Origin of the sequence: Bradyrhizobium genosp. A (assembly GCF_049949275.1) — a bacterium.
Taxonomy (GTDB): domain Bacteria; phylum Pseudomonadota; class Alphaproteobacteria; order Rhizobiales; family Xanthobacteraceae; genus Bradyrhizobium.
The window spans coordinates 6,936,483-6,994,153 of record NZ_CP188196.1 but is presented as its reverse complement, the minus strand read 5'-3'; the positions used below and the strand labels follow the sequence as shown (position 1 = coordinate 6,994,153).

Genomic DNA, 57,671 nt, shown 5'->3' with positions numbered 1-57,671 from the left:
CGGCACCGTTTCGGCAGAAGGACTGGCTGGACTTTCGGATCGTTGCCTCGACGCAGGAGCCTGCGACGGAACCGCGCCGTCGATCCCGTTCGGCGGCAATTTCGCCCAACTCGCCGAATTGAAGCGGAGCAGTCCGGAGCTCCGGATCCTGATTTCGTTGGGCGGATGGAGCGGGTCGAAATATTTCTCGGCCGCCGCTGCCACGCCGATGTCGCGCGCGCGGTTCGCACAATCCGTTATCGAAGCGTTCTTTCAGCCGTATCCGGGTCTGTTCGATGGTGTAGACGTCGATTGGGAGTTTCCCGTCTCAGGAGGACATCCGGGGAATCTCGCGCGCCTCGAGGACCGTACGAATTTCACGCTCCTGATTGCGGAGCTTCGCCGAAGACTCACTGAGTTTTCCGCACTGGAGCGCAGGGAGCTGGAGCTCACCATTGCCGTATCGGCCGCCCCCAATAAGATTGTCAATCTGGAGGCGGCCGCTCTCGCCCCGCTGGTCGACCGGATTCATCTGATGGCCTACGACTATCATGCGGGCTCGACCTTTGCAGGCTTCAATGCTCCGCTGTTCGCCTGTGCCGGCGATCCAAGTCCCGATCTCAATGTCGATGCAAGTGTGAATGCCTTGATCCGGGCCGGGGTGCCGCGGGCCAAGGTCACGCTCGGCGTAGCCTTCTATGGCCGAGCTGTTGCAGGCGTTCCGCAGGAGAACGGGGGGCTCTTGCAAAAGGGGACGACGGCGAGCGAGGAATGGGGAGGGAGCGACGGCATCGATTATCGCGATCTCGTTGTCCGGCGACCGGAAGAGCAGGGCTTTCGCCGGTATTGGAGTGATGAGGCCCAGGTGCCGTGGCTCTATGACGCCGAACGGCGGATATGGATCAGCTACGACGATCCGCTATCCATCGCACGCAAGGCGATGTACGCGCGCGCCCATGGACTCGCCGGGATCATGATCTGGGACCTGTTCGCCGACGACGGTTCGCTGCTGCTCGCGGCACTCCGCATCCTTCCTGTGCGAAGATCCGAATAGAAGAGTCGTCATTACGTCGCCTTGAAGCGCGTCATCTGTTCGAGAGAAATCAGCTGCGTTCGATGCTGTGAGATCAGAGCCACGTCGAATTGAAAACGACGATGTCGGAAATCTGACAACCGGCAGCGTCGTTCCGGAGGCATGCTGCCGGCAATGCGGGTTTCTCGTCGTGATGCGACGTGCGCACCGGATCCCATCCGGTTAATCGCGAGGCCGGACGACTCTTCGCGACGCCTCACGCGAAGGCTTGAGCACCCTGACTTAAGCCATGTCTGTGTATCGGCGTGGGGTCACGACCCCGATCGGCGCGATAAGTCACTGATCCATGCGACACAGAAGAGGCATGCTTCGGCGCCGATTCACACGTGGCGCCCTGGAGTAAAGACGCTGGTCTCGCCAGTCGGCCCCGTTCCTTATCAGGCGAGACATCGGCAGAGTTGCGGCGGATGCTCTATTGGCCTGCTTCAGATGCGCCTCACGATCAAGCGGTCGGCGACAGCAACGTAGATTGTGAGTCTTGAGACAAATGTCAGCAACTTGACGCTACACACCATTACGGACGTGACTGTCTCGGTTAGCGAGTTGACCTGCCGAGAGCCAGGATGTCCCGATGTCGAAACCATCGTCGCGATCTTGAGAGAGGGGGAAAAGCCGGCAATTGCAAGAATCCACAAATCGATTCTCGACGTCGCTCTCGATGAACTGAAGGCAGCTTTCGATCTGAGACTTCAGACCGAAAGCGCGTTTTCACGGACTTTCACCACGATTTTGTTGGCGAATATTTCCCCGAAGCTGCTCGATGCATCGAGCGGCACATTGTCGAGCTGGCCGAGCCGCAACGGTTCGGCCGGTGTCGGCTGATGCGAAACTTCGAAGCTCAGCAGGCATCGCGCGAGCTGCAGCACCTGACCACCTCGGCCGCTGGGGTCCTTGCACGGCCGACGCCCTGTCGAGCAGGGGATTTCCCGCTCGGTAAAACATGAACAGTGCGGCCGCTTGGCGACCAGCTATTTTCCCGCTCGGTAAAAAATAGGCATTGAAGTCGAATGGGATCAGCCTATATTCCCGCTCGGGAAATAACCATGACAGATATTCCGGATACGACGACCCTCGGAACTTTGGTTCGCCAACGGCGGAACTCATTGGGGTTACGGCAGCAAGACCTTGCATTCGCCGCCAACGTGGGCGTGCGTTTCATCGTCGATATCGAGAGCGGAAAGGAAACCAGCCAAATCGGCCTGGTACTCAGACTGCTCAAGGCGCTCGGGATATCGCTCCAAGCCAACATGGCGCCAACTCCGCCGTCGCCTTCTCAATCAGCGGACGACGACAGCGGCATCTTCGATCCCGATAACCCCGCACCATCCCGATGAGAATCCAGGAAAACGCTCCGGCCGCAGCCGGTGACAGTCTCGACGTTCGCTACGAGGACCGATTGATCGGTCGCATCCGCCGACGAACTGAGGCCGTCCAAAATATCGAATTCGTCTATGACGAAGCGTGGATGTCGGACCCCAATAGTTTTCCGGTTTCCACACGAATGCCGCTGGCTCGTCGCCTGCACGAGCCGGACGTGGTCTACCCATGGTTCCTCAATCTGCTTCCCGAGGGCCGCACGCTCCAGACGATCGGTGCGATCCTTCGGATCCCGGAAACTGACGTGTTCGCTCTGCTGGAAGAGATGGGCGAAGACCTCCCCGGAGCACTCGAGATATCCCGTCCTTTAGACGAGAGGCGAAAGCGGAATCCGAGATACCGGAAGCTGACCGAAGCCGAGCTGGCAGAGACCATTCGAAAGCTTCCGGATAGACCGTTTCTCGTCGGAGAAGAGGGCATTCACATGTCCTTGGCCGGCGCCCAGGATAAGTTGCCCGTGGTCCAATATCCAGACGGCGCAATAGGGCTAGCGTTGGACGGGATGCCGACGACCCACATTCTCAAGCCGGCCAACAAGAGATTCCACTCCGCCGTAGAGAACGAGGCGTTCTGCCTTCGCCTAGCCGCTGCGGTGAGGCTGCCAGTGGCGGAATGCTCGATAGGGAACGCGGAGGACGTCGAATACCTATTGGTCAAACGCTACGACAGACCGATCAAAAGGGGGCGCGTTCGCAGGATCCATCAGGAGGATTTCTGCCAGGCCACCGGCTACATTCCGCATCTGAAATACGAATGGAATCCGCAGACGAAGCAGTCCGGTCCGGGACTGAAGGCCTGCCTCGACGTGTTGACCCCGACCGGCAATGCGGCCGCCAACAAAGTCCGCTTCGTCGATTACGTGGTCTTCAACGTCCTTACTGGAAACGTCGATGCGCACGCAAAGAATTATTCCTTGCTGCTCGAGGCGGGCGGCGCCGTGACGATGGCTCCGCTCTACGATGTGATGAACGGCGAGATCTATGAAGGCGTGACGAGGAATCTCGCCATGAAGATCGCCGGGAAGAATCGTGGCCGGTACATCGGTGCGAGACACTGGGATCGCTTCGCCGAGGAAAACGCGCTGTCAGCCACTCAGGTGAAACGTAGAGTCGCCGCGCTGTCTCAAGCGGTTCTCGACGCGTTGCCCGGCGTGGTCGCCGAAATGAATGCGGCCAAGACGTCCCCGACGTACCAGCAGATCGAAGGATTTATCGCCAGCACCTGCCGCAGCATGCTGTCGAACCTCAAGAACAATCTCCAAGACGAGCCGCTGGAAGACGAGAAGGCGGCTCCCGCCGCTCAATCTCCCGGATTCTCGTGATTCTCGTTCTGATGCCACTCAGCCGATTCGAAGGCCCGCTTTAGTCCTCGGAGCACCAAGGGGCAAACGTTACGTAGCTGGACGCGAGTCCGATTTCGGTTTCAGAGTTATCGGAAAAGGAAGAACGTGCCAGGCCGTGCCAACTTGCGCCTAAGGAGCGCGCGCAATATCGAAGACGGCGGCTCGCCGGACATCATCGCGACCGGGCTGGTCGAAAATCGCCAGCCGCATGGTCGATGTTATCTTCGAAGAATTCAAGGACACCGGTCATTCGAAGCTGATCCTCGCCCGCAAGGTCTCGATCGCGCCTTTTCCCGAGACCTGGAAGCGCGACCGGAGAGGGCGTCGCCGAATTTCACCTTCAGGTCGAGAAATGGCGTACCCGACACGATTCCAATGTGCGACGTTTGCCTTCGGAGGCACACTCGCTCGAGGTTTTCACCTCCGGCACGCAGAGGGCGATCACGCGATCGCCTGATTCGAGCTGGAGAACACGCTCGGCGGACGGTTCAGTCCGTAATGTTCACGTAGCGTCGTGCCAGTGTAGTCGTGACGGAACAGACCGCGCTTGCGCAGGATCGGCACGACTTGCTCGGCGAAGAGATCGAAGCCGCCGGGCAACCACGGCGGCATGACATTGAAGCCGTCTGCCGCGCCGTTGTCGAACCAGGTTTGGATACTATCGGCAATCTTCTCCGGCGGGCCGGCAATCACCCAGTGGCCGCGCGCGCCGGCGAGGCGCTGCACAAGTTGACGTATCGTCGGCTTTTCGCGATCGACGATGTCGACCACGAGCTTGAAACGGCTGGCGACGCCGTGCGCGCCGTTGGTGTCGATCAGATGCCGTGGAAAGGGACCATCGAGGTCGAAGCCGGTAAGGTCAAGACCGGTCATCTGGCGGAGCTGGGTCAGCGAGAATTCCGGCTGGATCAGCGCGTTGAACTCTTCCTGAAGCCGATCGGCCTCGGCTTGCGTGCTGGCGATAAACGGCGAGATGCCGGGCAGGATCTTGATCTGATCAGGTTGGCGATCGAATGCGCGCGCCTGACGTTTGATATCGGCATAGAATTCCTGTGCGCTGGTCAATGTCTGGTGCGCGGTAAAGATGGCTTCCGCAAAGCGCGCGGCAAAGGCCCGTCCGTCCTCGGACGATCCGGCCTGGACATAGACCGGCCGCCCCTGCGGCGGCCGCGAGACGTTGAGCGGGCCGCGTACGCGGAAATGCTTTCCAATATGGTCGATCGCGTGGATCTTGCTGGTGTCGGCGAAAATGCCGGAGACAGGGTCGTTGACCAGCGCGTCGTCTTCCCAGCTGTCCCACAGCCGTGTGATAACGTCGAGATATTCCCGCGCCCGCTCATAGCGTTCGTGATGCGGCGGATGTGCGGGCAGGCCGAAGTTCTGGGCCGCCTGCGGCGAACTCGTGGTCACGATGTTCCAGCCAGCGCGACCGCTGCTGATGTGATCCAACGAGGCGAACAGCCGCGCAAGATTGTAGGGCTCGGTGTAAGTCGTCGACGCTGTCGCGATCAGGCCGATATGCTTTGTGGCCGATGCGATCGCCGCAAGCAGGGTGATCGGCTCGAGCCGGAACCGCTGCGCGTAGCGGACGTTGTCGGCCAGCGCCGGACCGTCGGCGAAGAACACCGCGTCAAATTTGTGCGCTTCGGCGCGCTGCGCCAGCTCCTGATAGTAGGTGACATCGAGGATGCGGTCCGTCGTCGAGGCCTTGTGACGCCAGGCCGCCTCGTGGTGACCGTCAGGATAGATGAAGAAGTTGAGTGAAAGTTGCCGTTTGCTCATAGCGTTGCTCGCAAAATGTTGGTTGCTGTCGGATATCGGCGTCGCGCTTAGGTTTCACTCGACTCTATGTCGATGACCACAAAGCTGTCGATGAAATGAATTTGCGTTGTTGCGGGCGAAGCGAGCATGAAGCGCGTGAGCTCGTCGTCGGTCGGAGACGAGTGCGTTCGTCGTCACGAACAACCGCAGCACTTCGATCTGTTTCGTTTCTCGGCTGGGCTGATTTGGCTCGCTGTCACGCCGGTGAAACGGCGTAATCGACAATCACCACCGCAAATATTTCCGTGTCAGCTTGGCATGCGACGCGATCATTGCTCGCCGGGCAAAACAAAGCTGGTTTCGTTTCATTGACTGGATCGCGATCGCATTTACGATCTGCACCGTCCAAGCGAGGTCGTTCACCATGCGGCAATCCGGTCTACCCGTCGTTCGCGAAGCAGTCCGGCTGACCTCGGCTCTGCGTGTGCGGTGCTGCGCCGGCGCGATGGCGGAGAGCTGTACCGCCGGGATCCGTGTGCCGCGAGCCATCCAGCTGCCGACGTGATCCCCTAGGGCACCATCCAAGATATCACCATTATTCTTCGCCGCTGCTTGCATGACAGGCGCATGGCGAAGCTTTGTCCAGAGCATCACAGGAAAGACCACGATCATGAGCACCACGACCATCACCATCGACAACCTCATCCCGCGCGCCGACATCGTAAAACGCGCGGCACGGCTCGGCGCCGAGATCAGGAACGTCAAGCTGTCGGGCGACCTGCCTGACGACGTCGTTCGCGCTGTCAACCAGGTGCTGCTCGAGCACAAGGTCATTTTCTTCAGGGACCAAGGGCATCTCGACGATGCCGAGCAGGAGCGCTTTGCCGTCAGACTCGGAAAACTCGTGCCCCATCCGACGGTCGGTGCGACCAAGGGGACGTCGTCAATTCTGGAGCTTGACTCGGGGCAGGGCGGTGGGCGTGCCGACCAGTGGCACACGGACGTCACTTTTATCGATGCCTATCCGAAGATTTCGGTTCTGCGGGGCGTGGTGATCCCGCCGTACGGCGGTGACACCGTTTGGTCGAACACGGCGGCGGCCTATCTCGACCTGCCGGCGCCGCTGCGCAAGCTCGCGGATGAGCTCTGGGCGATCCACAGCAACGCCTATGACTACGCCGTGAAGACGCGCGCGAGCGAGGCGGATAGAAAGCACTTCGACGAGGTGTTCACCGGAACGATCTATGAAACCGAGCATCCGGTGGTACGGGTCCACCCCGAAACCGGCGAGCGCACGCTCGTGCTGGGCAATTTCGTGCAGCGCTTCGTCGGCCTGCCGAAATATGACGGCCAGAAGCTGTTCGAGCTGTTCCAATCCCACATCACTGCGCCAGAAAACACCGTGCGATGGACCTGGCAGGCCGGTGACGTCGCGATCTGGGACAACCGCGCAACCCAGCACTACGCGGTCAACGATTATGGCGACCAGCACCGCGTCGTCCGCCGCGCCACCATCGACGGCGAGGTGCCGCTCAGTGTCGACGGTCGCCGCAGTGTGACGCGCATCAAGGCGTCGAAACCGCAGACGGTCAAGGCCGCCTGATCCCGCCTCACTGACAGGAGTTTCCAGGATGAATTCTCTGTTCCGATTTGTGTGCGGGCAGCATCGCGCTGCGCGGCTGCTGCTCGCCAGCGCGTTGACGTTGGGCCTCGCAGCTTCGGCCTTCGCCGAGCCGCCGCTCGAAAAGACCGAAATCCGCTATCAGGGCTGGGCCGGGCAGGTGACCTTCATCGAGCTTGCCGACGACCTCGGCTATCTCGCGCCGCTCAAGCTCAAATGGGTCGGCAACACCATCAGCGGCCCACAGGACATCCAGACCGTCGTGACCGGCGATATCGATATCGGCGGCGCGTTCTATGGCGCGATCCTCAAGCTCATCGCCGCAAAGGCGCCGATCAAGGCCGTAGTCGGGTACTATGGCTCCGACGCCAACACCTATAACGGCTATTATGTGAAGGACGACAGCCCCATCAGGAGCGCACGCGACTTGATCGGCAAGAAGGTCGCCATCAATACGCTGGGCGCGCATCTGGAATTCGTGCTTCGAGAATATCTGGCCAGGAATCGTCTCAGCGCGAGCGAAGCCAAGCAGGTGACGCTGGTGGCCGTCCCGCCAGTCACCGGCGAGCAGGCGCTGCGCCAGGGCCAGGTCGAGGTGAGCGCGCTCGGCGGCGTCCTGCGCGACAAGGCGCTGGAAAGGGGCGGTATCCACTCACTGTTCAACGACACCGATCTATTTGGCCAGTTCACTGGTGGCTCTTATGTGCTGCGGGACGAGTTCATCAAGGACAATCCTGATGCCGCTCGCAAGCTGGTCGAGGGCATTTCGCGCGCGATTGACTGGGCGCAGACGGCGCCAGCCGAAGAGGTGCGGGCCCGGTTCGAGCGGATCATCGCCGATCGCAAGCGCAACGAGGATGCCTCTTCGATCAAGTATTGGAAGAGCACCGGCGTCGCATCCAAGGGCGGCGTGATCTCGGACCGCGAAATCCAGCTGTGGATCGACTGGCTCGAGAAGGATGGCCTGTTCAAGCCCGGTCAGATCAAGGCGTCCGACACCTACACCAACGCGTTCAACTATTTCCGTCCGGGAAAGACGGCGGAGGTGCAATGACCCCGGTTAAGATCAGCTTCGAGCAGGTCCGCAAGGAATTTGACGTGCGCGGGGAGGGTGGCCGTCCGGCGGGCCGCTTCACGGCCCTCCAGGACATCACGCTCGACGTTCGCTGCGGCGAGTTCCTGGTCCTGGTCGGCCCAAGCGGCTGCGGGAAATCGACCTTGCTCGATTTGCTGGGCGGACTGACGACACCGACCAGCGGCCGCATCCTGCTCGACGGGCGCCCCATCGCCGGACCCGGACGCGACCGCGGAATCGTGTTTCAGCAGTACGCCCTGTTTCCTTGGCGGACCGCCGCGGAGAACGTCGAATTCGGGCTCGAGATCGCCGGATTCAAGGCCGGGCAGCGGCTTGAGATCGCGCGGCATTTCCTCGACCTGGTCGGCTTGTCGGGCTTTGCCAATCGGTATCCGCACGAGCTGTCCGGCGGCATGAAGCAGCGCGTCGCGATCGCCCGAAGCCTCGCCTACGATCCGGAGGTGCTGCTGATGGATGAGCCCTTCGCGGCACTGGACGCTCAGACTCGCGAGACGCTCCAGGGTGAATTGCTCCGGATCTGGCGCGCCACCGGCAAGACCATCGTCTTCATCACTCATGGCATCGACGAAGCCGTCGTTCTCGGCCAGCGGGTAGCGGTCATGACGTCGCGTCCGGGCCGGATCAAGCAACTCATCGACATCCCCGAGGTACTGCGCGACGAGGCAGACGATGTGCGCTCGCTGCCGGAGTTCGGCCATGTACGCCATGAGGTCTGGAGCTTGCTACGCGACGAGGTGCAGAAGGCTCAGCAGGGGCAGTTGAACGCAGGTGTCGGTGCGCGAGATGTGGACCACGAGGTGAAGGAGATCGCTCATGTCTAGTCTGGAAACACTGGCGCTGCTGGAGCTCGCGCATGGACGCCGAGAGGCGGTCACTGGCGTGCAAGCTCAGCCGTCGCCGGTCCGTGCCGCGATCCGCCGGTTGACTGTCCTTGGACACCGCTCCCTGTTACTGATGGCCCTGTTATTGCTATGGGAGGCGGCTCCCAGGCTCGGCCTGATCGATGCGGTGTTCCTGCCGCCGTTCTCAGAGGTGATTGCCGCCGGCTGGCAGCTCGCGCAAACCGGCGAGCTCTATGATGATGTCTCCGCCAGCTTGCTGCGCGCGCTGAGCGGGTTTCTGATATCGGTCGCACTGATTGTGCCGCTTGGCCTGGCGGTCGGCAGGTCGGCCCGGCTCGGTAATCTCCTGAACCAGTTCATCGAGATATGCCGCAACACCGCTCCGCTCGCGCTGCTGCCGGTGTTCATCCTGCTGCTCGGGATCGGCGAGATGTCGAAGATCACGATGGTGATCTACAGCTGCGCCTGGCCACTCCTGCTGAACACCACCGCCGCGGTGAAGCAAGTCGATCCGCTCCTGATCAAATCGGCGCGGACCATGGGCGCGACACCGCAGCAACTGTTCCGCAAGGTGATCCTGCCGGCTGCGCTTCCGACCATCTTCGTCGGTATTCGCCTAGCGAGCGCATCCGCCATGCTGGTGCTGGTCGCGTCCGAGATGGTCGGCGCCAAGGCTGGTCTTGGCTATCTCATCATCAACAGCCAGTACAGCTTCCTAATCCCGCAGATGTATTTCGGCATCCTTAGCATCACGGTCATCGGGCTCGCGTGCAATGCTGTCCTCCAGGCGCTGGAGCAGCGCTTCATGCGGTGGAAGGCGCCGGTGACGGCGTGAGCGTGCAGATATTGTCGCGACGCGAAGCACTATCGCAATCATCTGAACTGCGGACGTGAGTATGACATCTCTCTACGAAACAGCGAAGTCTTCGCAGATCGATTCGAATACCTTCTTCACCTTTGCATCATCGAAGCAAAAATGCGCCCCTTCGTCGATCCACCGCTCGATTTTGCCGTCCCGTGCGATCCGGGATGCCTCACCACGCAAATGATCTAATTGTCTTCCATGCGCCTGTACAATCACAGAAATTCAGTTCACGAAGTATCGCGTCACCGGCCGTTGATCTCGACCCACGCATCTTGCGGCGTTGTGATGCGGCGGATCGTGTCGAGACAAGACTGCTGCGAGCCTGGTACATGAGAGGAGGAAAGCTCTCCGGGACGCCGCGCCCTGTTCTCGGTGGAACACGATCGGCTTGCGTTAAGCGTCCTCAACGGCAAACCTAGGAAACGATGCTTGTTTGGTCTAGGATCGTTGCTGCGGGGGGCTGGACTGCATTGTTTCACGATGAGCATTTTGAACCCGGAGGGCCAACGGCAATGATTATTGTCGGTGGGCTTTTCAAGGAGAAGCAGATGCTGGTTGGGGTGCCCTATCTGGCGATTGGCGTCTGCGTCATGGTCGCAGCCTGGCTTGTGATGAACTGGCTCATCTAGCGGGCCGTATTGCGTGGGGGGCGTCAATGCATGATTGGAAGAGCGAGCTCGATGCGCTTGTCGCAGAAACCACGGCGTTCGCCAGATCGCTGAAGGTGGACGAGCGGCCTCAGCCGAAAAAAGTCGCCGAGCGCGGTACCCCCAGCGTGCCGGACTATGGCGGTAGCGAACGTGATGAGATCAGGAAGCGGGTCGAGAGTTTCCAAGCGCATCAAGAGCGCTTCATGCGCGAACGCGAGGAATTTGCCGATTCCTTGTTGCGCCGGATCAAGCCGATCGCGAAGCTCTAGAAGAGTTCTTAAACGTTCAGGAACCCCCCTTGAGTAGTGCACCTCACGCAATACGCGCTCTCAAGCCTGAGGAAGGGTGAATTTTTCGGCGCATTTCGGACCCTTGGTAAGCTCGCCGTATGGCTCGATTCCAGAGCGCGAAAGCTCTCAGGCTCGATTGATCGTTACGCTTGCGAGTTTTCATCGTATATCTACCCCACAACGCAGGAAAAATGCCTTTCTTTCTACAAACAGCAGGAGTTCTGCTCCAAGCTCGGGGCAACGTCCCGCTCGATCTTTCGAGGCGATCGCCGGAGGGAACTGCGACGGCTATTTGCGATTGACTAAGATCAAATCATCAAATGAGGATCCTATATCCTTCAGCAAGACTAAACGGAGGCTAGAGATCTCATGCGCATCCTTCTGTTTATCGGTCTGCTCGCACTTGCCATTCTCGTCGGCTTTGAATCGCCTTTGACCGCCGGTCCGCGAGGTCGCTCGCACATACTCCCGGCTCGGCAGGACGTTTATTGCCTGCAAGGACGTACCTGGGGATATCCGGGCAATTGCCAGTTCTCCACTTATGACCAGTGCATGGCCACTGCATCCGGTACTTACGCCTATTGCGGTATGAATCCTACCTACGCGTTCCAGCGACAGGGAGGACAATTGCGCTGATGTATGATCGTCAAGGGTGATCGAGGTATCCCTCCGAGCATTGCTCATATCGACGGATCCGGCCATCCAAGTTGAGAGCCGTTGGACGTCTTGATCGGACGCCCCTCGTACGAGTACACTACGCGATGTAGTCTCCTCAGTCGCATCGGAGCGAAGCAACAACGATTGGGGGCTCGTCGGCGTCACGCCCAGTTGCGTGTCGCTCTGGATTCAATTCAAGGAGCGTGCCTTTCCGGCAATGCGCCACCGAAACATGCCCGCTCTCGTCGTGAACGGCGGGGCATCCTACGCACCGCGATGTTGACGCTCACAGTCTCTCCCGAATAGTGGTTTCTGAGCTAGCTTAACACAGTCGAACCGCCGCGGTACGGACCCGTGTATGCCACGCGGTGTGGGAAGGGTCGCATCGCACGACGTCCCCTATCCCGATCAATCAAAGCACAAATTGCGGGCTAACCAGTCGGGGCTTTTGTGGCAGCGTCGCACCACGACTATGCGAGCTTCGTAGGACGGACGCACTGATTTCCTCAAGGAGCTTTAGTCGCAAGCCACCGAGGGCCCGTCGTCGTGCTTGAGGTGTCGCTTCCGGATGTTGTAACTCACCAGCCAGATCACGCCGACCGCGATCGGCACGAAGGCTGCGGTTAGGAATGAGGGCTCTACACGCAGTCCGACATCGTGCGCGCCCTTGGCCAGATAGCCAAACAGGCTGACCACGTAATATCCGATCGCCCCGACCGACAATCCTTCGACCGTACACTGCAGCCGAAGTTGCTGCCTCGCGCGCTCGTTGATAGCGTGCAAGAGGTCACGATGCTGTCGTTCAATTTCGACGTCGACACGGGTTCGCAACAGATCGGCGACACGCGCCAGCTTGACCGACAGACTTGCCTGACGATCCTCCACGGTCGCGCAGGTACGCATCGCAGGCGCCATGCGGCGCGCCAGAAACGATGACCAGGTCGGATAGCCCGCCACATCGTTGCCTTCAATGATGGACAGCCGCGATTGGACAAGCTCGTTATAGGCCCTGCTGGCGCCGAAGCGAAACAGGCTACCGGTCGCGCCTCTTTCGAAGGAGGCGGCCAACGCCGTCAACTCCGCAAGCAGATGGTTGTTGAATTTCAGTCCCTCTGCGCCTTGCATTTCTTCGAGCGTCTCAACAAGACGTCGATCGATGCGATCGACAGACGGCGCAAGCTCGAGGGCCGCCGACAGACCAAGCAGCGCCAGCGGGCGGTAGGTTTCGATTTCCAGGAGCCGTTGCACCAGCGCTCCGAGATCGTGCGACGTCAACCCGAGGTCGCAGACGAGGATTTTCGTGAAGCCTTTTTCGTCCACGCGGAAGTCTGAGGCAGCAACGCCTGCACCGCTCTTTGTGGCAACCATGGCCAGGCTATTCTTGTCAAAAATCTGTTCGGCGCGCTTGATCGGCGAGGCGTCCTGCTCCACTTCTAACCTGATCGCGACCAGCAATTGTCCGGACTGCCGCAACGCGCGGATCAGCGATCGGACGGCATCATCAACTTTGTCGAATTGGTGAGCGCCAGGACCATTGGCGTTAGTCCAGAACCAGGTGAATGTTGTAAATTCCGAATGCTGCTCCCAGCGTAGCATAGCGGGCCCGATGACAATCTGATGATGTTTCGCCGATTGCCCAGGAGGCGGAAGATTGCGCTCCAAGCAGAAATCGATAAAACGGCAGCGATCGCTTGCGGCCGCCTCGCCCTGCGCAAGAAAGGCGAGGTGGATCACGCTGAATGGCGAAACAAGGCGCGTGAAAGGGCGCGCGTGCACTTCGCCGAGCACGGCGTCGCGTTGCGGATGGGGGTTGAAGGTTCGCAGATCCAGTTCATCGATCATGTATTGACGACTCGCTTCAGAGTGAGCAAGCAACCGTCAGCCTTGACGCTGGAGGCATTGGCGGTGCTGAAAAACGGGTGCGCGGCAAGGCGCCGATCAAGTCACGTTGACGATCGATACCGAGGCCGCCTGCTGCTCGAGAAAGAGATCTTGCGGAAGCAGGATCAGGCCGAACAGATTGAGCCGGAACAGCCTCATCCCGCTTTCGACTGACGCCGTCAAGGACGTCTGCGGGGTACGGTCCGGTGTCTATGGCGAAATGCCGGCATTGTTGATCAATGGTTCTAGCGGTGCGCCAGCAAGCCGTTCCCCGACCTCGGGGGCGGCGTGCGACGCCGTCCGACGAATGCCTGGATCGACGTGGGCATGGTTGTCTGTCTCCGAATCCCACGGTCATCGCCCGCCACCGAAGGATTGCCGCGTGCAAGTGAAGATACGCCGGCCATCTTCTGAAAACAGGTTTCCGGTGGCATGATCGATGCCGCGCGAGGCCGTGGCAAGCAGGAGCGTCTTCCGTTCTCCCAGCGCGGTGCAGACAGGCGACCTCCGGTGCGGCAACCGCATTGTCGATTGACAGATCGATGCCCAAACGCGACTCCATCTTGTTGCTGCCGCCTAACTTCCTGGCGCGGAGAGCCGGTGCAGGATTTGGGCCAGCACTGTTGAAGGGCCACTCGCGTTTTTTTGGCGCAATGTGGTTTTCGAAGACATTCGGAGGCGGGTTTCAGACATGAAGCGCGCTTGTATTCTGACAAAATGCATACGTGAGGCAGGCCACAGGGAATTGCCTGTTCCGCAAGATGATGCCTCGCCGGCCGCTGCCATTGTCTCAGCGGCCACGCTAAGGTCGGATTTGTCGATCCAGAGCCGGGAGAGTGGCCGCGCCCGGACCCGCGGGGCAAGGCTTAGCGATGGGCTCATAACGTCACATCGAGTGAGGTTGACTGGATCACGCACGCAGAGCGCTCGCCGTCCTCGTCTTTGAAGCGACACTCAGAGCAGCACGAGCGTCGCGGCTAGACCGATTGTCGCATGGAGCCAGATACGTGGCGATCGTTGTGAGTGATCGACCAAATTGCGGCGGATCACAGATGCGACCGACAACTCGAGTCATCGGGCGTATTGCGCGAGTGCGGTCGCGGGACCTTGGATCTGTCTGTCGCCATGAGGCTGAGAGCCAATCTCCGTCGAATTTGCTTGCCGGATTTTGCGGGACTCGCTTGTGTATCGGCGCGGCGTCCCGACGCCGATCGGCTGATCCATACTACATTAGTCGAGTTTCACGCTTTAAGGCGATCACGGCGTATTTCTCGCCGTCCTCGATCCAGGACGCAGAACCGCGCAGCTCCGGATCCTAAAGCGAGCAAAACGGACAATCTTGCTGTGCCCGTTGTGGCAGGTACCGCCTGTTGCGGAACCAGACTGTTCAGGTCGGCGGCGATTCGTTCCCCCCCTACGAATGTCGTCTGTTAAATAGCGCCGAAGAGTGACCCCACAGATCCGATTTCGATCAAGCACTTGCGTCGCCGATCGGCGTCCGGACCCCGCGCCGATTCACACACAGAAATCGCGTCGCGAAATTGCACGAAGAGGGCGGCAAACCAGCCGGGGTCTGTGCGTGAATTCGGTGACGTGCAGCCCAAGCAAAGCTTACGTCGATTCGGAGCCGCAATATGATCAAGTCGACGGCGCCGGTCGGCGTTGTTCGCGCAAGTGTCGCATTGACATGTACGCGTCATCAAGTGCTGCTAGAAGTTGTTTTGATTTTTATCCATTCATAGACGGGGCAATCATGGCACATGCGCTCAATCTCACCCTCAGAATCAAGCAGGATCCGGACACGCTGAAGAGGTTGGCCTATATCGGCTCGATCTTCACGACCCAAATCCAGCCTAAGATTGATGCCGCCCTCCGCAAGTCGCAGATTGTGCACTTCGCGCGCGTGCTGGTGATCGACAATAAATATCTTCAGGTCATCACCGAATACGACGGCCCCCACACTGACTATACCGAATTCTTCCGAACAGAGCTTCCCGACGTCTTTGCGATGCTGTTCTCCCTCGCGGAGAATGCGCCTGGGCCCGAAGCCATGCAGGATCCGGACAAGTTCTTCGAATTCTCGAAGGGGTTGCAGTACCGCTCGCTCGGCGACTCGGTTGACGGCGACAAGGACCAGGAAGGTCACGTCGCGGGCTATCTGTTTTCGGCCTACGGCAACAAGGAGGTCAGGGAAATCCTGCCCAAGCTGTCGTCGTAACATCCGGGCGCGCCAATGGCCTGCATCGATCCTGCCAATGTGCAGGGGATCATCTTTCAGCTCTACCGATATCCGCTGTCCCGTCACTTCTTGTTCCGCGTCGACAATGCCGCTGCTGCTCGCGAGTGCGTGCGCCAATTGCTGCCGCAGGTCACGCACGCAGCGGTCGATCTGTCGAGGCGCCCGGAGCCGCTGATCAATATCGGCGTGTCATGGACCGGCCTTGCCGCGCTCGGCATCATTGGCTCGGCGGCGGAGCTCGCGGATGCGACCGCTGCGTTCCCCTCGCAGTTTCGTGCCGCACCGCCGATGAACATGGAGAACTGGAACGGCAGATTTTCCAATTCCGATGTCCATCTCACCGTTCATGTCTACTGCATGAGCGAAGCGAAACTAGACGAGATCACAGCGGCGCTGCGCTCTGCCGCTGTGAATGCCCTGACGGAATTGTCGCCGACGCAAGATGGCGCAATTACCGGCCGATCGCTCGGGGGTGATCGATTGCATTTCGGGTTTCGGGACGGGATCTCGCAGCCCGCCGTCAAGTGGGATGACGCGGCCCCGGGCCAGGACCTCATCGACTTTCGTCACTTCATTCTTGGCTATGCTTCGGAGGAGCTGCCGTCATCGCCCAAGCAGGGCCGCTGGCTTGATCTCGTCCGTGACGGCTCGTACGGCGCGTTCCTCTGGATCCACCAGAACGTCGCCGCATTCGAGCGCTTCCTCACAGAAAATGCCGCCGTGATCGCGCCCACGCTTCCCCTCGCTGAAGCGCGCGAGTTGCTCGCCGCCAAGATGATGGGCCGCTGGCGCGATGGCACCCCGATAGCGCTCTCGCCCGACCGGCCGGATGCGACGCTGGCCAATGCAACCAACTTCGACTACGCCGACGATCCTCGCGGCATCCGCTGTCCGCTAACGGCACATGTGCGCATCGCCAATCACAGGAGCGGTCCGCTCACTCCCGTGGTGCAACCAACGTTCCTTGCCGGGGGTCCATACGTCCTGCGCCGCGGAATGGCGTATGGCCCCGAACTGAAGGGCGAGATCGACGACAATGTCGACCGCGGTCTAGTCGGCATGTTCCTCGGGGCAAATCTCAGAACGCAATTCTTCACGCTGATGCATTGGATCAACAAGACGGACTTCAGCCCGCTATTCGACACCGATCGGCTGCGTTGGCAGGACATGATGATAGCGGATCGTGCGACGCCCGGCGCGGTCGCCAAGGCGGCGATCAAGACCGAACAGGCTGAGGTCGTGCTGGACGCACTGCCGTCCTTCGTCAGGTTTCAGGGCACGTCGATGCTGCTGTTGCCCGGCATGCAAGGCTTGAGCCGTCTTGCGGAGGGACGGGTCTGACCAATCGACTTGGAAATTGGACGGGGTTAAGGAATGGCTGAGAATCCGGAATTTCAGTGCGGTTTTGCCATGGCTGGCGCGATTTCCGCCGGTGCTTATTCTGCGGGGGTGGTCGATTTCGTCATGGAAGCGCTGGAAGCCTATGACAAGGCAAAGCTGCGTCCGGATTGGCAGGGACCTACCCACGACGTGCGAATTCCCGTCATGGCCGGCGCCTCGGCCGGCGGAATGACTGCCGCGATCGCAGCGCTCCACGCTTTTCACGACATCGAGCATGTTTGGCCCGGACGACCGGTCCCAGCGAAGTCCGCCAACCGCCTCTATTCCAGCTGGGTCACCGACATCTCGATCGAGCGGCTGCTCGAAACCACGGATCTCGACCGGGGAGGCGACAAGAACGGCGTCAAATCGGCGTTGTGTTGCTCCGTCTTGGAGGACATCGTCAACGATGTCGTGAACATGTCAAGCCAGATCCGACAGCCGAACTGGATCGGCAGCGGCAACGACCGGACGCTGCGCGTCCTGCTTACGTTGACCAATCTGCGCGGCGTGCCGTACTCGTTTTCGGTCTTCGGTGCCAGCGCGCTGGAGCAATTCGGCATGCTCAATCATGGCGACTATCTCGACTTTAGCATCGCGCTCGATCGGCCGGCGACCGCGGGATCCCATCCGCTCGGCATCCGCAGCCCCCTCGCGGCGGAGCAGGACCTCTTCAAGGCCGCCGCGCTCGCGACCGGAGCTTTTCCGATCGGTCTCGCGCCTCGTCTTCTCAGCCGGGCGGGAAACGACTACGAAACGGCGGTCCGGGTCGGCGTCGACAGCCTTGATCGCGGCTTTCGACCGATCGGCCCAAGCGCCGTATTCGATCGGCAATCCCAATACTCGTTTCTTTCGGTCGATGGCGGCACCATCGATAACCAGCCGCTCGAGCTCGCGCGCCGTTATCTCGCCGGCGGTGGACGAAACGAGAGAAATGGCGAGCGGGCGAACAAGGCGGTCATCCTCGTCGCTCCGTTTCCGAACCGGGCGCATATGCCGGATGCCGACGCGAATGACCGCCTCGTCCATATTCTGCCGCAGCTTCTCTCCACGCTAATCGACCAGGCCCGGTTCAAGCCGGACGAATTGGCGCTCGCCGAGAGCGACGCCGTCTTTTCCCGCTTCATCATCTCGCCCATCAGGCCGGCCGCGAATAACCCTGCCGCCGTCAGATACCCGATCGCAAGCGGGTCGCTCGGCGGCTTTGGTGGCTTTCTGCACCAGTCATTCCGCCGGCACGACTATCTGCTCGGTCGCCGCAACGCCCAGGCCTTTCTCAGATGGTATTTCGCGCTACCCGAGACCAATCCGCTGTTCGTCGGATTTCGTGGCGATCGCGACCCCTGGCATGTTCGCGATCCGAGCGCGCAGACGGGCACGCTGGGACCGAACGAAGACCGCCGCCTTCGCAAGAAGCAGTTTGCAAAGACTGTCGATCATCAGGCCGATACGTTCGGCTTGCCGATCATTCCGCTAACCGAGGCGCTTTGCCAACCGATCGAGATTGAGCCCGTCGACTTGCCGCGCCCCAATGAAATTCCGATCGAGCAGCTCGAGCAGCGCATCAACGAGCGAGCCGGCGCCGTCGTCAAGGCGCTGGTCGACATCGACCTTGCCTCGGTGACACAGGACAGTTGGATCGGGCCGGTGCTCCGACTGGGCGCCCGACAATATGGGACCACTTTGGCGTCCAAAAAGGCAATGGAATTCATCATGGAAGCGATCAGCGATGTCAAAGCGGCGTTCGCGCCCTAAGTCCGCAAGTGCCAGCGACCGAAGTTTAATAATTTCGTCAATCGTGAGAATAACGGGGAGAAATAGATGGGCTGGAGATCTGCGAGTATCTTGTTTGCCGATGTCAAAGGTTATAGCGGGCTCGACGATGAAGAGATGCGGATCTTTTCAGAAAAAGTTTTGGATATGATCGCGGATCGCATCAAGGATCTGTCGATCTCGCATCGAAATACCTGGGGCGACGGCATCGTTCTCGTCTCAGACCAGATCTCCGAGATCTGCGAAGCTGCACTCATCCTTCAGGATTTCTTCAAGAACCTGCGATGGTCCCGGCTTGGACTGCGCAAGCTCGACATTCGGATATCGGTTCATCACGGAGAGATGCAAGAGAGTGACGATCGGCTTACAGGTAGACCTGGTTTTTATGGACGCACCGTCGTCACGGCGGCGCGCGTCGAGCCGGTGACCCCGCCGGGCCGGATCTGGATCACCGAAACGGCGGCCGGGTTGTTGAGGCAACATATGGAAGGCTCGCGGCAATCGGAAACCGACTATTTCGCGCTCGATCCGATCGGCAAGATCACGCTGCCCAAGCGCTATGGCGAGCTGACAATCGCCGGCTTGCGCCGCGCCACCGACGCGCCGCTATCGGCCGACGAACTGGGCTCCATCCTCGAGGCGGAAGCTTTGCGGTCCGGCGTGCGCGACAAGACCGCTCGCGATCAGGGACTTGCGGAGGTCATCAAGGAGACCAATGTCGCCTCGTTTCGCATCGTCATCGGCATCGTTCCCCATGACGGGAAGGTTCTGCTCGTCAAGCGGAATAGGAATGCCGAGCAATTGAACTGGATGTTTCCCTCAGGGAAGAAATGGCCGACGGACGGCGAACGTGATGTGATCGAGAAAGAGGTGCAGGAAGAGGCAGGTATTGCCTGCACGGTGGTCGAGAAGATTGGCGAGCGCGTCCATCCTCTCACCAACTTCCACTGCGTCTATTATCATCTGGCGCCGGCCGGCGATCTTCACATCGTCAACGGCGATCCGGTTGAGAACGCGGCGGTCGAGTGGACGCCGATCGACCTTGCGATACGAGCTGTCGGACCGCATTTGTCGCCGGAGGTCGAAAAATTCCTCAGGACACGGGAAAAGGGCGCGTAGCGCCGATTCTCAAGGTTTTGCAGGCTCTTGCCCGGATTTCGCTCGATTTCAATCCAAAATAGCAGTGCAGCATTTTTGCTGCAGTTGCGAGAAATAACGCATGCCACTCTTGCGGAAAAGCCGGGCGGCGCGTAGTGAAACCCTGATTGATCGCAGTGCCCGAGGTGGGTACAATCAAGCCATTGAGAAGACAGCATTTTAACGGTGCTGACAGCGCGATGCCAACCAAGGGTGCCTGGAAAGTTGCCTTAGCTGTTGTGGTTCGCGATCGCGGACCTCGCAGGGATGTGCTCATCATTCAGCGGTCCGACGAGGATGGTCGTTGCCCGAAATGGGTCTTCCCCGGCGGAAAAGTCGAAAAGCAGGAGTCCGTCCCGCACGCGGCTCAACGGGAGCTGCTCGAGGAAACCGGCGTCGTTGCGGGCGAGGCTTTCGTGATCGGCAAGCGGCGGCACCCGGTGTCGGGAGTGCAGGTCCACTATGTCGGATTTCGCGCGATCGAGAGCGAAGTCTTGGACGTCAAGGACGCCAAGGTCAAAAGTGCCAACTGGATTCCCGCAGACAAGGTCCATGATGTGCTTGGTCCGACCCTCTACGGAAGGGTAGCCAACTACATCTCTCAGCCGGAATTTGCCCTGAAATTCTAGGCCTTTGCCAGGCTCTGGCCGCGACGCCGGAAAGCAACGTCTCTGCCGGATACTCATGATCTCATATCGGCGCCAGACCGGCGTCCATATGCATCACGTGGCATTGGATCTGGCTCTGCCGCGGCGCTTGTGCAGCTGGAAGGGATGCTTGCGCCTTGCGACGGCGCCGGGTTGGAGCGTGCCAAAATAACCGGTGAGCTGATTGTACTGCCAGGGCGCATGCGTCACCGGCTGCGGATTGCGGACCGCGCATTCGACCACCTTGTCCAGAAACCGCACGATCGGCCGATGCTCAGCCTTTCGCTTCGTTGCGGGATCGAACATCAAATCCAACAGAACACCGCCAAACTGCTGCTTGTTCAGCTTCCGCTCGGTGCGCTCCTTTCCAACTCTGCCTGCGGAAATCTCGATCGCGGAGGGCAAAATGAAGGGCAAGATCATTGCGCCGCTCGCGGTCGCCGGCCTCGTTGCGCACGGGACGAGCCTGTCCGCCCCGCCGCCTTCGCGACCAATGGCTCTGGTCCAGCAACCCTCAAGCCCGCAGGAAACTGCCAGGCCGACTTCACCCCTGCCGCTTACCACTCCGCCTCAGGCAAGGACGCCCGAGCCGCGCGATCTTCGTCCTGCAGCCCAATCATCCGCGCCGCAACAAACTGCAAAGCAGCAAGCTTCGGCGTCTGAGCCCGACGGGAAGCGGGTTGGCCAGGCAATGGACCAAGAAGCCGTTTGATCCCAGCGTAAGCCTCCGATGGGAAGTACGTTAGTACGGCAGCAGCCACAGCAGCAAGGCCGATTGCGGCTATGCGACTTGCGAGCTCGCCTAGTAAAGTCTTGATCGGAGTCATAAATCAAAGAGGAGATTCCGCGGCTGAACGGGTAAGTCATTTCACCGCATTCCCTTCGCGATCAGCGGCGAAACTGCGCGCCTAATTAAGACAGGAGGGACGGATGTCCGGCGGTGGAAAGGTGTAGATGATGATCTTTGGTGCACCGGACGATGTGATTTGTCGATCACAGCTAAATACTAGCACCTGACAGGCGCGCGTCTTCAGGCACCTACGTACTCAGAAGCATTCTGACGCTAGTCAGCTGCCTTCGTTCAGACGTTCGCCATGACGCAGCCGCGCCACAGATAACATGGACCTATAACGAGCGCGACGCTGAGTGATTGTGTCGAGCATAGTGTAGCGGCTCTGAACGTGTGAGCCAGTCCGAAAGCCGCCGATCTTAGAACGGCGACAAATCCCGCAACAAAGATAGCCTTCGCTTGGCGCAGCAGCGCTGATAGAGCACCGTTGCCATCCGGAGGGAGGCTTGGCATCGCGGTGAACAGGGGATATGGCTGATAAACGCTTTGCCCTCAAGATATCGGCTAGGATCAATTAGCTTAAATCGCCCGGAAAAATGGTCGGGTAAGAACGCGAGAGCCGCTGCATCTAGCCCCTCCTCGCCAATTTCTGCCGCTCTTCTGCAGCAACAGAACGGGTATCCCAGCCGGATGCCGAGTTCGAATGTGTGGTTGGCTACACTTCGATCAAGTGCGAGGACGCCACGCGCAAGATAGGGAATCCGGGAAATGCAAACGAAGCCATCGCCGTCGCTGACGCTATATAAACCGAGGCGCGCAATCCAACGATGCACAGCTGCATTGTCTCTGGGAGCAGAGAGCTCCGTTCGGATTACTGGGCGGATCCCGTGGCACAACTGCGCGATGTCCACTCGTGCTGACCGCTTGAGCCAGCAAGGAATCGGAAGCACTGCCTTCACGGCTCAGATCGCCGTCTTATCATGATGAGCTGAGCATGATTCCGCGGGGTGACGTCCTGAAAACCTGCTTCTTCGGCTGCGCGACGAGAGGCAATGTTTGATTTGCGCATGTGTGCATAGATCGTGTCGTGAGAACTTGCCTCCGCGGCTCGGCGATAAGCGACCCGACCGATCTTCTGTCCTTGATGGGGAAGATTGAGGTAGATTTGGATAGAGGCGTGCTTCCCGAACGGAGGTTCATCGATAACGTTTATAAACACGATGCCGGCCCTCTTGCCGTGTACTTCGATACGCCACGCTTCGCCGCCGGGGCCGCCGCCGCGTTCTTGACTACCCTTCGTGCGCACGAGCGTGACGTTCTCGGGTGGTACGGGCGCTACATTCTTTTTTGGACGCGTGACCCGAGGTTTTGGAGTTGGCCGTGTTGGACGGCGGGCGGTGGTTTTGCGCTTTACCACTTTCATAGAATTGTCTCGAGACCGGTGCGCAGGCGCTCATCGGAGTCCTGCCACAGCTCGGCTGGGAAAAATCCCGGCGAATAGGATATCACGACGTCTTCAATTCTACTGCTCGCTCCGGAATTCCGCAACGCAGCGAGGAGTTGCGCAATCTGATGCTGAATTTCCTGTTCTGAAGCGTCCTGCCCCGCTGAGGACCGCATTCGCCAGTGGCTATCGCCATCGTAGCGATTATTGAAATAGTCCATGTCGATATGCAGCAGGATTGGCCCGGGGCCAAGATTCTCAAGCCATGCGGTGTGCTCGCAAGTTGCGCGGTAGAAGCCGCTACCCACCTGGACTGGACTCGGAATGAGATCGATGGCCGGCCGCGGCGCGCCGGGCCGCAGTAAGGTGTCGGGCAGCTCGGAAGTCCTGATTAGGTAGTCCTGAGTCCTTGTCACCTTCGGCGGCTGACAAAGATGGCGCACTTCTGCGTGCGGGCACGCATGCAAGAACGGTGTGAGAAAGCTACCCATCCCGATGGCGCCACTCAAGATCGCGGCTTCCACTGTCGCTGGACTGCGTAGATCTACGGGACAACCGCTGATGGCATCAACCCAGCCGTCACTTTCGATGAACAAACGAGGCGCAGCAAGATCCCGATGATCATCAACATGCAAGATGATGACACTTTCCGTCTGGGCGTCGGGCCTGCGCGAGAGCCACTCAGACCAGCTCTGCAGGGTCCATGTATCATAGAGGCTAGTCAAAATACGACCGCGTCGCCGGCGCGCGTAGACCATCGTCGAGGGAGAGGTCCCGTCTCCCCACCAGCTCAACCCACTCAAAAGTTCGAGGTCGACGTGTCGGTCAATGGCCGCCGGCCAAGCAAGAGAGAGGTCCCACCCTCCAGCTGCTTCCGTTGCATACGCGTCGATGTCGCAAAAATAGTCTCTTAATCGAGCGTGTTGCTCGCTAGGCGAAGAGGGGAGGAGATGGGAGCTAACGTGTAGCATGCAGTCGGGCCGCTGCACGCGGCGCCGTTCGAGCGGTCTCAAGTACTTGGGCGAGGGCTTTGCCCGCTGAAGTAAGCGGGCACGAGCGGAGTGTGCGGAGACCTTCCTGAAGGTTAGCGTCGGTCTCTCGCAATTGATTGATAGCGCGCTGCGCTAGATAGGTCGGGCCGGCCTCTCGCACGTGCTGCCAAAAACGTCTGAGTTCAACAAAAACGAAGATAGCATGCATGAGCCCTGAAGGGGGTCGGAGGTCCGCTCGCCAAGGCGAAATCACCTTAAGATCGGTGGGCTCAATCATCGGAAAAAGTCGCTCAAGCAAATAGAGCTTCTGATGCCGGTGCTCATGGATTAGGGAATCTGCCAAATCGTAAGGGTCAATAAGGCGATTGCCTCGCGTCACAGAGACGAACAGTGCTCCCGGGACGACGTTATCGCTGAACGAAACGATCTTCTCTGGATCGGCTGTCGGATCCCGAACGAACTGAACGTCCTTGCATATGCGCCGAAGCTCAGTTTCCAATGCAGGACGCCATTGAGCAATTATGTTCAAGGCCTGTTGCACCAGGGGACGGGCTGTCTCGGCAATCTCCTCTGGTTCGAACAGAATGGCACTGCCAAATGGTGCGCGAAGCCACGGATCAGCTGCGGCGACCTGCAACCCGGCTTGATACAGTCGATGCGTTCGCTCGATGTATCCTAAATACGAAGCATCTGCGTGCAACTGGGTGCCATCTACGGCGAACACCTTCTTTCCCACCGATGCACTGACAATGGTTCTCTGCCAAGCGACGCAACCCGGGCGGCTCGCTTGGACTTCGATGGCTTCCTGGTCCAACGCTCGCAGCTGACGAACCGGCGAGGACGTATCTGGGTTAGAATTAAGGATGAGGTCCAGTGCGGAGCAGAATTTAACGCTCTGCTCGGCGCTCGAGTTTCGCCATAGATCCTCTATAATCTCACAGGCATCTTCGGCTCGCTCGAAGGATTGAAAATCAAACTCGTCAGCCTTGGCTCCGCTGCTCGGGAGAGCGAGGGTCGTTTGCTGCGCAAGAGCTTCGGAAAGACGCGTTCGGACGTGCCGAATGAGCGAAAGCATCTCTGTGCAATAAACACTGGGATTCGCGAAACCATTCGGTCCGAAGCGGTGGGGAACGGACCCGCCACCGCAGACGCCAACTTCAGGACAGGCTTGGCACATTTGGCTCAGTCCGGCCTTCGTCAGCAACCGTCGATGCGCAGCAATGGCCGGCGATGAGGCGATGCTGGCGATGTCGGTATCTCGGACTGATCCCCCTAGCTTGGTTGCGCCTTCTGCAACAACCTTCAGCACGTCTAGATCGTGGTAGGAACCGTCGGTTTCGATCGTCAGCAAGCTCACATCGCCAAGACCAAAGGCGTCAGTTCCAGACGGCAGTCCAGCTACCGCGTCCAACAACGCCTCGAATGTCCTAACACGCAAATGTGGGTATCGGTCGAACCAAAGGTCGAACGCGCGGACGAGCCAATCGGCATACAGCGTCGGGTGTAAATCTCGCTCAGGTGGAGGTCTAAGATGGTGAGAGTCAGGCAGTAGGAAATCTATTTTGGGTGGCTTATGCCGATCGAAGAATCCAAATAGCGTTTCAGGGTCAACCTGAGCATCTACTACCGCGATGATTCCTGAAAAGATCGTTGGGCGCTTCTTGAGGCGCTCGAGCGCAGCTAGCGTTCGTTTGAAGCTCGATCGCCCCTTTCTCGTCTTTCGGTGCCGGTCGTTTACCTCTTCCGGGCCGTCTAGGCTCAACGAAACGGCAACATCCGCTCGTTCGAGCGCGCCTGCCGCTTCATCCGTCAGGCTTAAGCCGTTCGTCTGCAACCCGATGTCGACTGCCGCAGAGGGACCCACGGCGCTTCGTAGGGATTTGGCAAATTCCACGATGGCCTCGGCTCCCGCAAGGAGAGGCTCGCCTCCGTGGAGGATTACCGCGCAGCGGTCGATTTTTTCATCTCGGACATAGTTTGCCAGCCGGCTGGCAAAATCAACGCGGTCACTCGCTGACAAAAACCGGGGCATGGAGCGCCAGCTCTGGTCGGCATGGTGATAGACGTAGCAGTAATCACAGTCGAGGTTGCAGCGCGACGCCAGCTTGATCAGGAACGAGGTGATCTTGGGAGGCGCCACGTCGCCACTTTAGGACCGACTGTGCCGATGGTGCATGCGGTCATAGCTGGTGATGACCTGGCTCGCGTCGACCCCTTCCAGCACCCGTTGCTGTAACCGCTGAATGGCTGGGTTCGTGGAGCCAGAGCGCAACAAACTCGAGCGCACATCTTGGTTTGGCGGCGTCAACTCATCGTCTTGTACGACAGCCATCTGAAATCTCCCTCGATTCGCCGTATCAGTGTAGGATGGATCTGTGCAACTTGCAATCGAGACGGCGCCCCACATTCAACAGTTATTTCTCGCGTCGAACGGAATATATCGGCGTCCGTCTCGGGTGTAGCTCAGTATATCCTGGTGCTTGGATAAGGTTAGAATAATGACCAAGCCTACCTGCATCGTGGTCCCGAGTTTAAACGAAGAACACTTGCTGAGCGAGACCTGTACGTCTCTTGGGTTTGGTATTTCTGCAGCCGCGACTCCTCGAGATTGCTGGCTGATCCTGGTTGATAATGGATCTCAAGATAGAACGTGGGAGGTGATGACGCGCATTTGCGAGCATTCGAAGAAGGATTCGGTCATCACTGTTCGGGAGCCGCGGCGAGGTTATGTGCCAGCCCGGACGAAGGGGGCCGCTACAGCTGAAGTCCTTGCGGCGACGTTGAGCATCGAGCCTTCGGAGCTGCTAGTGCTGCAAGCTGATGCCGACACGTACTACTGTGATGGATACCTATCGGCCATGCGGTCGGCTGCCAAGGACCAAAACAACTTCTTTTTGCAAGGGTCCTCAAGCGCGCCTCCGAGCTTCGCCCGATCGTACCCTCGGTTCGTTCATCTTACCGAGCGCGTGGATATTCCTACGGAAAAGTACCGCGTACCGGAGGATGCAGATGTCATCCTCAGTGACAACGTCTCTGGTTACCTTCTTTCAGATTACCTGCGATGGGGCGGCCATGTCCGAGAGTTCAACAGCAGGGGAGAGGAGATACTGGCTGAGAGTTCGCGATTGTACATTAAAGCGAAACTTGAGGGCGCAATACTGATCAACGTGGTCGATGCGATGGCCCACCATTCACGTCGTAAACTACTAGCCGATCCCGTCTTCAATTTCATTACCTCGGGCTTTCCGCGTGAAAGGGAATGGTACGCAGCATGGAAAGCTGCCTACCATGGGCCAACGACCCTCGCTGAGATAGAAGCTAATGAAGTGGGGGCAACAATGGATCAAGCAATCTTCACGCGGCAGGCGCATGCCCTCATTTTGTTTGGAGTTCTTCCGCGATATGTCAATGCCTTAAAGGCGAATGCGAGCGCAGCGGAGACCAGCTTCGCGGCGCTGTTTGCACTATTGAATGATTTATCGATGGACGAGGTCGTGCGAAACTCTGCCACCCTATTCGAGCGTGCATTCGACATCATCGATCGCGAGCCGCAAGTATTGGGGCAGCTGCTCCAGTCAAGCTAAACTCAGTCCGACGGCTGCCTGATGGTTTCTGGGTCGCGCAATATCTGTTCTGCGACGCTTACGCCGATGTTTGGCTCAACCAAGTCGTTTTTAGAAAATCCGTAGTCAGATTTACGACACGCGAACCGCTACTAAATCAATCGTGCCCCTTCTCGGGCTTGGTGTGTCGGAAGTGCACCTTAGTGTCGAAGCGCGCGTGGAGCACACGGACTATCTGAATCGATAGCGCTGAGATCCGACAGAAGATTAGGTGCGGCGCTACAACCATCGACCGCAGCTCCGGAATGAGATCGTCTCGTTTGCGTCCAAGCTCGGGGTTGCGCATCAGTTTGTCGAAGGTGCGCTCAATCTTTCCCTGGTGATCATCGGCCTGTTCGGGAGAGCACGCCTCTGCCCCAAAGTGCCAGATCGCGAGTAGATCCTGTTTTGCTTCCGGCGAGAGTACACACGCCGGCTAGTGCTCCCCATGCTGTGCGCGAGCGACCCGGATTAACTCATCTATGTCCGCAGCCTCCCCGTGTCCGTCATCAAGAGAACTGATTCCCTGCTGAAGCTGCGCCACGAGGTGCTCCATGCTCTCAACGTGTTCAAGCAGGTCCCCGGCAATGGTTTCTTGCGCTGCTTCAGGCAATTCCGATACCCTTTGGAAGGCCTTTTCCAGTTGCTTGGTCATGGCAACAGTATAGCACATTCGACACGAAACGGCTCGCGGGCTCAAATAGGCGCCAAAGTGGTTGAACGAGGGGCTCCAGTACGACAGCGCAGTACACCTGAAGGAGCGGTTGCCGCACCTTTCGAGCCTGGTCCCGTCGCCTTCAGGATAACCATCGGGTCGCATTCATTGAACCGCGGCTTTTCCAATCTCGAATGCGCAAGGAAGTTGCTATCAGGCAGAGCAGTCGAAACTTTGGCCGCAGCAGATGTTTTAGTCGCTATGGCTTGGTGCGGCTCGCCTGCGTAGCGACCCGACCCCGTGCGAAACGTAAGCCCGCCAAACATACGTCCACAGAGCGCCGAGATTGAGCCGCCTGCTCACCTCAATTCCAGAGACCTGCGTACGCCTCCACCTTAGTGCTCGCTCATAAGAAGTTGGCCCGGTTCGAACCGGCCTGGTCCCCCTCCAGTGGCACGCCCGCTGGGGACGTAGCCCGGCTCCACAACGGCGGCTAGATCGCCACAGTGCGATCCCTTGTTCGTATCCTAGCCTAAGAGCTTCCAGCCGCGCCGCACGGGGCGGGTTTAGGAACCAACCTTGTTCTGGATATTTCTTTGTTGCCGCCGCGAATACTTGCGCAAACAGCGTTTGGCCATGATAGACCTCAAGCCGACGAATGGCCGCACCACCGAACTGATCCGCCTCCAATTCGATTTGCCACCGATTGCCGTGAACGTTACCGATGGAATGGCCACAGAAATGATGTCCGGCTTCGTGCCCGAGTGCCAAATAAAAACCGGGGGTGTCGCCGGAGGCCCATTCTGGATCGTAAGCGATAGTTCGGTAACCTCCACCCTCGAGCGCCACAGCATTCTTGAGCCCTAGTATTCTTCGTATCTGCAGCTTCAAGGCATTAATCTTTGCGACATTGGGGAGCCCCACCAATTCGACGAGGATCTCTGCATCAGCCACAACGGCAGCTTCCATTTTCATGTTGAGGTCTAGAAATTTGTCCTCATGAAATGCAAGCGCATCCTTACCGATCGTTATCCGCTGTGCTGACTGTGAAAAAGCCGAGCTTAATAAAAGAAGAGCTGCCACAAAGGTCGTAATGCCGATGAGTCTCATGACCTCACCCTTGAGACTTGTATTTTCTAGCTTAGGAGGTATCTTCGGAACATACAACGGCAGCAGCTATAAGCTGCATGCGGCTTCCGGCGGGGCTCCGAATTTGCGGGTGCTCCGGTGCGATTTGGTTGGTCAGTGATAGTTGGTATCTTGTTAGGCGTCCCGCTGGCTGAACCTGGCCGAGCGCAAGAAAAGGATTTGCGCGGAGGACCCCCCTCGGCTTCAATGTCTTACCGCCCCTTCCGCCAAATGGATTTTTTGCCTGGTGCGAGACGCCGCGCGGCTTATGCGCTGTCCAAAGCAACGCACCGATTGCGCCTGGCTCGTCTTGTCACTGCGCCGAATACGCGGGGCATACAGTTTGAATCAGAAATCAACAACCATTGATACTGATCCGAGTGTGCAGGATCGGCACCTTGAACACGCGGCCAACGGCGGAGTAACTCGCCTACGGAAGCTCCATGAAAGATCACTTTCGCTGTATGGATTTGTCGCTTTGGCCGGGATTGCCGGATTGTTGATTGGGTTATGGGTTGGCTCTGCCGAGATCGATCCCTTTGTGAAAAATCAGCCGAGCCCACCTTCAATGACCCTGGCCGATACTCAACCGCTGCCATAACCATTTGAATGCAAAGGTAATTTACTTCGTCGATTGCTGCCGATACCAACAGGAATACCAACAAGATGACACGCGGTATCGCTGGCAAAAATAAAATATCAGGCTCTCCAGCGCGTAGGCGCGCGCCATGCCGTTCCGGTCTCCACAATCGCCTCGACCGGAATCGAACCCTGCTCTGACTCGAAATCTCGGCCGAGATCGACCTATCGTAATGTCGCGAGGTCAAGGGAGGGTCTTGTCATGCGTATCGACGAACGATCCGCACCTAGTAAGGACGCCCGATTGCTTGCTTTGAGCGAGCGTGCCGGCTTATTCAGCCTCGTGGCACATCTGAGCCCATGGCGTGGGCCCAACTCGCAATAGCTCTGTCCCGCTCAGTCGGCCGAGCAATAAGTCGGTGGATGCGGCGGGCGAACGATTTCGGGCGACGTCACATTCTCAACCGCGTCCTTGCCGCGAGCGGAAGGTGCGCTTGCCAAAAAGGTGTTGGCCAGCAGTGTGCGGCTGCTTGGTAAATCGAAAAAAGCTGCCGCACAGAATGGTGCCATGTTTCAGCAGTCCGTACGGCGAAGGCCTCCATAGCGACGCAATCGCCGAGGAGTTGGCGGCCGATTGCCTCTGCACCGTCCACCGCCGATGCTAACGCGTTCGCAAGGCCTTGAGATGCGATCGGATCAAAGCTTGCGGCGGCGTCGCCGATTGCCAGCCAACCCTCACCGGCAGGATGATCGAGCAGCGACGGCGAGGCGTCGACGCTCTTCACATGGCCGCTACGAACCAGTTCCCTGGTCCAGCGAGGAAGCGAATTTGTGTCGTCAAGCGCAGCGAGAAGGGCTGACCGCGCGGCGTCGCTTCGGGCGCGGGCGGGATCACCGGTGAACAGGGCGCAGGTATGCGTCTGCCCCGGGCCGCATACCGCGTACCACCATCCGACCCCAGTGGCTTCGACGGTCAGTGACGCCGGTTCGCTCTGCCTTTCTGTGCCGGGCGCGGACTGGACATGAACGGCGAGGAGGCGAAAGAGACTCTTGCGTTTCGCACCGAGCCGGCGAGCTAATGTCGACGTAGGCCCGCTTGAGTCGACCACGAACGCCGCACGCAGGGAGGCCAGACCATTCCTCGAACGGCTCTGCACAGACCAATATCGATTGCGGCGGCTTAGACCGCGAACGTGATGGCCGGGAAACACATGGACGCCGGCCCTCATGGCTCGGCTCACGAGCAATTGTTCGAGGGCGACGCGGTCGATCACCCAAGCGCGCCCGCCCGGGTGACCGAGAAAATGCTCGCGGTTCGGCCGAGCCATCGACCATGCGCGATCGATGCATGCGAGGGGACATGCCAGATTGCCATTCGCTTCGATAAGGTCGAGGAGACCGAGATGAGACAGAATAGGAATGGCGTTCGGCGTCAGTACCTCACCGGGCTTGCCCTTAGGCTGCAGGTCTTTCTCCAGGAGTGCGACTACCAGACCCCGCACCGCGAGAGCCGCGGCGGCGACTGCTCCCGCCGGGCCAGCGCCGACCACGAGAACGTCCCAGACGCGGTCGTCGTCCACGCCGTTCACACCTCACCCTGACGGAACTGATGGCGCGGCGGCGTGATCGGTTCGGGCGGCGCTTCGAGGCCCGCTTGGGACGGAGTCGGCTCCGGTGTCCGCTCCCGCAGCGACTCGATCCGGGTAATCAAGGCAATTTTTTCGTCGGAGCCGGCATTCGCGCGATCGCGGCCAGTCTCCACGTGGACTGTTTCCGGGAAGCCAACGTCGCGCAGCGCCTGCGGCGTTTGGCGTGGTTCGACCATCCCGAGCGTTGCCCATAGCTGAACCATCTTGTCAATGCGCTCGTAATAGGTGCGGCCGCGCACGTCGCGCAGCCAGTCCTCCCGCAGCAACGCGTGCTTGAGACGTTGCAGCTTTGGGTCATCAAACGGATCGGTGACGTTAGCGCTCGCTCGCTCGAAAGCGGCAGAGCTCAGCACTTGGTCGGGCACGCGCGCGCCCCAGAAGCTCGGGAATGACAAATATGTGCTAGGGGAGTAATCGGCGCTGGAGTTGCACGATGCTTCGTCGGTCTGCCAGGGCAGGCCGAGCCAGCGCGTGAGCGCACCGGGGCCGGCGGCTGTGATCGGGCCTGCGGGTCCGAGGCATGTGTCCCGCGTCAGTTGTGAACCGAAATCCTGGCGCACGGCTTCGCCCTCGGGCACAAGGTTCAATCTATACAGCAGGCGATCGCCGCGTTGGGCCGCGTGATGCAGCGCCCACAGCTCAGGCCGCCGCATCGGCCATGTAAGCTCGATGCCTGGGTGGAACGGGCCGCCGAGGCACTCGGTCAGGCCCGCGCGCATCAGCTGGGATACTTGCGCATCGGCGGAGAGGGCCGCGAAGTCCGGTAGCGACGGTGGTCCCTGCCAATCGGACACAAACGTGCCCGCGGCCCACCGATCGAGGTGTGCGAACATTGTAGGCGTGACCGACAGAAAGGTCTGATCGACGTCGCGGGCCTCACCAAAAAGGTCGCCGTATATGTAGGGTATCTGCCGTTGCGAGCCGGGGCCGGGAGATACCGGGCGGAACAAGGCAAATACCTGTTGGCGCCATGACTCGTTCCCGGGACTGGCGTCGGCGAGGCGTGAGATCACCGAGACGGCCCGCGCATCGAGCGGCGACCCCACGCCGTGCGCGACAAGGAATCCGTGATTGATCCACTGCAGCGCGGTTAGACGGTCGAAGATCGGCCAAATGTCGTGCGAGAAACTTGTCGACGTCGGTCGGGCGAGCCAGCCGGCTGCCATGAACGCCTCCCGGACGGTGTCGTCCATCGTCACGAGACCGTTAAGGCCGGGGGCGAAATTGGGCGGCGTGACGACCACATAGCCGGGATCAGCTTCGAATTCCGTGGTGCCCACGGTTACGCGCGCGCGCACCGGCCCGTCGCATGTGTCGTCATACCAACGATCGTTGTTGGCGAAGGTGACGGGGCGCATACTGGTGTAGAACGGCGCCGACCTGCCAAAACCGCCCAGGAAAATGAGCCGCCCGGCGTCGTCGGTTCGTAGCTCGCCAAGCGTGACGAAGAAATTGAGAATCTGCCCATCGTCGAAACGGAATTCGGGCCCGGACAGGTTCAGACCGCTGATCTGCCGCGCTGCCGGGCGAATGTCGAGCTCACGCCGCCGAGCATAGTCCACGTTGCGCCGCGCCGCTGGAACCACGAACTGCGCCGGCAGGTCCATGGCCTGGTTGAACTGGTACCAGCCGGCTTTGAGATTGGCGACTTCAACGCGCCAGGAGATCTTCACGTCCGGGCCCTGGACGAGTTCGATGGTCTCGCCTGACTTCAGCCGCGCATAGACGTGGAAGCGCACCCCTTGGCGTTTGATCTCGCCGGCCGCAGTCTGAAAGCCGCCGCGCGCATCGGGCGTTCCGCCGATCACCTCGGGCGCCAGCGTGTAGTCGTCCTGCCCCTGCGCGTTGCCCAGGCGAGCAATGCCAATCGGCGGATAGACGCCTATCCAGGCAATCTCGGATGCACTCACGCCCGCCATGTCGTCCCCCCGGTACGCTGCCGCCTATTCCTTGAATCGAAGGTCCATCTCGTCTTCAGCGATGATGCTGTCGTCAAAGCCGGTCGAGCGCAGCACACGAACGGTGGCACGCTCCGCCGCAGGAAACTGGTTGCGGTCAAGCACGACCTTCGGGCTCTTCTGGCCAACGGCGATCGTTTGCCATGTTTTCTCGCCGTCAGGCCGCACCTGGATCGTGTAACTGACGCCCGGCTCATCGGGGGCGGCCATGGACATCGATCGCTTTTCGGGATGTCCAGGCGGCCCCGCGCCCATTTCCAATCCTTGAGACCGGGCTGCCACGGTGGGTTCCGGAGAGCCTGCCTCGAACGTGTTCACGACCTTGCCATCATGCAGCAGCACGAGACGGGCCATGCCCTCCGCATACGATACGTTCTGGTCGATCAGCCCGGTCTTCGATGCATGGTCGTCGCTGGGAAGGAGAATGGTTGGCCGCACGCGGCTCAGCTCCTTCCCATCCGCCGCTTCCACGACGAGTTCGAACCCGGTGCCTTGCGGCGGCTGGTTGGCGGGCGGAGCCACGCCTGCCGTTGCTGATTGGCTTGCGGCCGCGGTGGCCGGATTGACATAAAGGAATTCACCCGTACCTGATCCGATGTCGACGGATCCGACGATGTGAATAACTTTGTTCTCGTATGACATCATTCGCCTCCTGATCGTCCGCCAGTATCACGCGTTCGGCGGAGCGAGCGCCGTATCCTCATGGACCAGGTGATCGTGAATGGCCTCATAAGTATATGCCGAGAGCCACTGGCTGTCGGCATAGGTCATCACATCGTGATGGATGTCCCCCGGCAGCGCCCGCATCTGCAGGCCGAGGGCGGGGTCGCCGAAATCGAAGCCCACGAACTCCTGCGCTGGTGAGCTAATCAAGCCACCGGCATAGGGAAAGGTCGTTTCGAGGTTGTCTCGGGGCTGGCCCGTCCCCTGAACAGGATCAAAGGTCGGGAAGCCCGGGTGCCGGCGCTGGAACGTGTGGCCAAGTTCGTGCGCGCCGTACCAGTCCGCGAAACTCGCGTCGCTGTCGCCGGTCCAGCCGTTAGGCACGCCGCAGGGGCCGCATGCCACCGCGCCGAAGATGGTGGTCGCCTCATCGTAAAGGGCGCTGCCGCGCATGAAGCTTTTGCCCGCCTCATTGTCCACCAGGCCATAATAATGGGTCCGTGGATCCATTCCGGATGAAATCTCTCGCGTGCGCAGGGCCGATAGTTGGGCGTTGACCAGGATCGACTGATTGCCCCCGAATGGCGGCCTGAGGCGGTCGCCATCGATGACAATCTGCGACCATTCCAGCGCGGCAACCGGGTAGGCCCGCGTCAGATAGGACCGAAGGTAATCGAAATGGATTGCGCCGGGCGTGATCGTCGCCGTCGGGGCGTTCGTGCTGCGATAGCGAAGCCCGATCGCCCGGATGCGCAACACCGGCGCTGCGACGAAATTGGCGGTCATCGCCGGTTGCGCCGCGAGTGGCAGCTTCTCTCCTCCCGGCACATTGAGGTGGTCGAGACGGAGTTCGATCGATCCGGCGCCGAGCGCGTCGGCCGGAAGAACAAAATTCAGGCTTTCGGCGACATCGAAGCGTTGTCCCATGAGATCGGGCGTGCGCGCCGGATCCAGCTTCACGCGGTTCATCGCCGCGAGATAGAAAGCGCCGCCGTTGGCGCGTCGCCACGAAATCTCGCCAGTCACCAGTGTCGAGGCAGCGACCGTGGCGGGGTCGAGATAGACGCGCACGATTGTGGGTTTGCCGGCAATGAGCCGCACACGGTTGTCGAGCGCCTGGATGACCTGCACGATCTCGACGCCGCGCACGCCGACATTGGCCGCTGAGCCCGTCCCCGCTGCAGCCGAAGCCGCTGCCGCCATTCGCGCCCGGCGCGGCCTCCTGATGGTTGGCTGTTCGTAGGGCGAGGACCCCACCGGATCATATTTCGGCGCCGCCCTGCCGCTGGAGCTCGGCGCATCCGCCGCTGACTTTCCTGGCCGTCGCACACGTGGTTTTGTGGTCAAGGCGCCCTCCCTTCTCTTCTGCACCAGCCACGCTTGGTGTTGCGCATGGCTACCGCGCGATGTTCCCTCAACTTTGGTCAGCGCGCTCGATGATGAAATGATCACGCGTTATACGTTGCGCTAAATTGCCAATCGTTTCACAGGCCTGATGCCATTCGGCGAATATTTCGGCACTGAGCGGCAGCGGATGCTCGTCGGGCTGAAACGTCGTCCCGAGCGGATAAAGCTCGCCGGGCGTCCTTGTCATCTCGATATGGTTTCCGAGCACGAGTGAAACCGGGTGCTCGGATGCGAACGCCGCAAGGCGCGCCGCGCTGCGTCGATAAGCCGCCCAGTCGGCAACAGTCAGCAGGCCAGGGTAGAGCGTGTCCCCGGTCAGCAGAGCCTGCATGCGAGGGTCATAGACGGCGATGTGATCGGAAACGTGGCCTGGAAGGGGCAACACGACCAGCGCGCGGCTGCCGAGATCGAGCGTGGCTTGCCCTTCCGGCCAGGCGGGGAGATTGAACGCGTGCTGAACCGCGCCTACGCCGCGGCCGATAACCCTTGTCTGGGGCCGCCCGGCAAACTGCCTGTCCCAGAAGACATGATCGCCGTGGCCATGTGTGTGCGCTATAATAAGCTCGCTGATGGCGCGACTTTCTTCGGCACGCCGTGACAGCAGCGTATCGACGGCCTCGCGGATCGGGAGGATTTTCCGTGGATCGCCGTCGTCGGGACTGGCCCCCGTATCGAACAGCACGGCCTTCTCGCTGCCCATCAGCAGGTACATGAACGGTGCTTCGAAACTGAAGCACTTGCTCTGCCGGAGCACATGGGTGTCGTCATCGACCGACACCACTTGCAGCGGCGGGTCGGTGCTCGCCGTGCAATCAGCGGAGCCGTGGATCCAACTGACCTCGTCAAGACGGAGCGGCACGGCTTGCGCCTAGAGCCGTCCGCGCGTGTCGCCGGCCGAAAGCACCGCGCTCACCGAAAGCGGCCCGCCAGGACCGCCGGCGGCACCCGCTCCGTCGCCGACGCAGCCGCGAACCGGCTGCGCCGTACTCTGGCCGATGCGCGTTGCGAGCGCCCGGATCGTCATTTGAATCCGGTCTGCGATCTGGCCACCGAACTGGATCGCTCTTCCGTCGATTAGTACATCGCCCAGCACGTAACCGCGGTCGCTCGGCACTTCGATGACGGCTCGGACCGGACGTTCTGGAGTTCCGCGCGTATACTTCCAGAAGGAGGCAGGATCGCTGCCGTCGGGGGTTTCCCATTCCTGCGTGTCCAGGCCGCCGAAATAGATGCCGACGGGGTTGGCGACAGTGACGTCTGCCTTGCTACGCGCATGAAAGTTCACGCGCGCGCCGATGAACGGGTCGCTGTGTCGCTGTTCGGCGCCGTATCGGCCACACCGGATCAATTCCAGGGTATCGACCATCGGCGAACCATCGGCGCGCAGCCGCGTAACCGTTGCCGCGCCCGCGATCTCGATCTCGGCGCCCAGTGTGTTGTTTCTCTGCACGAGGTGCATGGCTCCGTTGGAGGTCGAATTGTTGAAGCGGTTGCGCAGGATGTAGGCGCCCGATGGGGTGAAGAGGTCTGCCTGTGTTGCCGAGGCGTCGACATGTTGCTTGTAGAGTGCGAGCGTTTGGGTCGGATCGGTTGCGGCGAGAAAGCGCCAGTACTCCGGCCCTTCGCAGGTAAACGTGACCCGCGTCATCTTGTTCGTGCCGGATTGCCGGGTCACGCTCCACTCGCAGTACTCGTCCTGAACGTCGCGTGAGGCATCGGCAGAGCGCCAGCGCTCCATGTCCGAGCCGCTGCTGATCTGCACAATGCGGGGAAACGCTGTCCATTTCACATCTTCGAACGCCGGGTTGGGTCCCGCCTCGACTTTGGCGGTATTGAAGAACTGCGCCCGGGGCGAGTCGAACGGATCGCCGCTACCCTCTTGAGCGGAGTTCATCGCGTCGGAGATGAACTGATGCCAGGCATCGCGTTGGGCCGGTCCGAAATCGTCGAGAAAACCCGGTGGGTCAAATCGTTGCAACGCCATATTCACCTCCCTGATGACTGCGCGACAGGACCGGAAATCTCATCGTTCGACCACCTCGGCATCCCTGGTTACTGCCAGGGGCGGCGCGTTCTCGTCGATGTTGCTGAACGGCAGCGTCAGGCCGAATTCAGCTATCCTGCGCTTGCGGAAAGCGCGCCTGCGCCAATCGGCGACACGCATGAAATCGAGAACGCCTTGCGACGTCGCGAGACGCGCGCGCACTTTGGCAACGAACGCGTCAAGCTCCGCGGCGGCCCGTGTGCGCATCGCTCCCTCGTCGAGCGTCAGGTAGTCGGCTGCGATGCGTTCCGGTGCCTCTGGAGGCAGGCCGGCCGCGGCATTGTTGATGTTCCTGCGCGTTTCGGCCTCGATCTGGCCTGCTGGCGTTGTCTCCGCGGGGACGTACTGCAGCAGACTTTCACGCGCGGCCGAGTCAGTCGGATTCCAGGCGTCCACCATCAGGAGCCCAAGCGCAAGGCCGGGAGAAAGGATGCCTCGTCGCGTGAGCTCGCCCACGACCACGCAGTCCTCGAATGCCCGCTCCGAAACCGGCCAGGCAAAGAAGGCATCGCCGGCCTGCTGGAAGCCCGCATCCGAGTGCTTCAGCACGAGTCCGAGTGCGGCGACGGCGCTTTCGTAGTCCGGTCGTCGCACCTGAAACGCCTGGCCGAGTCCGGAGATATCGAGCGCGAGCTGGTTGACGATGCTCTCGACGTCGAAGAAGAAAGTGGCCGGCAGTCCGAACTCAGGCTTGCTCCCGCGGCTTCGCTCCTCGCTTGAGACGATGTTGACGGATGTGGCCGCGAGCAGGTGGCGCAACAGCTCCCTGGGCGCCGCGACACCGCCTGGCGCGCCGAGCAGGCGATCAAGGCGCGCGCGGGTCCAGCGTTGAACGGCCGGGCGTACCACCCGCCGCTCCAGGATGTCCGCGCTCTCGCGGGCAGCGAAAAGCGGATCGGTCCTCACCGGGTGATCGGGCGGAAAGGACTCGAGTGGGATCTCCTGCGCCGTGCTGTTCCAGTGCAGCCAGGGCAAGCGCAGTTCTTTCATGACCAGCGTGCCATTCACGTGGCTATCGAATGGCCCTTTGCCCCGCGCTGCATCATCGAAAGCGTGCCAGGAGGAGCCTTCCCACAACCATGCGTCTCCTGCGCGCTCGTAGAAATGAAACACCTTGTTGCGGCTGTCCCAGCCGGCGACCTGCAGAAAAGCGGTCGGATCGGTCGCGGGCGGTCGCGTGCTGGCCAAAACCGTTGGTCCACTGGCGGGGCGGCCGCGGGTGACGACGTAGCGGACACTCCTCGGCAGCCGCGCGCTTGCACTGTTGAATGGAATCTGGCCGGCTTCCGCGACGACGAAGACCATTTGCTCAGGCAGGCCTTCGGGTGCGCCATTCGTCTCGTTCAGGACGGCGAGAAGTTCGGCAGCCGTCCCTGGGAAGCGCCCGCGCGCCAGTACGAGCTCGAAGAAGGGGTCGCCCAGGGACGCGCGTTCGCCGTCTGTCATGGGTCGGCCTCCATTGGGATCTATACCGACCACTCTCGCGCGAAGGCTGGATGGAGATGAGCCCGCGGAGTCGGAGGGACGATCGAGTCCCGCCGCTGCATACGATAGAGGATGGGTGCGTGTAGGATTAAGCGGATCTTGGCCGAGACTCATGGTGAGCCTCCCTTCCGACGCCTCTGGTGCTTGCCCTCCCAACCATCAGCGTCCCCAATCTCAGTAAGTATTCTTGTCACAATCTAATATAGTATTCACTATCTGCTGATGCCTCGGGTTGCGCAACAATTTTTTGCTGATTGCCACGCGCGGAATGTCGCGGAACCGCTTGCGATGCGGCAGCGCGAACCAAGCGCGTCGAGAAACGACGCATCGTCATTTCGTGGGGTGACAATGCCATCTGGCCCTAAACATGCGGGGCTTGAATTGGACCTTCTGGTCCTGCTACGGCATTCGAATATTGAAATTGAATGGGCACCGTTCGAGTGCCATTGGTGAGATTCACCTCCTTCATCACGCGGCTCAGATTCGCACCAGCTTCGGTTATCGGGAAGTCGCCGCACTCTTCACCCTGCTCGGACGTCCATCCGAGAAACCTGACCGCATTGGGGCTGCTGCCGGCCCGAATGGCATCCTCCACGTCGGGGTCGGTCCGCGCCTCGTTCAGCTCGTGATAAAACGTAGCAACGATGTTTTTCCATGGCTGATCGAACGCGACGATCCCGTTATCGGATCCGCTCGGCCGCGCTTCGGAGAAGACGCCGATAGCGTAGTAGATCGTGACCTTGCTGGTCGGATGGATTGAGCCATGATAGCCGCCCAACCCTCGCAGCGAGCTGGCTTCATCCTCGACTGGAATAGCAGCGGCGGCGGCATTGCCGACCGGGCTGATTGCAGCCGTCGGATCCTCGTCGGTCGTCAAGATCGTTCCGCTCGGCAGCAGGAAATTGAAGACGGTCGAGCCAAAATCGAAACCCTGCAGCGCGCCCTGCTGGAAAAGGCTGTGGACTAGCTGTTCGACGTCGCCTTGCGAGAACTGGGATGGCCTTGCGCCAGGTAGTATGTGCGAGGGCTCGAACGTTGTGGTGATCGGCTTGTTCTTGAAATACTGCATCATGACGTTGTTCAAGTTGGTGTCCGCCATCGCGGCTGCCAAAGCATCGTCGATATTCTTGATGTCGCTTGCCGCCCATGACGATGCGCCACCGATATAGAAATTGGTATAGACGAGGTCCTGGATGATATTTCCACCGTGATTGATCAGATTGTGCGCGGCAGTTGGCGCGAATTTCGATGCGGTCGCCGCTACAACGGCGGCCATCGGCGCGGCCATCCCCCGGTAATACTTTTCAGCCGGCGAACCCGGGGTGGTAACAACGTTCATCGGACGAAATTTGACTGCTCTCTTGGTGGTTGATTTCTTGGCCTTGCCCGATTTCGCGTTCGTAACTGACTTCTTCTTTGTAACTGACTTCTTCGTCTTTGCCTTGGCCATGAGACTTTCCCCTCCTTGAGTAACCCGACATCCGGGCCATCGATATCGTTGCGCGCGTTCGCCGCCACGACGCACGAAATGCGAGAACGTCGATGGCAGCTCAATTCGTGAGCCCACCGGGCAGATCGCAGCCGCGATGGGACTTTCCCTCGATCTTCCAATCACTCTCCCGTCGCTCCGCACGAGCATGCGAAGTGCTTCGGCGCGAGCGACAAGAGGCGCGTGCGAGCGTTGCCGATCTCACGGCGCGAGCTTGAGCACTCCCGGCATGAGGCCCTTGTGGATCGCACAAAAGAAATCGACCGGATCCTTGAACTTGTCCGTGACTTCCAGCCGGAGGCTTCCAGTGAACCCGACGCCGAACTTGCTTGTGGTCCCGTTGCAATCGAGTTCGCGGAGCGCGGCGTTGGGTTTGGCCGTCGTGTCGTCGCAGGCAAGCACGGGACTCTTGTCCTCGGCCGGAGGCCCGCCACCGGTTCGCTTGATGGTGACAAATCCGTGATGGACAGGGCCGCTGGGGATCTGAACCTCGACGATGTCACCGATCTTCAGATCATCGACGGCGAGAGGTGTGGAAGCCGTCGATTTCTTGTCCTTGTAGGTCCAGGCCAGCCCCTGGACACCGATCACATGGGTGTCGGCCGCAGATGCAACACCCGCAAATGCCAGAGTTGCACCGACAATGATGCTCGCGATCGGAAGCGGCATTGACAACGTTCTCATTGGTCTCCTCCTCACTTGGCGTTTTGACGCTATTGCGCTGCCAGCCCGGGACCCCAGACCTCGATAGGAGCCATCAACCCTTTGTCCTCGTGCTTGAGGATATGGCAATGGAAAACGAAGCGTCCGAGCTGCTGGCTTGTATCGAAGCTCATCACCACGAACACCGACTGCCCCGGAGGCAGCGGAATTGTATCGTGCCAGCGTCGCGTCGCGCCGGGATCCAGGTCGCTATTTTTTTGATCGTCATAGAGATCATAGTTTGGCGTATCCGCCGGGCATGCGCCCTGGCCGCAGGTGCGCGCCGAATCGGGAGGCTTTATGAAGTAGCTGTTGAGTTCGTCGGCTGTCGCCAAGCGAAATTTCATCTGGTGAATGTGGAAATTATGCAGAGTGCTTGTTTGATTGGACAGAACCCAAAGCTGTTTGTGGCTACCTGCATGAGCTTTCTTGTCGATGAAGACACACACATGCTTCTTGTTCGTCCAATCGACGAGCCCATCGTTTCCGACATATTCCTCGAACGGGATGCCCCCTCCGTTAAGCCCGACCGTCGTTTTGTCGAGATCTTCGTCCGCTGGTGGGTTGTGCATCGATTCGTCCTGCGGGTCTGGTCCCGTCGGGCGCACTATCTGGGTGAAAACGCTCCAATCGGTCGTTTGCCCGTGGCTTGTCGTGACGCCATCCAGAAACATGACCCGGCGATACTCACGAAACGCCGGGGCCAGATCGCGAATGCATCCCGGGGGTAGCTTCGCAGTCTCAATCGCCAGGGCCGGGCTCGCAATTTGGGGCGGACCAGGGGTGGCGACGGCAGCATTCAATGCGATCCGCACGTTGCTGGCAGTGGCATTAGGCTCCAGCACGATACGGGCCAGCTGGATCTCCGGCCATTCGTCCGTTCCCGCTTCGACCCGGTGCCGCTTGGTTTTCAGCATATAGACCTGCCGGGTCGGACGCTTGTCGTCGTTGCGCACGTAGATCTCCGCGCGCGTGGCCGGCATCATCAGCACATCGTCATAGTCGACGGCCTGCACTGGCTTCTGTGCCTGCCCGGGTGCAATCGGTATCGCCGGGACTACTCCATCGAGGCTGAGGATCGTCATTCGCAGAGGCTTCTTGTCCGCCGCGTCCTCGTTCCGCAGCTCCAGCCAGTACGGGATGTTGGCGCTGAGATTGCCCAGCCGGAGGAGGAGATTCTTGCCGCCCTCCACAGTGATCGTCGGGTATCGCTGCCCGTTCACCGTAAAGAGCAGTGCCTTCGTCTGTTCGCGCTGACAAAAGCCGGTTCGCAGCTTCGGATCGAGGTCCGGTCCGGAACCGTCCGGCTTCCACACCCCGCACGGCTTGCCTGGAGTAAAATCCCGCGCTGCCGGATCTGGATCCCACATCGCAGCATGGCCGTTCGCCTCGTCGGGGAGCTTGGCGATGTTCATTACCGGCATGTCGCGGAGCAGCGCATAGCGCACGATGGTGATGCGTTTCAGGTCGCTTGTGTCCTTCGCGACGTCGTTGGAGCATTTCTCCTTGTCGTTCGGATCCGGCAGACAGCCCGCCTTCACGTTGGCCGTTGCTTCGCCGACCGAAAGAAGACCCGACATTCCACCCATCACCTGATCGGACGAGATCCCGTGCAGATGCGAGTGATACCAATTCAGCCCAAGAGGGTGCGGGATGAGTCCCGTGCTTTCGAGAACGCGTGCGTCGATCATGTCATTGCCGGGGATCGGCGTCTTTCCCGGGATCGGCACCTTGTAATCGAAACTCAGGCCGGGCTTGAGATGGACATAGACGTTGTCGCCCGTGCCAAGCTCCGCGGGCGCGGGTCGCGCGTTGTTCGGCGATACGATTCCGCCATGAAAATAATGAAGGTTCGTCGAACCGTCATTGTGGTCGTGCATGCCGCCGTTGGCGCTGGGGGTGAGCGCGTTGATCAGGTGCGCCGAAACGGTATCGCCCGGCATCGCTTCAACGATCGGCGTCAGATAGTTGTAATTGTAGTTTCCGGAGGTGACCTTGTAGCCACCCATGACGATCTCGGCGCTGGCTGCCTTCAGAGTGATCTTCACCTCGTTTTGGCCATTGCCGAGCGGCGTAATGGAGCAGATGCCAGCGAGATCAGGCTGTCCTGCCGTTGCTTCAGAGCAGATTGGCGGCTGAACGAGCTCTGCTGCGATTGCCGGCTGAAGCAGGAAACCCAAGGCGACCCCGGTCACCCATGCAGCCTGGCCGAACCGGATTGGAAGTCGCGCTTCCCAGGGATTTAAGCGTTGCATCGCCTGACTACCCAAATGACGGTGCGCGCATGACGCCGCGCACGAAAGCGCGGACCAAATTCAAGCGATTCAAAAAGGCGTTCGAACTAATAAAAAGACGTAAGCGACCTCACGTTGTTGTTGATACTATATGCGCCGTTCTGGTGTAGTCAATCCATTCCACGCAGCCAGCGACGAAGACCCCAGATGCGACCAATGATTGAAATGACTGGTCTGTGGGCGCTTCCGGGTCCGCGAGGGCGGCCGGTCACATAGGGAAAATCAACCAGCCGTTCGGAGGCAGCCGCGCCGGCTGCGTCCTCGGCGATGCTTTTCGTCGGGTCCGGCGCCTTGGCCCCGGCAAAGGCCAGTTCTTGTCGACGATCGCCAGTCGCGCGCCGGATTTCGCAAGGCGCCGCTTCTTCGGCAGGGCGCGATCCGCAGGTTGTTCAGTTCCTTCTATGGGCAGCGGCCGCCGGAGCTTCCAGTCTGGCTGTGATGATCCCGTTCCGCCAAAGCCAGCCCAGAACCGCCAGGGCTTTCTCCAGCGAAATCGCGCCGGGCTTCGCGGTCTCCGGAAAGATCGTGCTTCGTGAACCGAAGCACCAGGTCGAACAGGTGGCTGATTAGCTAGTGCGTCATTTGCTGAGGTTGATGAGCTTCTGGACGGCATCCATGCTCTTATAGCGGTGACGTCGTGGGAGCAATGGCGCAAGGATGAGTTTATGCGGGCGGTCGAGGTGTTGACTGAGGCGCAGTTGATAGTCGGGCGAATTGTTTGCCTTCCGCAAGATGCTGCGACCCTCTAGTCATTCGCGGCGGCGATGAAACTGTTCACCTACTGCTAAGACTCTCCCATGGGAGGGCCACTTGTGTTTTGGGCGTGCCGTTCGGCCGGGCTTAGGCGTTGCCCGGAGCCGCTCCGCCGTCTCCGCCCTTCGGGCCACAATCCCTCACCCAAGCGCTAATGAACTCCTCGCCGGAGGCACGTCACGGGCTGCAATGCCACTAGGATTTTAGGATGAAATTGGTTTCTGGGCCCTACAGGTCGGTCAATGTGCAATTGCTATTCGATTACGAAGAACCAGGACGCGATTCGTCGGCTGTTCGACGTGACGAGAGAGTGCCGGCAACCTGCCGCCGCTTCCCCGCATTTTCCCGGAATGGCCGAAAATTCTCGGGTCACAGCTTCCTTCGCGAAAACCGTAATGACTACCCGATGCGAGGAAACAAAACGGCTCGCGCCCATCAGCGCCGCAGGGGCAAAATGGCGGCATCTTAGCCCAGAGAATCATGCAATAGACGGTCTCTGGGATGCTAGTTGTGGTTGCACCTTCTCCACGTTTTGTTAATTTCGAAGACCGGCCACGAGGGGGATATTTCGGTGCGCGCAGTTTTTGGATTTTTTGCCTTTCTGTTGATCGCTCCAACCAGTGCTTTCGCTCAAGGGGCAGCCGACAATACCGCACTATCGCTGACGGATCTGGTTCGCGAGCTGAAAGTCGCTCTTCTGCAGGTGGGGGAGGCCAGCGAGAGGCAGCACCTACCGAAGCTCGAGAGTGCGGTTCTTGAGGCTAAAACTTCAATGAAACTGGAAGGTGATGGCAAGATCAGCCTGTGGGTTATCGAACTGGGCGGCGGTCAGAACAACGAATACGCGTCAACTGTAACCTTGACCCTAAAGCCGCCTCCGCCCGGCTCCTCATCCAATATCGCGGCTGTGCACCTCGCTGATGCGTTGAGAGAGGCGATTATTTCTGGAGCTCGCGCAATAAATGCAGCTGGGCAAGGGAATCCACCACTTGTCGCCGACAAATTGGAAGCGGCGGTTCATTTCGCCGTCACGCGCGACGCGAGTGGAAAGGTAGCGATCAAGTTTCCGCCATTTGAAGTTTCCGGCGGCGGCGGCGCGACGAGTGCTGCAGTTCAAACGATAACAGTTACCTACAAGGAATAGCGGACGATGTTTAGAACCTGCTGTCGGATCGCACTGGTTCATCTCGCCAGTATCGTCTTGGCAGTGGTTGCGACTGTGAATGTCGCCTCTGCAGATTTTAATTTTCGAAGTGATACGGCAGTTCGCACACGCAGTCTTTCCGCAACTGTGCGGATATTCGCGGCCGAAACTGGCGGTCAGCAGCTTGGCTCCGGGTTTGTCATCGATAGCAGTGAGGGGTTAATCCTGACTGCCGCGCATGTCGTATCAGAACTTAAGGACTTTGCCTGGGTTGTTTTTCCAAAAGAGAAGACGCGCCATAGGGTGCGTGCCCTGAGGTCGAATGGCGTTTCGCCCACCCTCGACCTAGCGGTACTGAAGCTCGATCCAGCGCTCGGTGATATCGATAGCCTGGAACTTCAGTTCGAGAAGATGAGTTCAGAGCAAGACCACGGAATAACGGGATACGGCCGCTCGAGCGAAGAACCTCAAGAAGCGACGGCGAGGCCGAGCCTCTCTGAGGAATGTCTATATACTATGCGTGGCGCAACCCTCTACGGCGACAGCGGGTCAGCTGTCTTGACGGTGGATGGCCTGGTTGACGGCATTGCCGTGGACGGCGCGGAGTCGGGTGGCGGCAACACCATGGCCGAAATGAAAGTGCTTCCGCTTTCTTGTGCGATGTCTTTAATCCTTGACGCCGTTCCAGACGTCCAGAGCGAGAAAATCATCGCTACGATTGCCAAGGGAAGTGAATCTGCATTGCGCCATGCTTTTCAGCCTCCCCCTAAGCCTGGATGGGTCAGCAATCTTCGCTTAGCTAAGGCGTTACAGGGGTGGATCGCCAAACATAAAAGCCAGAGGCAAGCGATCGAAGAGCGGCGTTTGTCCGTTGCTCTTGAAATCATTGTGAACCGGCATCTAGGCTTTGAAATTGCTGTTGCATTCACCCGGTTCGGCTCAGCGTCTGAAAAGAACGCGGCTGACGCGCTTCAACAGTTTGCACATGCAGAACTCGGTCGCGGTTCCACAGCGAACGCTGAAAGAGCTTATGCTGCGGCGCAGGAGCTCTATACTAGGTATGCGAGCGTGCACTTGCCCGATACGAGTAGCGGCATTCCTGCTGGAACTGCCGACATAGCCGCCGCCTACAAGGGGGTCGCGGACACCTTGGTGGCAAGAGCGCTGATCAGCGGAAAAAAGCAAGACCTCAACAAAGCAACGTCCTTTGCTGCTGCTGCGGTCCTATATGCCCCCCGAGGCAAACTGAAGGCGGAGTCTTGGGCGACGCTTGGTACAGCATCGCAGGAGGCCGGCGAGGTCTCAGTCGCCGTTCCTGCTTATCAGGCGGCTCTTGATCAGGGCGCGCCAGCGACTTGGGTAGCTAAAGATCTGCTGAAGGCAAAATCGACACTCGGACAGCGCCCGCAAGCGGATCTTACAGCTGGATATTTCGACGACGGCGCTCGTGCGGCATTGACTAATATTGCAGCCGGCTCTCCGGAAGCGAATTCGACCCTGACAGGCCTCTATAAGGAGTTTGGCAGCGCAGTTGGAAAAATCGAAGTCGTTTGCGCTCGGGCAAGCAACCGACTGGAGAAAACCGAAGGGACCTTCTTCTTGCTATCTAAGGATGGGTACGCACTCACTGCCGCGCATCTATTTGACGGCGAAAGCTGTCAAAACAGCAGAACTTTGGTGAAACTGGGCTCCTCGGCATCCCCTCAGTCAGCAAATCTTGTGAATCTGGACAGAGAGCACGACTTAGCGCTGATCAAATTGCCCGAAGGCTACTACAAACCAGCGAAGTTATCTCAGGAGCCAATTGCGTCAGGCGAACCAATAGCTGCGTTTGGTTTTCCAACAAATCAAGGTTTTGCAGCCACTATGGGAGCAGTCGCTCCCACGAACACGCAAGGTGGGCAGGTGCATCTGCACTACGAGTTATCGCCCGGCTTTTCTGGAGGCCCCGTTTTCGACAGTCATGGACAAGTGACTGGGGTCGCTATTGCCAATCCACTTTCGTCATCTTCCCCGGTCTTTGTGCCTATCGAGTTGGCGAAGCCGCTGACGACAGGTCTTGGCCTTCAATAACACTCGCAACTTTCAGGCTCAGCGGTAAGGCAATTCACGATCGAAAAAGATTGCCATTGGAAGTGTCTTTAGGGTGCACTCAATGCCACACCCAAAAACCGTGTCACACGGATTGGATTTCGGAATTTCTTGACACATGTTGCGTCAATCCTCGCCGATGTCGCAGCTGCTACTCAACGTCATGGGCTCCTTTGCGGAGTTTGAGCGGGCGCTCATTCGCGAGCGTCAGCGCGAGGGTATCGCCGTGGCCAAGAGAAAGGGTGTCTACGAAGGTCGCAAGCGCTCAGTGCCCACAGCAGGTCGGAGAGATGCTCGGCGCTGCCGAAGATGGGGCTCTCATCAGAACCGAAGAGCGCCGCGATTGGCGGATTCTCGCTGTCGAGGTTGTCGTCCACCGCTGAGAGGAATTCTGTTAATCGGCGTTTCCGAGCACTGCGCGGACGGTTGCGGACGCTTTGGAACGGGCTTGAGCAGCGTAGTTGGTGCCCCTGCGAGGCACTCAACTACGCCTACCAATCTCCCTCCGGCGCGGACTTTTGGAGGTCGAGGCCATAGCGGGCAAGGCGCTGCTGCATACTCTTCGCTTCGGAAACGACGGCTATGTCTACGCCTTCCATCGGTGCCAGTAACCGCGCGGCTTGGCCGCTCGTCAGAAATGGAAGGAGACAGTGGCACACCTTGTATTACGTTATTTGTCGAAACCTTTCCCGAAACTCGTTGGGAACGGCCGCCGGCACAGCGTCACATGCCGCGCATAAGACCTCGCCGATCTTGCGCCAGCCACCCGATGGACTGGCGCACGCCTGCAAGAGCGCGGGAGCTGTCACAGCTGGTGCGCGCAGGAGGAACCCTTGCTCGGCCAGTCGTCGCCACGCGCCTGTTACCAAGCGCTCGATTTCATCCAGAGCATAGAGCCCGGTCCCTGCGTTTGGCAGCACACTCGTCCAATACTGGTGCACCGCCAGGAGCTCCGCAGGCCGCGTAGCATTATCGATCGCAAGCCTGATCGACGCGGCCGCCTGCCAAGCCCATGGCAGGGACTGGTCACGCATGGCCACTTGCGCGTCCATCGTGTTGTCGATGAATAATGCCGTAACGAACGCCAACCATGGCGCCACAATATCCGAAAGCCCCGCGTTGGCGGCGCCTGTTTCCCAGCGATCGATCTCCTTCTGCGTCAACGCAGCCCGAGCCGTCAGCGCGATGATCGCATTCAACATCATGCTCAAAACCACCTCGCTGTCAGATTGCCCGCGATCAGGCGCAGTCGCGTCGGTGGGAAGCGGGTCGGCCGGGTCCAGTCCGCCTTCTTTGTAGTACTGTCGGCAGAAGGCGAAGGAGTCCGTGTAATCGCCCACTACTTCCACGAAATCCTCAAACGCCAGATCGCTCAGGCGACGATGAAGCCGCAGGCGATCAACGGCGAAACGCATGATGCCGTAACGCGAGCTTTTGAGCTGACCTTCGTGTGCACGGAATTGTTCGTCGCCAAGCTTGGCCGCAAACTCGAACTGCAGGACATGTGTCCACATCGCGTCGCTCGGTGTCGATGGCGCGCTGGCTTGCTTGACCGGCTCCAAGCTGCTGCAGCAGGCCGGTGGCGGCTCCGAAAACTCTGTCGGGGCCGTCCCGGCGGCCGTGCCTGCCATCCACATCATGGTGTGACCGGCCCGCTTTCGCAGCAGATAGGCCCCCTCGTCGGCGTCGTCTGGGGGCAACCAGTCGATTGCGGTAAGACCTCGCGTCAGGCATTCGAGCGCGCCGCCATTGTCGCCACCCATCCAACGCGCGAAGCCTTCGTCCACGAGCAGGCCTGCACAATACGTCGCCTGATTGACTTCATCGGCCAGGGCTCGCGCACTGCGCAGCCAATCCGCCGACTCGGTCCATTTGCCGAGACGCGCTGCGGCTATCGCGGCGAGGCGATGCGAGAAGGTCTGCTGGAGATCGAATTCGTCCTGCGGTGTCCAGCGCGGCAGCAGTTCCTGCCATATTGCCAAAGCATCTGCTGGATCACCCTTGCGCATCAAGATTGTCGCGAGGGCGTCCTCCTGGCCCGGCGATCGCCCGATTTCACCGGCCATCTTGTCAGCCAGCCGCAGCGCCTGCTCGGGGTCGTTCAAGTTCTCGTCGACGAGCCGCGCAATCGCTCGAGCCGCTCCCTGTGTCAAACCCGGCAGCGCACAACGCCGCCCAAGCGCATACGCCCTCTCTAAGACCTCACGGCATGCCAGCCAATCGGGTACTGCGAGCTTGACCTCGGCCAACCACACGCGATCGAAGATGTGCTGCGCAATCGATTCTCGACCCCCGATGAACCACAGAAGGCGGCGCGCATCGTCAGGCACCGGTTCGCAAGCCTCCAGGAGCTCCACAAGGTTGAGCCGATTGGTCAGATGTGGCACAAGCGCCGAGCCGCCTACGGTGGCCAGATCAGGCGTCCCATCCGGACCGGTCATCGCTTGATCGAATTCGGCAGTGTGGACCTCGGCGAGGACGTCGTTCAATTCATCGCTGAGCCGGATGTATTCGAGCCCCATTGATACCAGCCGCGCGATGGGCAGGTTGACCTCGCTGCGGAGCAGCACCTGACCTAGAAACAGATGACGCGCCAGCCGTAGTTGCGTGCCCGCGACCGTAGCACCCAGTTCCTCGTCCACGCAGGCAATGATCGACGCCGCGGCATCCTCGTCGTGGTTCGCGGCCGCCAGCCTGAACTGAAAAAGACGAATGAAGAACAGGGAGAAAGCATCGGCCTCCGGACGCTTCGCTTCACCGGTGCCGACCAACACAAACCAGTCGGCGCTCTGCGCCAGCGCTTGCCAGGTGTCATTGTCTGATCTCACTATGCCGAAGGACAGATGGGCGATCGCTGGCCAATCCTGTGCCGCAATCGCATGGAACAGGATCGTTGAGACATCTGTGGGCGATAGCGTGCGGAAACCGAGTAGCGCGCGGGCGATGTCACGATGCATGGCCGTGGCCCATGCTTCGCCTTGGACCTCCGGCCCGACACCACGCAGAAGTGGCGACACCCTGTAGAGACCCTCCGCCACCGTTTCCAGCCACGGCCCAACCAGCTTATCGAACGCAAGACCCGGTTCGGCGATTGGCGGAGACTGGCCCGCAATCGCGAACACCTGGCGCCGGGGCATGGCTTGCATGGTCAGGCTCAGACGGTAAACCAGTTCTCGCGTCGACGAATCGAGGGCGGTGATGAGCCGTCGCGCTTCGGATCGGGCTTCGACGACATCGGACGGAGTCAGCATCACGCTTTGCAGGTCCGGCGTCGGAAAACTCTCCGCCTCGAGTGTGGCAACACGCGCATGCACAAGCTGCGCATGGCCGCTGGTATGAAGCTCAACGAATGCCGCCAGCGTAGGCGCTTGAGGCTCCGGACAGCCGCGCGCGATGAGGAATGCAACGATCTCATCCCGCGAGAATGCCGGCATTGCCAGCGTCGCGGACGCTGGCAAATTCAGCGCAAGCAACAGCCGCTGCGGCAGCTTGACTGTCGAAGTAATGAGCAGATTGCCGCCGCGCTCGCCGAGAATGATCTTGATCCAAGCCAGCGGTGTTTCCAGTGGGCGAGAGTCCGGTGGCAGCTCGATATCATCAAGCACGATATGAGTGAGCCCATCCTCCGCAAGGATCTCCGTGACGGTGCGATCTAGCATGTCCGTGACCGCCGCGGCCGACAGGCCACGCAGATCGACCCATCCCCAGGATGATGTACCAACAGTTATGTGACCGATGGCGGCGATCGATTTGCCAACGCCGGTGCCACCTTGCAGGAGGAGTACCGGGTGGCTGGAAAGCCGAGTCGTGATCTCGGCCAGAACCGACTGACGTGCATAGTAGCGCGCTGGTAAGGGCGGCGGTCGGCCGACCGCGAGGCGTTTGCCGCCAACCGCCACCGGGAGCAGTCCGGCTGGCACCAAACGCTGAGGGATCGCGGCGAAAAGAGCGTTCGCGGCGGCAGCAGGAAGAGACACGTGGGTCCGATCATGGAATAGCCGCAACAAGTCAGCACGCGTCAAAGAGCGGTCCCTTTGGCGCGTCGCAGTCGCATACGCGGTGGCGTAAAGATGCTCCGCGACCTCTTCCGCCTTGTCAGGCGCCACACCAACCGGCTGGCCCATGATCACAAGCCGGTCCTTGATCTCCCGAATGATCTCCGGCGCTTCCTCGGCATCCATGTCCCATTCGATGGGCGCGATCAGTTGCTGCCAGATCTGCGCATCCGACGACCCGCGCAAATGGGCTTGCACCGCCATCGACACCTTCCCTTCGGTCAAGAGAAAGTCCGCAATCGCCCGTGCACTGCGTTCGCGCGACGCCGCGTCATCTGATAAACGGCAATCGCGCCAAAGCCGCAATCCACCGATCCCGGCTCCGAACGGCGCGCCGTGCTCGACGCCGATGCCGCCTGTGGTCAGGAAACGGAACTTGATCGTGTGCCGGGGATTGCGTTGTCGGTGGGCCCAGGCGTTGTCGATCGCTTCGATAACGTCGCTCGATCGCAAGGTGACGTTGCCTGTGACATCCTTAACCTGGATCGTCTCCGCGGTGAGTCCACTGACGCGATCAAAGTCTTCCGCGCCTTCCAGGTAGAGAAATTCAGCTTCACCCAGATCCATCCAGGCGAGAATGCTGCGCCAAATCTGGGCCCAATAACCGCGAATTGACGCTGCCGCCTCGCGAGCGGGGTCGTTGACCAAAGGTGCGTTCCCGTCCGCGTTCACCATGCCACAGCCGAGACCGCCGCCCGTTGAGCCGACACTGATGACGTATCATGTCGTAGCCGCCCCGGCACTTCGCTTGCCGCGGTGACCGACGCTGATTTTAATGGCGCGTCCGATACGGTTCTAACGTGTGACCTCCATTTGCGTGGGCGGCGCGTGCGGTATTGATGTCTCCAAATCCGCGGATCTTGGTCGATTTGCGATCCTACCGACATCGATGCCGTCGCGATAGATCGGCCAAGTCTCGCGATTGGCGTTGCGATCGCGGCGGCGAGTGACGAGAGGCGATGACGAAGCAATTTCTTTTCGAGAGATTAAGTGTGCCCCTGTTGTGCCCCGGATTTTTCGGGGCATACTCCCGGGGAAACGGTCTTCTAAATGACTGGATTTAGGGCGCTAATGGTGGGCGCACAAGGGATCGAACCTTGGACCTCTCCCGTGTGAACCACAATCCGTAGACCCGAGCCAACCAAATCCGGCCATAGTTGAAATGTAAAAACCCCTTTGATTGATGTGGGTTATGGCCTTGTTCGGCCATAAGAGCCCATAGGTGACCTTGCTACATTTTGTATGCCCCCGTTGTGCCCGCCGTGGATTTTCCCTTGGGGCACAAAAATGGGGGAGGTCTGAGACCCGGTTCTGTTTGGGTTTGCGGATACTCCCTGCGCGGGCACACGGCAAGGCGAAGGTCTGAGGCCCGGTTCTGTTCGAGGGCTGACCGCCCTTCTTGCGGGGCACACCGGGCCACAGAGAGAGGGAAGGAATCATGACGGAGCCGGCCAACCAGCTGACACTCACCGATGCGGTGATCCGCAACGCAACGCTGCCGCCGGGCAAGGCCCAGCATTATCTCCACGACGACAAGCTGCCCGGCCTCGCCTTGCGCATGCGCGCCACCGGCGGCCGGACCTGGGTCTACCTCTTCACCAAGCCGGGGGTAAGGCGGACCCAGCGCAAGACCCTCGGCGCGTGGCCGAAATATAATGAGAAGGCCGCGCGCAAGGCTGCCACCATCGCCGCAGGCGAGGTCGTCAAGGGCTTGGACCGCGCGAGGCGAGGCGGCAACAGGCAGCCGAGAAGCAGCGCACCACGCTCGCGACCCTCATTGTTGAAGATGGTCCCTACCAGACGTCCTTGACCGAACGTCAAGTCGTCAACTGGAAGCCAGCAATGTCGGCGCTGAGGCGCGGGCTCAAGGATCACGCCGAGAGCGGCGTGGGGGAGCTGACGCGACGACAGATCATGGCTGCGGTCGACAAAATTGCCAAGACCGGCAAGCGCGGTGCAGCCAAAGACCTGCGCAAGCACGTGCATACCTTGCTCGAATGGTGCGTCGGCGAGGGCTATGTCGAGCACAACGTGCTCGCCGGCTATCGCGCGCCCAAGGAAACCCGCGCGCAAAGGGTGGGACGCCGAACGAAGGGCCGCGCGCTGACCGATGAGGAAATCATCAAGGTCTGGGATGCATCCGGCAAGCTAGGGGCTTTCGGTCTGCTGGCACGCATGTGCCTGCTCGGTGGCCCGCGCCGCAGCGAGCCTACCATGATCGAGTGGCGAAAGCACATCATGGATGACCGCATCACCTTCGATGCGGCGTGGACCAAGATGGGGCTGCACCACGATGTGCCGCGCACTCACCTGGTTGACGAGGTGCTCACGGCCGCGAAACATTTCCAGCGGGCAACCTCCGACTATGTCTTCCCGTCACCAAAGACCGGCGGCCAGATGTCCGGCTTCACCAAGATGGTCAACCGCCTGGTCAAGGAAGCGAGCGTCGCCAAGTTCACCATGCATGACTTAAGGCGCAGCTTGCGCACCATCATGTCACGCTGTGGTTACGACAACGAAATCCAGCGGCTGTGTGTTGGGCAAAAGCCTAGCGGAATCGATCAGGTCTACAATCACGACGAACAGTGGATCATCCGCAAGATGGCGTTCGAAGCGGCTCACGACTACATTGCGGAGTTGGTCGGCGCGAAACGGGTCGGCAAAATCGTGCGCCTGCAGCGGACGAATCCGCTTGACCCGATCAAGGCCGAACTCCTCGGCCGTCTCCGTGAGCATTATGCGGCTGAGGCGTCTTAGTGGTCTTATCGCACTTGGCCAGATAGTCGCGCACCGCATCGACACGATAGAGCGGCCGGCCATCGACGTAGCGCCATTTCAGGGGATGGTTCGGATCGCGCCGCCACTGCTCCAGCGCTCCGGGCGTGCGCCGGATGATCGCGGCCGCCTCTAATACCGTCAAATTGGAGCTGCCCGGTAGCGCATCGATATCGAACATCGCCGGCGGCGGCACCCCACGGTTCTTGCGATGACGCTTCGAGGCAGACGGCATTTCCTTGCTGTCTGGCGACCCAGATACCCCGATCCGCATCTCTTCGTCCTTGCGGCCCATGCGCCCGTCCAAAACCGTGATCGGTCGGAGGCAATAAGATCGCAGGGCTCTCGCGCAAGAAATCCAGAGCACGGGTAGGGCCGCCGGGTAGCTGGGGCGTACAAATAGGACTGATTGCAATCAACTAGGGTAGATTGAATAAGATATTGCCTTGGCTGTGGCTCCCAGCGGTTTTCCAACAAAGAAGCTTACTGCCGTCGATTCGCTCAAAGGGATTGGTTCATGATCAATGGAGTCGGCTCGGGCTTCTTGCCGTTGGTCGACTAAGCGTTGGACGGGCAAAGAGAAGGCCGACGATAAGAAGGACTCTGGTCCAATCTTTTTCCCAACTGTCTCATTGCTTGGCTTCTCAACGCCGACGGATTTCTACGCTGGTATAACGGAGCAGAGCTTCAAGAACGGTTTCATTGCCCTTTGACAATTATCGACGTCAAGAACGCGCCGCAGCAAAGTCGCAAGGAAATCCATGCGCCGCCTACATTCCTTACAATGAGGATAGGTGGATTGTCCCACGTCATGCCAAGGCCCGTTCGACAAGGCGGCAACATAGAAGCAGCAAGTGCAGTGCTGCATCCCCGGTCCACTACCGCTCACTATCGAAGTCCGGCAGGTGCATTTGTCCGTGCGCGATTGCGAAGGATTTGTTCATATGAATGACGGCGTCGGCGCCAACGCGCGTACAGTCGGTGCAGTCCAGTCCTCACCAGCCCCGGGATTGGATGCAAAAACGCCGCCCGCTTCAATGTCTCGCGGGCGGCGGCTTTCCAGCCCCGGGAGGGTGTGATGCAAAACCCCGGTGAGGATTAATCTGCACAAGTTGTGCCAAGGCTTTGTGTCGTAGAAACCAATGCCGTCGCCCGCGTAATGTCACCATGGGCGAGGAGTCAGCGAGATACTTGGCGTTCGCGGAAGAATGCAGAAGGCACGCCACCAATGCACGCAATCGTGCAGATGAGGAGGCTTGGTTGGCGCTCGCTGACGAATGGCTGAAGCTCGCGCGCGATGCTACCGGTCATGCATCCGACCAACCGCCGCAATGAGATCTGGCCGCTCAAGAACTTCCACCAGTTGGTCGAGAATAGCGCGCTCATTGTTGCGCGGCTGAGGCTTTAAGTACTCTTCCAGAATGCGCTGCGCATCGCTGACGGCTTGAAGGGCCTTTTCTGCGTCATGCATGGAGCCGAACTCCGCTGAAATCAGATTACAATGCAGCATTGACTAAATCGGTTCCGTCTAATTAAATCCGGGGTTTATTGCTGCGATAAAAACGGGCCGTAGTCGGCAGCGTCTGACGTCAGCCGCTCGTTGAGACGATGATGCAAACACTCCCCCAGTTTGAACCGGAAATGATGAAGGGTGGACGTTGGTTTGTGGCCGTCAAAACAGGGTATGGGCCCGATTCCCATATTGGAGATTTTGAGACCGAGGCGGACGCCAAGGAATGGATATTGACCAAGTCCAGGTATTGGCCGGGCAAACCGCCAGCGTAGCGCCAATGCCCCACCATCCCAGCTAGTTAAGCCGGTTCGCCCGGACAGAATTGAATCGGGATCGCAATCTCGATTTCAGATTTCGGATCCGTTCCAGAGCTTCGGCGAGCACTCGGCGAGACGTACGCCAAGCCGACGTGGACTCCAGAAAATCCATCATTCGCCGCCAGTATCCGTAACCCCAGGCGAACAGAGGTATCGACAGCAGCTTCTTCTTGTTCAGCTGAAACAGTCTTTCGATAACGGTCAGTTTCAGGACTTCCGCGGCAATAAAGACGATCGCCCCAGGAAGGAAATGACCGGTGCCGAGAAGATAGGCGCTCAGGGGCTTGGCGGGCTCCAACATGATGACGGGCACCGCGAAAAGGGCGAAGGACTGGTAGGGCCCCAACGACGTTACCCATCGCCGAACCCGTTCAAGCCACCTCTTCTTGCTGAGCCATGCCGTTATCGGTCCAGTGACGGTCGAAAACAGGGCGTCGATCGTGAAATAGACCGTTGCGACAAGGAAGACGGGGGTATCCCAAACGCGTGCCATTCAAGCCTCCGACGGGAGAAGGCACACGGAGCAAAGACGTTCCGCCAGACGGTACTTCGGACGGATGGCGGTCCGAATTCCGTCGGTTTTTGGGCGCCTCGGCAATCGAGCCAGGATGGTGGAACTCGCGGGCGCTGCGACCGTTGCTTGGCCTGCGGCAGCAGTAGCGAGTAGGAGAGCACGTGAATCGACGCCAGCTTGTTCAAGGGTCGGCGGTGCTGTCGGCGCTTCTGGTCGCTCCGCGGAGCGGTCTTGCTGCCGCAGCCCCGTCGGACGACGTGTTCGCCTCGTCCACCGTAAGGGACTTGGCACGGGCTTTGGCGGCCAAACCATACGAGGCTCCGGACGAGAAGCTGCCGGGCGGCTTGAAAGACCTTGACTACGATCAGTATCGTTCGATCCGCTTTCTGCCGGAGCGCGCGCTGTGGCGCGGCAAGAATCTTCCTTTTGAAGCGCAGTTCTTCCACCGCGGCTTCTTCTACAAGAACAGGGTGAGCCTCTTCGAGGTCGTGGAGGGAAAGGCCACTGAACTCAAGTATCGCAAGGCGGACTTTTCCTTCGGCGAGAAGGTCCCGGCGTTCGAGGACGCCGATCTCGGCTTCGCCGGCTTCCGCATACACGCGCCGATGAACCGCGCCGACTACTACGACGAGGTCTGCGTCTTCCTGGGCGCGAGCTACTTCCGCGCCGTCGCCAAGGGGCAGACGTACGGGCTTTCCGCCCGGGGGCTCTCGATCGATACGGGCGAAGCCAAGGGCGAGGAATTTCCGCTCTTCAAGTCCTTCTGGCTCGAGCGGCCCGGGCCGGGTGCGACCTCGCTGGTGATCCACGCCCTGCTCGACAGCAAAAGCTGCACGGCGAGCTACCGGTTCACCGTACGCCCCGGAGACACGACGGTGTTCGACGTCGAAATGTCGGTATACCCGCGCGTCGAAATGCAGCGAGCCGGCCTCGCGCCGATGACCAGCATGTTCTTCTACGGTCCGAACGACCGCAACGACATCGACGATTTCCGCACG

At 59.8% G+C, this 57,671-nt stretch carries 45 protein-coding genes and 2 pseudogenes (2 of these 47 cut by a window edge); 22 read left to right on the top strand and 25 right to left on the bottom strand.

Annotation, left to right across the window (positions count from 1 at the left end):
- A protein-coding gene (locus ACP2YP_RS32845; RefSeq protein ID WP_426420343.1) for a glycoside hydrolase family 18 protein crosses the window boundary here: on the top strand, window positions 1–1,033 show its 3' portion. It extends 134 nt beyond the left edge of the window; the window shows 1,033 of its 1,167 coding nt (coding positions 135–1,167); its start codon lies beyond the left edge, outside the window; its stop codon occupies window positions 1,031–1,033.
- A gap of 728 nt (window positions 1,034–1,761) precedes the next feature.
- On the opposite strand, the gene ACP2YP_RS32840 is transcribed toward ACP2YP_RS32845, so the two are convergent.
- Window positions 1,762–1,938, bottom strand: a complete 177-nt coding sequence (locus ACP2YP_RS32840; RefSeq protein WP_426420342.1) for a hypothetical protein — start codon at window positions 1,936–1,938, stop codon at window positions 1,762–1,764.
- 177 nt (window positions 1,939–2,115) lie between these two features.
- Here ACP2YP_RS32840 and ACP2YP_RS32835 point away from each other — a divergent pair, with 177 nt between their 5' ends.
- Both ACP2YP_RS32835 and ACP2YP_RS32830 read left to right on the top strand, forming a co-directional pair.
- Window positions 2,116–2,406: a helix-turn-helix transcriptional regulator gene (locus ACP2YP_RS32835; protein ID WP_426420341.1), complete on the top strand. Its 291-nt coding sequence runs from the start codon at window positions 2,116–2,118 to the stop codon at window positions 2,404–2,406.
- A gap of 62 nt (window positions 2,407–2,468) precedes the next feature.
- A complete protein-coding gene (locus tag ACP2YP_RS32830) occupies window positions 2,469–3,770 on the top strand; it encodes a type II toxin-antitoxin system HipA family toxin (protein ID WP_426420340.1) in 1,302 nt (433 codons plus the stop codon).
- A 462-nt stretch (window positions 3,771–4,232) separates the two neighbouring features.
- Here the strand turns inward: ACP2YP_RS32830 and ACP2YP_RS32825 are convergent, their stop codons facing one another.
- Together ACP2YP_RS32825 and ACP2YP_RS32820 are read right to left on the bottom strand one after the other, a co-directional pair.
- Entirely contained in the window at window positions 4,233–5,573 is a 1,341-nt protein-coding gene (locus tag ACP2YP_RS32825) for an LLM class flavin-dependent oxidoreductase (RefSeq protein ID WP_426420339.1), read from the bottom strand.
- A 264-nt stretch (window positions 5,574–5,837) separates the two neighbouring features.
- The gene (locus ACP2YP_RS32820) at window positions 5,838–6,245 is read right to left on the bottom strand and encodes a hypothetical protein (RefSeq protein ID WP_426420338.1); all 408 of its coding nucleotides are present in this window, start codon (window positions 6,243–6,245) and stop codon (window positions 5,838–5,840) included.
- On the opposite strand from ACP2YP_RS32820, the gene ACP2YP_RS32815 reads away from it, so the two are divergent.
- From ACP2YP_RS32815 to ACP2YP_RS32790, 6 genes are all read left to right on the top strand, one after another.
- Window positions 6,223–7,155 carry a TauD/TfdA dioxygenase family protein gene (locus ACP2YP_RS32815; RefSeq protein ID WP_426420337.1) on the top strand — a complete coding sequence of 311 codons (933 nt, stop codon included), beginning with the start codon at window positions 6,223–6,225 and terminating at the stop codon, window positions 7,153–7,155. The genes ACP2YP_RS32820 and ACP2YP_RS32815 overlap by 23 nt on opposite strands.
- Window positions 7,156–7,183: 28 nt before the next feature.
- A complete protein-coding gene (locus tag ACP2YP_RS32810) occupies window positions 7,184–8,227 on the top strand; it encodes an ABC transporter substrate-binding protein (RefSeq protein ID WP_426420336.1) in 1,044 nt (347 codons plus the stop codon).
- Window positions 8,224–9,090 carry an ABC transporter ATP-binding protein gene (locus ACP2YP_RS32805; RefSeq protein ID WP_426420335.1) on the top strand — a complete coding sequence of 289 codons (867 nt, stop codon included), beginning with the start codon at window positions 8,224–8,226 and terminating at the stop codon, window positions 9,088–9,090. The genes ACP2YP_RS32810 and ACP2YP_RS32805 overlap by 4 nt, the downstream gene beginning before the upstream one ends.
- Entirely contained in the window at window positions 9,083–9,946 is an 864-nt protein-coding gene (locus ACP2YP_RS32800; RefSeq protein ID WP_426420334.1) for an ABC transporter permease, read from the top strand. Before ACP2YP_RS32805 ends, ACP2YP_RS32800 begins: the two co-directional genes overlap by 8 nt.
- A 685-nt stretch (window positions 9,947–10,631) precedes the next feature.
- On the top strand, window positions 10,632–10,895 hold the full coding sequence (locus ACP2YP_RS32795) for a hypothetical protein (protein WP_426420333.1): 264 nt from the start codon (window positions 10,632–10,634) through the stop codon (window positions 10,893–10,895).
- A gap of 390 nt (window positions 10,896–11,285) precedes the next feature.
- On the top strand, window positions 11,286–11,552 hold the full coding sequence (locus ACP2YP_RS32790; RefSeq protein WP_426420332.1) for a DUF3551 domain-containing protein: 267 nt from the start codon (window positions 11,286–11,288) through the stop codon (window positions 11,550–11,552).
- Between the two features lie 537 nt (window positions 11,553–12,089).
- Here ACP2YP_RS32790 and ACP2YP_RS32785 read toward each other — a convergent pair.
- Window positions 12,090–13,415 carry a DUF3422 family protein gene (locus ACP2YP_RS32785; protein WP_426420331.1) on the bottom strand — a complete coding sequence of 442 codons (1,326 nt, stop codon included), beginning with the start codon at window positions 13,413–13,415 and terminating at the stop codon, window positions 12,090–12,092.
- 1,792 nt (window positions 13,416–15,207) lie between these two features.
- Between ACP2YP_RS32785 and ACP2YP_RS32780 the strand changes: the two genes are divergently transcribed.
- The 5 genes from ACP2YP_RS32780 to ACP2YP_RS32760 all read left to right on the top strand — a co-directional run bounded on the left by ACP2YP_RS32780 (window position 15,208) and on the right by ACP2YP_RS32760 (window position 20,612).
- A complete protein-coding gene (locus ACP2YP_RS32780) occupies window positions 15,208–15,672 on the top strand; it encodes a hypothetical protein (protein ID WP_426420330.1) in 465 nt (154 codons plus the stop codon).
- Window positions 15,673–15,687: 15 nt separating this feature from the next.
- The gene (locus ACP2YP_RS32775) at window positions 15,688–17,034 is read left to right on the top strand and encodes a Dyp-type peroxidase (protein WP_426420329.1); all 1,347 of its coding nucleotides are present in this window, start codon (window positions 15,688–15,690) and stop codon (window positions 17,032–17,034) included.
- A gap of 33 nt (window positions 17,035–17,067) precedes the next feature.
- A complete protein-coding gene (locus tag ACP2YP_RS32770; RefSeq protein WP_426420328.1) occupies window positions 17,068–18,828 on the top strand; it encodes a patatin-like phospholipase family protein in 1,761 nt (586 codons plus the stop codon).
- Window positions 18,829–18,894: 66 nt separating this feature from the next.
- Window positions 18,895–19,965 (top strand): NUDIX domain-containing protein, encoded by a 1,071-nt coding sequence (locus tag ACP2YP_RS32765; RefSeq protein ID WP_426420327.1) that lies wholly within the window; start codon window positions 18,895–18,897, stop codon window positions 19,963–19,965.
- 155 nt (window positions 19,966–20,120) lie between these two features.
- Window positions 20,121–20,612, top strand: a complete 492-nt coding sequence (locus ACP2YP_RS32760; RefSeq protein WP_426426334.1) for an NUDIX hydrolase — start codon at window positions 20,121–20,123, stop codon at window positions 20,610–20,612.
- Window positions 20,613–20,705: 93 nt separating this feature from the next.
- Here the strand turns inward: ACP2YP_RS32760 and ACP2YP_RS32755 are convergent, their stop codons facing one another.
- The 5 genes from ACP2YP_RS32755 to yhhA form a co-directional block, all read right to left on the bottom strand.
- The gene (locus tag ACP2YP_RS32755) at window positions 20,706–21,053 is read right to left on the bottom strand and encodes a hypothetical protein (protein ID WP_426420326.1); all 348 of its coding nucleotides are present in this window, start codon (window positions 21,051–21,053) and stop codon (window positions 20,706–20,708) included.
- Between the two features lie 1,322 nt (window positions 21,054–22,375).
- On the bottom strand, window positions 22,376–22,843 hold the full coding sequence (locus ACP2YP_RS32750) for a GNAT family N-acetyltransferase (RefSeq protein ID WP_426420325.1): 468 nt from the start codon (window positions 22,841–22,843) through the stop codon (window positions 22,376–22,378).
- A complete protein-coding gene (locus ACP2YP_RS32745; protein WP_426420324.1) occupies window positions 22,840–23,622 on the bottom strand; it encodes a hypothetical protein in 783 nt (260 codons plus the stop codon). The genes ACP2YP_RS32750 and ACP2YP_RS32745 overlap by 4 nt, the downstream gene beginning before the upstream one ends.
- A gap of 199 nt (window positions 23,623–23,821) precedes the next feature.
- Window positions 23,822–25,996, bottom strand: a complete 2,175-nt coding sequence (gene yhhB, locus ACP2YP_RS32740; RefSeq protein WP_426420323.1) for a cyclophane-forming radical SAM/SPASM peptide maturase YhhB — start codon at window positions 25,994–25,996, stop codon at window positions 23,822–23,824.
- Window positions 25,997–26,005: 9 nt separating this feature from the next.
- Window positions 26,006–26,188 (bottom strand): YhhA family cyclophane-containing RiPP, encoded by a 183-nt coding sequence (yhhA, locus tag ACP2YP_RS32735; RefSeq protein ID WP_426420322.1) that lies wholly within the window; start codon window positions 26,186–26,188, stop codon window positions 26,006–26,008.
- Window positions 26,189–26,354: 166 nt separating this feature from the next.
- Here yhhA and ACP2YP_RS32730 point away from each other — a divergent pair, with 166 nt between their 5' ends.
- Window positions 26,355–27,440: a glycosyltransferase family 2 protein gene (locus ACP2YP_RS32730; RefSeq protein ID WP_426420321.1), complete on the top strand. Its 1,086-nt coding sequence runs from the start codon at window positions 26,355–26,357 to the stop codon at window positions 27,438–27,440.
- A 136-nt stretch (window positions 27,441–27,576) separates the two neighbouring features.
- Here ACP2YP_RS32730 and ACP2YP_RS32725 read toward each other — a convergent pair whose 3' ends face one another.
- Together ACP2YP_RS32725 and ACP2YP_RS32720 are read right to left on the bottom strand one after the other, a co-directional pair.
- The gene (locus tag ACP2YP_RS32725) at window positions 27,577–27,849 is read right to left on the bottom strand and encodes a type II toxin-antitoxin system RelE/ParE family toxin (RefSeq protein WP_426426333.1); all 273 of its coding nucleotides are present in this window, start codon (window positions 27,847–27,849) and stop codon (window positions 27,577–27,579) included.
- A 45-nt stretch (window positions 27,850–27,894) separates the two neighbouring features.
- Window positions 27,895–28,113 carry a hypothetical protein gene (locus ACP2YP_RS32720; RefSeq protein ID WP_426420320.1) on the bottom strand — a complete coding sequence of 73 codons (219 nt, stop codon included), beginning with the start codon at window positions 28,111–28,113 and terminating at the stop codon, window positions 27,895–27,897.
- Window positions 28,114–28,692: 579 nt separating this feature from the next.
- Here ACP2YP_RS32720 and ACP2YP_RS32715 point away from each other — a divergent pair.
- Together ACP2YP_RS32715 and ACP2YP_RS32710 are read left to right on the top strand one after the other, a co-directional pair.
- A complete protein-coding gene (locus ACP2YP_RS32715; protein ID WP_426420319.1) occupies window positions 28,693–28,980 on the top strand; it encodes a hypothetical protein in 288 nt (95 codons plus the stop codon).
- Between the two features lie 604 nt (window positions 28,981–29,584).
- Window positions 29,585–29,842, top strand: coding sequence for a hypothetical protein (locus tag ACP2YP_RS32710; protein ID WP_426420318.1), 258 nt, complete (start codon window positions 29,585–29,587; stop codon window positions 29,840–29,842).
- Between the two features lie 430 nt (window positions 29,843–30,272).
- Here the strand turns inward: ACP2YP_RS32710 and ACP2YP_RS32705 are convergent, their stop codons facing one another.
- The 10 genes from ACP2YP_RS32705 to ACP2YP_RS32660 form a co-directional block, all read right to left on the bottom strand.
- On the bottom strand, window positions 30,273–31,400 hold the full coding sequence (locus ACP2YP_RS32705) for an NAD(P)/FAD-dependent oxidoreductase (RefSeq protein ID WP_426420317.1): 1,128 nt from the start codon (window positions 31,398–31,400) through the stop codon (window positions 30,273–30,275).
- Between the two features lie 5 nt (window positions 31,401–31,405).
- A complete protein-coding gene (locus ACP2YP_RS32700) occupies window positions 31,406–33,388 on the bottom strand; it encodes a LodA/GoxA family CTQ-dependent oxidase (RefSeq protein WP_426420316.1) in 1,983 nt (660 codons plus the stop codon).
- A gap of 24 nt (window positions 33,389–33,412) precedes the next feature.
- The gene (locus tag ACP2YP_RS32695) at window positions 33,413–34,069 is read right to left on the bottom strand and encodes a hypothetical protein (RefSeq protein WP_426420315.1); all 657 of its coding nucleotides are present in this window, start codon (window positions 34,067–34,069) and stop codon (window positions 33,413–33,415) included.
- Between the two features lie 27 nt (window positions 34,070–34,096).
- Entirely contained in the window at window positions 34,097–35,293 is a 1,197-nt protein-coding gene (locus tag ACP2YP_RS32690) for a hypothetical protein (RefSeq protein ID WP_426420314.1), read from the bottom strand.
- A gap of 211 nt (window positions 35,294–35,504) precedes the next feature.
- On the bottom strand, window positions 35,505–36,356 hold the full coding sequence (locus ACP2YP_RS32685) for an MBL fold metallo-hydrolase (protein ID WP_426420313.1): 852 nt from the start codon (window positions 36,354–36,356) through the stop codon (window positions 35,505–35,507).
- Window positions 36,357–36,365: 9 nt separating this feature from the next.
- A complete protein-coding gene (locus tag ACP2YP_RS32680; RefSeq protein ID WP_426420312.1) occupies window positions 36,366–37,481 on the bottom strand; it encodes a hypothetical protein in 1,116 nt (371 codons plus the stop codon).
- Between the two features lie 39 nt (window positions 37,482–37,520).
- Window positions 37,521–38,987, bottom strand: coding sequence for a hypothetical protein (locus ACP2YP_RS32675; protein WP_426420311.1), 1,467 nt, complete (start codon window positions 38,985–38,987; stop codon window positions 37,521–37,523).
- A 400-nt stretch (window positions 38,988–39,387) separates the two neighbouring features.
- Window positions 39,388–40,476, bottom strand: coding sequence for a hypothetical protein (locus ACP2YP_RS32670; RefSeq protein WP_426420310.1), 1,089 nt, complete (start codon window positions 40,474–40,476; stop codon window positions 39,388–39,390).
- Window positions 40,477–40,716: 240 nt separating this feature from the next.
- Window positions 40,717–41,199, bottom strand: a complete 483-nt coding sequence (locus ACP2YP_RS32665) for a hypothetical protein (RefSeq protein WP_426420309.1) — start codon at window positions 41,197–41,199, stop codon at window positions 40,717–40,719.
- A 29-nt stretch (window positions 41,200–41,228) separates the two neighbouring features.
- Complete coding sequence (locus tag ACP2YP_RS32660) at window positions 41,229–43,412, bottom strand: multicopper oxidase domain-containing protein (protein WP_426420308.1); 2,184 nt, start codon at window positions 43,410–43,412, stop codon at window positions 41,229–41,231.
- Between the two features lie 1,423 nt (window positions 43,413–44,835).
- On the opposite strand from ACP2YP_RS32660, the gene ACP2YP_RS32655 reads away from it, so the two are divergent.
- The 3 genes and pseudogenes from ACP2YP_RS32655 to ACP2YP_RS32645 all read left to right on the top strand — a co-directional run.
- Window positions 44,836–45,408, top strand: a complete 573-nt coding sequence (locus ACP2YP_RS32655) for a trypco2 family protein (RefSeq protein ID WP_426420307.1) — start codon at window positions 44,836–44,838, stop codon at window positions 45,406–45,408.
- Window positions 45,409–45,414: 6 nt separating this feature from the next.
- On the top strand, window positions 45,415–47,481 hold the full coding sequence (locus tag ACP2YP_RS32650) for a S1 family peptidase (protein WP_426420306.1): 2,067 nt from the start codon (window positions 45,415–45,417) through the stop codon (window positions 47,479–47,481).
- A 136-nt stretch (window positions 47,482–47,617) separates the two neighbouring features.
- Window positions 47,618–47,689, top strand: a pseudogene (locus ACP2YP_RS32645) (hypothetical protein); the annotation flags it as partial.
- Window positions 47,690–48,164: 475 nt separating this feature from the next.
- On the opposite strand, the gene ACP2YP_RS32640 reads toward ACP2YP_RS32645, so the two are convergent.
- Window positions 48,165–52,202, bottom strand: coding sequence for a hypothetical protein (locus ACP2YP_RS32640; RefSeq protein WP_426420305.1), 4,038 nt, complete (start codon window positions 52,200–52,202; stop codon window positions 48,165–48,167).
- A 790-nt stretch (window positions 52,203–52,992) separates the two neighbouring features.
- Here ACP2YP_RS32640 and ACP2YP_RS32635 point away from each other — a divergent pair.
- Window positions 52,993–54,311: pseudogene (locus ACP2YP_RS32635) on the top strand (tyrosine-type recombinase/integrase).
- On the opposite strand, the gene ACP2YP_RS32630 reads toward ACP2YP_RS32635, so the two are convergent.
- The 3 genes from ACP2YP_RS32630 to ACP2YP_RS32620 form a co-directional block, all read right to left on the bottom strand.
- Window positions 54,256–54,624 (bottom strand): hypothetical protein, encoded by a 369-nt coding sequence (locus ACP2YP_RS32630; RefSeq protein ID WP_426420304.1) that lies wholly within the window; start codon window positions 54,622–54,624, stop codon window positions 54,256–54,258. The pseudogene ACP2YP_RS32635 and the gene ACP2YP_RS32630 sit on opposite strands and share 56 nt — an antisense overlap.
- Window positions 54,625–55,629: 1,005 nt before the next feature.
- Window positions 55,630–55,800, bottom strand: a complete 171-nt coding sequence (locus ACP2YP_RS32625) for a hypothetical protein (RefSeq protein ID WP_426420303.1) — start codon at window positions 55,798–55,800, stop codon at window positions 55,630–55,632.
- A gap of 336 nt (window positions 55,801–56,136) precedes the next feature.
- Window positions 56,137–56,652 carry a hypothetical protein gene (locus ACP2YP_RS32620; protein WP_426420302.1) on the bottom strand — a complete coding sequence of 172 codons (516 nt, stop codon included), beginning with the start codon at window positions 56,650–56,652 and terminating at the stop codon, window positions 56,137–56,139.
- A 182-nt stretch (window positions 56,653–56,834) separates the two neighbouring features.
- On the opposite strand from ACP2YP_RS32620, the gene ACP2YP_RS32615 reads away from it, so the two are divergent.
- Window positions 56,835–57,671: the 5' portion of a glucan biosynthesis protein G gene (locus ACP2YP_RS32615; protein WP_426420301.1), read on the top strand. It continues 675 nt past the right edge of the window; the window shows 837 of its 1,512 coding nt (coding positions 1–837); its start codon is at window positions 56,835–56,837; the stop codon falls past the right edge of the window.

Excerpts from the sequence above, each read along its gene's own strand:
- ACP2YP_RS32835 (WP_426420341.1), top strand. The coding sequence starts at position 2,116 with ATGACAGATATTCCGGATACGACGACCCTCGGAACTTTGGTTCGCCAA.
- ACP2YP_RS32825 (WP_426420339.1), bottom strand. The coding sequence starts at position 5,573 with ATGAGCAAACGGCAACTTTCACTCAACTTCTTCATCTATCCTGACGGT.
- ACP2YP_RS32815 (WP_426420337.1), top strand. The coding sequence starts at position 6,223 with ATGAGCACCACGACCATCACCATCGACAACCTCATCCCGCGCGCCGAC.
- ACP2YP_RS32820 (WP_426420338.1), bottom strand. The coding sequence starts at position 6,245 with ATGGTGATGGTCGTGGTGCTCATGATCGTGGTCTTTCCTGTGATGCTC.
- ACP2YP_RS32810 (WP_426420336.1), top strand. The coding sequence starts at position 7,184 with ATGAATTCTCTGTTCCGATTTGTGTGCGGGCAGCATCGCGCTGCGCGG.
- ACP2YP_RS32805 (WP_426420335.1), top strand. The coding sequence starts at position 8,224 with ATGACCCCGGTTAAGATCAGCTTCGAGCAGGTCCGCAAGGAATTTGAC.
- ACP2YP_RS32800 (WP_426420334.1), top strand. The coding sequence starts at position 9,083 with ATGTCTAGTCTGGAAACACTGGCGCTGCTGGAGCTCGCGCATGGACGC.
- ACP2YP_RS32795 (WP_426420333.1), top strand. The coding sequence starts at position 10,632 with ATGCATGATTGGAAGAGCGAGCTCGATGCGCTTGTCGCAGAAACCACG.
- ACP2YP_RS32790 (WP_426420332.1), top strand. The coding sequence starts at position 11,286 with ATGCGCATCCTTCTGTTTATCGGTCTGCTCGCACTTGCCATTCTCGTC.
- ACP2YP_RS32785 (WP_426420331.1), bottom strand. The coding sequence starts at position 13,415 with ATGATCGATGAACTGGATCTGCGAACCTTCAACCCCCATCCGCAACGC.
- ACP2YP_RS32780 (WP_426420330.1), top strand. The coding sequence starts at position 15,208 with ATGGCACATGCGCTCAATCTCACCCTCAGAATCAAGCAGGATCCGGAC.
- ACP2YP_RS32775 (WP_426420329.1), top strand. The coding sequence starts at position 15,688 with ATGGCCTGCATCGATCCTGCCAATGTGCAGGGGATCATCTTTCAGCTC.
- ACP2YP_RS32770 (WP_426420328.1), top strand. The coding sequence starts at position 17,068 with ATGGCTGAGAATCCGGAATTTCAGTGCGGTTTTGCCATGGCTGGCGCG.
- ACP2YP_RS32765 (WP_426420327.1), top strand. The coding sequence starts at position 18,895 with ATGGGCTGGAGATCTGCGAGTATCTTGTTTGCCGATGTCAAAGGTTAT.
- ACP2YP_RS32755 (WP_426420326.1), bottom strand. The coding sequence starts at position 21,053 with ATGATCTTGCCCTTCATTTTGCCCTCCGCGATCGAGATTTCCGCAGGC.
- ACP2YP_RS32750 (WP_426420325.1), bottom strand. The coding sequence starts at position 22,843 with ATGAAAGTGGTAAAGCGCAAAACCACCGCCCGCCGTCCAACACGGCCA.
- ACP2YP_RS32745 (WP_426420324.1), bottom strand. The coding sequence starts at position 23,622 with ATGGTCTACGCGCGCCGGCGACGCGGTCGTATTTTGACTAGCCTCTAT.
- yhhA (WP_426420322.1), bottom strand. The coding sequence starts at position 26,188 with ATGGCTGTCGTACAAGACGATGAGTTGACGCCGCCAAACCAAGATGTG.
- ACP2YP_RS32730 (WP_426420321.1), top strand. The coding sequence starts at position 26,355 with ATGACCAAGCCTACCTGCATCGTGGTCCCGAGTTTAAACGAAGAACAC.
- ACP2YP_RS32720 (WP_426420320.1), bottom strand. The coding sequence starts at position 28,113 with ATGACCAAGCAACTGGAAAAGGCCTTCCAAAGGGTATCGGAATTGCCT.
- ACP2YP_RS32700 (WP_426420316.1), bottom strand. The coding sequence starts at position 33,388 with ATGGCGGGCGTGAGTGCATCCGAGATTGCCTGGATAGGCGTCTATCCG.
- ACP2YP_RS32695 (WP_426420315.1), bottom strand. The coding sequence starts at position 34,069 with ATGTCATACGAGAACAAAGTTATTCACATCGTCGGATCCGTCGACATC.
- ACP2YP_RS32690 (WP_426420314.1), bottom strand. The coding sequence starts at position 35,293 with ATGGCGGCAGCGGCTTCGGCTGCAGCGGGGACGGGCTCAGCGGCCAAT.
- ACP2YP_RS32680 (WP_426420312.1), bottom strand. The coding sequence starts at position 37,481 with ATGGCGTTGCAACGATTTGACCCACCGGGTTTTCTCGACGATTTCGGA.
- ACP2YP_RS32675 (WP_426420311.1), bottom strand. The coding sequence starts at position 38,987 with ATGACAGACGGCGAACGCGCGTCCCTGGGCGACCCCTTCTTCGAGCTC.
- ACP2YP_RS32670 (WP_426420310.1), bottom strand. The coding sequence starts at position 40,476 with ATGGCCAAGGCAAAGACGAAGAAGTCAGTTACAAAGAAGAAGTCAGTT.
- ACP2YP_RS32665 (WP_426420309.1), bottom strand. The coding sequence starts at position 41,199 with ATGAGAACGTTGTCAATGCCGCTTCCGATCGCGAGCATCATTGTCGGT.
- ACP2YP_RS32650 (WP_426420306.1), top strand. The coding sequence starts at position 45,415 with ATGTTTAGAACCTGCTGTCGGATCGCACTGGTTCATCTCGCCAGTATC.
- ACP2YP_RS32630 (WP_426420304.1), bottom strand. The coding sequence starts at position 54,624 with ATGGGCCGCAAGGACGAAGAGATGCGGATCGGGGTATCTGGGTCGCCA.
- ACP2YP_RS32625 (WP_426420303.1), bottom strand. The coding sequence starts at position 55,800 with ATGCATGACGCAGAAAAGGCCCTTCAAGCCGTCAGCGATGCGCAGCGC.
- ACP2YP_RS32620 (WP_426420302.1), bottom strand. The coding sequence starts at position 56,652 with ATGGCACGCGTTTGGGATACCCCCGTCTTCCTTGTCGCAACGGTCTAT.